The sequence below is a fragment of the Citrobacter sp. RHBSTW-00524 genome, from assembly GCF_013747755.1.
Lineage (GTDB): Bacteria > Pseudomonadota > Gammaproteobacteria > Enterobacterales > Enterobacteriaceae > Citrobacter > Citrobacter braakii.
The window spans coordinates 3,852,571-3,909,874 of record NZ_CP056421.1 but is presented as its reverse complement, the minus strand read 5'-3'; the positions used below and the strand labels follow the sequence as shown (position 1 = coordinate 3,909,874).

53 protein-coding genes, 1 other RNA gene, 1 pseudogene and 1 other annotated feature (2 of these 56 running past the window's edge) are annotated in these 57,304 nt (G+C 52.6%); of the genes and pseudogenes, 35 read left to right on the top strand and 20 right to left on the bottom strand.

Features of this window, described 5'->3' with window-relative positions; genetic code table 11:
• The 9 genes from bolA to fadM all read left to right on the top strand — a co-directional run.
• Window positions 1-49: the 3' portion of a transcriptional regulator BolA gene (gene bolA / locus HV229_RS18890; protein WP_016152051.1), read on the top strand. 269 nt of this gene lie to the left of the window's left edge; only the last 49 of its 318 coding nucleotides appear in the window; its start codon lies off the left edge, out of view; its stop codon occupies window positions 47-49.
• A 344-nt stretch (window positions 50-393) separates the two neighbouring features.
• The gene (gene tig / locus HV229_RS18885) at window positions 394-1,692 is read left to right on the top strand and encodes a trigger factor (protein WP_003021622.1); all 1,299 of its coding nucleotides are present in this window, start codon (window positions 394-396) and stop codon (window positions 1,690-1,692) included.
• A gap of 247 nt (window positions 1,693-1,939) precedes the next feature.
• Window positions 1,940-2,563: an ATP-dependent Clp endopeptidase proteolytic subunit ClpP gene (gene clpP, locus HV229_RS18880; RefSeq protein WP_003021624.1), complete on the top strand. Its 624-nt coding sequence runs from the start codon at window positions 1,940-1,942 to the stop codon at window positions 2,561-2,563.
• 126 nt (window positions 2,564-2,689) lie between these two features.
• Complete coding sequence (gene clpX, locus HV229_RS18875; RefSeq protein WP_003831013.1) at window positions 2,690-3,964, top strand: ATP-dependent protease ATP-binding subunit ClpX; 1,275 nt, start codon at window positions 2,690-2,692, stop codon at window positions 3,962-3,964.
• Between the two features lie 184 nt (window positions 3,965-4,148).
• On the top strand, window positions 4,149-6,503 hold the full coding sequence (lon, locus tag HV229_RS18870; RefSeq protein WP_016152052.1) for an endopeptidase La: 2,355 nt from the start codon (window positions 4,149-4,151) through the stop codon (window positions 6,501-6,503).
• Window positions 6,504-6,711: 208 nt separating this feature from the next.
• Complete coding sequence (gene hupB / locus HV229_RS18865; protein WP_003021629.1) at window positions 6,712-6,984, top strand: nucleoid-associated protein HU-beta; 273 nt, start codon at window positions 6,712-6,714, stop codon at window positions 6,982-6,984.
• Between the two features lie 267 nt (window positions 6,985-7,251).
• Window positions 7,252-9,126, top strand: coding sequence for a peptidylprolyl isomerase (gene ppiD, locus HV229_RS18860; RefSeq protein ID WP_016152053.1), 1,875 nt, complete (start codon window positions 7,252-7,254; stop codon window positions 9,124-9,126).
• A 146-nt stretch (window positions 9,127-9,272) separates the two neighbouring features.
• The gene (locus HV229_RS18855; RefSeq protein ID WP_016152054.1) at window positions 9,273-9,647 is read left to right on the top strand and encodes a helix-hairpin-helix domain-containing protein; all 375 of its coding nucleotides are present in this window, start codon (window positions 9,273-9,275) and stop codon (window positions 9,645-9,647) included.
• Window positions 9,648-9,752: 105 nt separating this feature from the next.
• Complete coding sequence (gene fadM, locus HV229_RS18850; RefSeq protein WP_016152055.1) at window positions 9,753-10,151, top strand: long-chain acyl-CoA thioesterase FadM; 399 nt, start codon at window positions 9,753-9,755, stop codon at window positions 10,149-10,151.
• 106 nt (window positions 10,152-10,257) lie between these two features.
• Here the strand turns inward: fadM and queC are convergent, their stop codons facing one another.
• Entirely contained in the window at window positions 10,258-10,953 is a 696-nt protein-coding gene (gene queC, locus HV229_RS18845) for a 7-cyano-7-deazaguanine synthase QueC (RefSeq protein ID WP_181546142.1), read from the bottom strand.
• A gap of 64 nt (window positions 10,954-11,017) precedes the next feature.
• Entirely contained in the window at window positions 11,018-12,718 is a 1,701-nt protein-coding gene (locus HV229_RS18840; RefSeq protein WP_181546141.1) for an SgrR family transcriptional regulator, read from the bottom strand.
• Between the two features lie 216 nt (window positions 12,719-12,934).
• Here HV229_RS18840 and cof point away from each other — a divergent pair, with 216 nt between their 5' ends.
• Complete coding sequence (gene cof / locus HV229_RS18835; protein ID WP_016152057.1) at window positions 12,935-13,753, top strand: HMP-PP phosphatase; 819 nt, start codon at window positions 12,935-12,937, stop codon at window positions 13,751-13,753.
• 50 nt (window positions 13,754-13,803) lie between these two features.
• Here the strand turns inward: cof and HV229_RS18830 are convergent, their stop codons facing one another.
• Window positions 13,804-14,859 (bottom strand): PLP-dependent cysteine synthase family protein, encoded by a 1,056-nt coding sequence (locus HV229_RS18830; protein WP_094168793.1) that lies wholly within the window; start codon window positions 14,857-14,859, stop codon window positions 13,804-13,806.
• Between the two features lie 116 nt (window positions 14,860-14,975).
• Between HV229_RS18830 and decR the strand changes: the two genes are divergently transcribed.
• The 5 genes from decR to amtB all read left to right on the top strand — a co-directional run bounded on the left by decR (window position 14,976) and on the right by amtB (window position 20,935).
• Window positions 14,976-15,434, top strand: a complete 459-nt coding sequence (decR, locus tag HV229_RS18825) for a DNA-binding transcriptional regulator DecR (protein WP_016152059.1) — start codon at window positions 14,976-14,978, stop codon at window positions 15,432-15,434.
• Between the two features lie 44 nt (window positions 15,435-15,478).
• Complete coding sequence (locus HV229_RS18820; protein ID WP_019076169.1) at window positions 15,479-17,251, top strand: SmdA family multidrug ABC transporter permease/ATP-binding protein; 1,773 nt, start codon at window positions 15,479-15,481, stop codon at window positions 17,249-17,251.
• A complete protein-coding gene (locus HV229_RS18815; protein ID WP_049042316.1) occupies window positions 17,244-19,022 on the top strand; it encodes a SmdB family multidrug efflux ABC transporter permease/ATP-binding protein in 1,779 nt (592 codons plus the stop codon). The genes HV229_RS18820 and HV229_RS18815 overlap by 8 nt, the downstream gene beginning before the upstream one ends.
• A gap of 256 nt (window positions 19,023-19,278) precedes the next feature.
• Entirely contained in the window at window positions 19,279-19,617 is a 339-nt protein-coding gene (gene glnK, locus HV229_RS18810; RefSeq protein ID WP_003021657.1) for a P-II family nitrogen regulator, read from the top strand.
• Between the two features lie 31 nt (window positions 19,618-19,648).
• A complete protein-coding gene (gene amtB, locus HV229_RS18805) occupies window positions 19,649-20,935 on the top strand; it encodes an ammonium transporter AmtB (protein ID WP_008783954.1) in 1,287 nt (428 codons plus the stop codon).
• A gap of 49 nt (window positions 20,936-20,984) precedes the next feature.
• Here amtB and tesB read toward each other — a convergent pair whose 3' ends face one another.
• The gene (tesB, locus tag HV229_RS18800; RefSeq protein ID WP_016152062.1) at window positions 20,985-21,845 is read right to left on the bottom strand and encodes an acyl-CoA thioesterase II; all 861 of its coding nucleotides are present in this window, start codon (window positions 21,843-21,845) and stop codon (window positions 20,985-20,987) included.
• 212 nt (window positions 21,846-22,057) lie between these two features.
• Here tesB and HV229_RS18795 point away from each other — a divergent pair, with 212 nt between their 5' ends.
• On the top strand, window positions 22,058-22,627 hold the full coding sequence (locus HV229_RS18795; protein ID WP_016152063.1) for a YbaY family lipoprotein: 570 nt from the start codon (window positions 22,058-22,060) through the stop codon (window positions 22,625-22,627).
• Window positions 22,628-22,658: 31 nt separating this feature from the next.
• Here HV229_RS18795 and HV229_RS18790 read toward each other — a convergent pair.
• Window positions 22,659-22,982 (bottom strand): annotated as a pseudogene (locus tag HV229_RS18790) (MGMT family protein); the annotation flags it as partial.
• Window positions 22,983-23,132: 150 nt separating this feature from the next.
• Between HV229_RS18790 and ffs the strand changes: the two are divergent.
• The 3 genes from ffs to HV229_RS18775 all read left to right on the top strand — a co-directional run bounded on the left by ffs (window position 23,133) and on the right by HV229_RS18775 (window position 23,893).
• Window positions 23,133-23,229: signal recognition particle sRNA small type (ffs, locus tag HV229_RS18785), an RNA gene on the top strand.
• Window positions 23,230-23,426: 197 nt separating this feature from the next.
• Entirely contained in the window at window positions 23,427-23,678 is a 252-nt protein-coding gene (locus tag HV229_RS18780) for a hypothetical protein (protein WP_016152065.1), read from the top strand.
• Window positions 23,675-23,893 carry a hypothetical protein gene (locus tag HV229_RS18775; protein WP_016152066.1) on the top strand — a complete coding sequence of 73 codons (219 nt, stop codon included), beginning with the start codon at window positions 23,675-23,677 and terminating at the stop codon, window positions 23,891-23,893. The genes HV229_RS18780 and HV229_RS18775 overlap by 4 nt, the downstream gene beginning before the upstream one ends.
• A 59-nt stretch (window positions 23,894-23,952) precedes the next feature.
• Here HV229_RS18775 and HV229_RS18770 read toward each other — a convergent pair whose 3' ends face one another.
• Window positions 23,953-25,380: a PLP-dependent aminotransferase family protein gene (locus HV229_RS18770; RefSeq protein ID WP_181546139.1), complete on the bottom strand. Its 1,428-nt coding sequence runs from the start codon at window positions 25,378-25,380 to the stop codon at window positions 23,953-23,955.
• 87 nt (window positions 25,381-25,467) lie between these two features.
• On the opposite strand from HV229_RS18770, the gene HV229_RS18765 reads away from it, so the two are divergent.
• A complete protein-coding gene (locus tag HV229_RS18765; protein WP_016155872.1) occupies window positions 25,468-26,097 on the top strand; it encodes a membrane protein in 630 nt (209 codons plus the stop codon).
• A 64-nt stretch (window positions 26,098-26,161) separates the two neighbouring features.
• Entirely contained in the window at window positions 26,162-26,515 is a 354-nt protein-coding gene (locus HV229_RS18760) for a DUF1428 family protein (protein ID WP_003831033.1), read from the top strand.
• A gap of 51 nt (window positions 26,516-26,566) precedes the next feature.
• Here HV229_RS18760 and HV229_RS18755 read toward each other — a convergent pair whose 3' ends face one another.
• A complete protein-coding gene (locus tag HV229_RS18755; RefSeq protein ID WP_053388979.1) occupies window positions 26,567-28,120 on the bottom strand; it encodes an EAL domain-containing protein in 1,554 nt (517 codons plus the stop codon).
• Between the two features lie 188 nt (window positions 28,121-28,308).
• Here HV229_RS18755 and HV229_RS18750 point away from each other — a divergent pair, with 188 nt between their 5' ends.
• Together HV229_RS18750 and ykgO are read left to right on the top strand one after the other, a co-directional pair.
• Entirely contained in the window at window positions 28,309-28,569 is a 261-nt protein-coding gene (locus tag HV229_RS18750; protein ID WP_016152070.1) for a type B 50S ribosomal protein L31, read from the top strand.
• Between the two features lies 1 nt (window position 28,570).
• Window positions 28,571-28,711 (top strand): type B 50S ribosomal protein L36, encoded by a 141-nt coding sequence (gene ykgO / locus HV229_RS18745; protein ID WP_005125190.1) that lies wholly within the window; start codon window positions 28,571-28,573, stop codon window positions 28,709-28,711.
• A 78-nt stretch (window positions 28,712-28,789) separates the two neighbouring features.
• Here the strand turns inward: ykgO and HV229_RS18740 are convergent, their stop codons facing one another.
• The 6 genes from HV229_RS18740 to acrA form a co-directional block, all read right to left on the bottom strand.
• The gene (locus HV229_RS18740; protein WP_016152071.1) at window positions 28,790-29,260 is read right to left on the bottom strand and encodes a YlaC family protein; all 471 of its coding nucleotides are present in this window, start codon (window positions 29,258-29,260) and stop codon (window positions 28,790-28,792) included.
• 116 nt (window positions 29,261-29,376) lie between these two features.
• Entirely contained in the window at window positions 29,377-29,928 is a 552-nt protein-coding gene (maa, locus tag HV229_RS18735; RefSeq protein ID WP_181546137.1) for a maltose O-acetyltransferase, read from the bottom strand.
• A gap of 180 nt (window positions 29,929-30,108) precedes the next feature.
• Entirely contained in the window at window positions 30,109-30,327 is a 219-nt protein-coding gene (locus HV229_RS18730; protein ID WP_002892050.1) for an HHA domain-containing protein, read from the bottom strand.
• A 27-nt stretch (window positions 30,328-30,354) separates the two neighbouring features.
• The gene (gene tomB / locus HV229_RS18725; RefSeq protein WP_003021733.1) at window positions 30,355-30,729 is read right to left on the bottom strand and encodes an Hha toxicity modulator TomB; all 375 of its coding nucleotides are present in this window, start codon (window positions 30,727-30,729) and stop codon (window positions 30,355-30,357) included.
• Window positions 30,730-31,216: 487 nt separating this feature from the next.
• A complete protein-coding gene (acrB, locus tag HV229_RS18720) occupies window positions 31,217-34,366 on the bottom strand; it encodes an efflux RND transporter permease AcrB (protein ID WP_016152073.1) in 3,150 nt (1,049 codons plus the stop codon).
• Window positions 34,367-34,388: 22 nt separating this feature from the next.
• Window positions 34,389-35,582, bottom strand: a complete 1,194-nt coding sequence (acrA, locus tag HV229_RS18715) for a multidrug efflux RND transporter periplasmic adaptor subunit AcrA (protein WP_181546135.1) — start codon at window positions 35,580-35,582, stop codon at window positions 34,389-34,391.
• A 141-nt stretch (window positions 35,583-35,723) separates the two neighbouring features.
• Between acrA and acrR the strand changes: the two genes are divergently transcribed.
• Both acrR and mscK read left to right on the top strand, forming a co-directional pair.
• Window positions 35,724-36,374: a multidrug efflux transporter transcriptional repressor AcrR gene (gene acrR / locus HV229_RS18710; RefSeq protein ID WP_016152075.1), complete on the top strand. Its 651-nt coding sequence runs from the start codon at window positions 35,724-35,726 to the stop codon at window positions 36,372-36,374.
• Window positions 36,375-36,501: 127 nt separating this feature from the next.
• Entirely contained in the window at window positions 36,502-39,867 is a 3,366-nt protein-coding gene (gene mscK, locus HV229_RS18705; protein ID WP_115190874.1) for a mechanosensitive channel MscK, read from the top strand.
• Between the two features lie 74 nt (window positions 39,868-39,941).
• On the opposite strand, the gene rsmS is transcribed toward mscK, so the two are convergent.
• Both rsmS and priC read right to left on the bottom strand, forming a co-directional pair.
• A complete protein-coding gene (rsmS, locus tag HV229_RS18700; protein WP_016155875.1) occupies window positions 39,942-40,103 on the bottom strand; it encodes a pleiotropic regulatory protein RsmS in 162 nt (53 codons plus the stop codon).
• Window positions 40,104-40,117: 14 nt separating this feature from the next.
• Window positions 40,118-40,645, bottom strand: a complete 528-nt coding sequence (gene priC, locus HV229_RS18695) for a primosomal replication protein N'' (RefSeq protein ID WP_016152078.1) — start codon at window positions 40,643-40,645, stop codon at window positions 40,118-40,120.
• Window positions 40,646-40,714: 69 nt separating this feature from the next.
• Here priC and HV229_RS18690 point away from each other — a divergent pair, with 69 nt between their 5' ends.
• The 8 genes from HV229_RS18690 to hemH all read left to right on the top strand — a co-directional run bounded on the left by HV229_RS18690 (window position 40,715) and on the right by hemH (window position 48,882).
• A complete protein-coding gene (locus HV229_RS18690; RefSeq protein ID WP_181546133.1) occupies window positions 40,715-41,092 on the top strand; it encodes a DUF454 family protein in 378 nt (125 codons plus the stop codon).
• Window positions 41,093-41,285: 193 nt separating this feature from the next.
• Window positions 41,286-41,837 (top strand): adenine phosphoribosyltransferase, encoded by a 552-nt coding sequence (gene apt, locus HV229_RS18685; protein ID WP_006685676.1) that lies wholly within the window; start codon window positions 41,286-41,288, stop codon window positions 41,835-41,837.
• Between the two features lie 118 nt (window positions 41,838-41,955).
• Window positions 41,956-43,884, top strand: a complete 1,929-nt coding sequence (gene dnaX, locus HV229_RS18680; protein WP_181546131.1) for a DNA polymerase III subunit gamma/tau — start codon at window positions 41,956-41,958, stop codon at window positions 43,882-43,884.
• Window positions 43,217-43,281, top strand: a sequence feature (DnaX frameshifting element). It overlaps the preceding gene by 65 nt.
• Before the next feature lie 58 nt (window positions 43,885-43,942).
• Window positions 43,943-44,272 (top strand): YbaB/EbfC family nucleoid-associated protein, encoded by a 330-nt coding sequence (locus HV229_RS18675; RefSeq protein WP_003021764.1) that lies wholly within the window; start codon window positions 43,943-43,945, stop codon window positions 44,270-44,272.
• Window positions 44,272-44,877: a recombination mediator RecR gene (gene recR, locus HV229_RS18670; protein WP_016152082.1), complete on the top strand. Its 606-nt coding sequence runs from the start codon at window positions 44,272-44,274 to the stop codon at window positions 44,875-44,877. Before HV229_RS18675 ends, recR begins: the two co-directional genes overlap by 1 nt.
• Before the next feature lie 110 nt (window positions 44,878-44,987).
• Window positions 44,988-46,862, top strand: coding sequence for a molecular chaperone HtpG (htpG, locus tag HV229_RS18665; RefSeq protein WP_016152083.1), 1,875 nt, complete (start codon window positions 44,988-44,990; stop codon window positions 46,860-46,862).
• A 232-nt stretch (window positions 46,863-47,094) separates the two neighbouring features.
• Window positions 47,095-47,739, top strand: coding sequence for an adenylate kinase (gene adk, locus HV229_RS18660; protein WP_003021773.1), 645 nt, complete (start codon window positions 47,095-47,097; stop codon window positions 47,737-47,739).
• Window positions 47,740-47,919: 180 nt separating this feature from the next.
• Window positions 47,920-48,882, top strand: coding sequence for a ferrochelatase (hemH, locus tag HV229_RS18655; RefSeq protein ID WP_016152084.1), 963 nt, complete (start codon window positions 47,920-47,922; stop codon window positions 48,880-48,882).
• Here the strand turns inward: hemH and aes are convergent.
• A complete protein-coding gene (aes, locus tag HV229_RS18650; RefSeq protein WP_047501896.1) occupies window positions 48,879-49,838 on the bottom strand; it encodes an acetyl esterase in 960 nt (319 codons plus the stop codon). The genes hemH and aes overlap by 4 nt on opposite strands.
• A 152-nt stretch (window positions 49,839-49,990) precedes the next feature.
• Here aes and gsk point away from each other — a divergent pair, with 152 nt between their 5' ends.
• Window positions 49,991-51,295, top strand: a complete 1,305-nt coding sequence (gene gsk / locus HV229_RS18645; protein WP_016152086.1) for an inosine/guanosine kinase — start codon at window positions 49,991-49,993, stop codon at window positions 51,293-51,295.
• Window positions 51,296-51,340: 45 nt separating this feature from the next.
• Here gsk and ybaL read toward each other — a convergent pair whose 3' ends face one another.
• Together ybaL and fsr are read right to left on the bottom strand one after the other, a co-directional pair.
• Window positions 51,341-53,020, bottom strand: a complete 1,680-nt coding sequence (ybaL, locus tag HV229_RS18640) for a YbaL family putative K(+) efflux transporter (protein WP_016152087.1) — start codon at window positions 53,018-53,020, stop codon at window positions 51,341-51,343.
• A 224-nt stretch (window positions 53,021-53,244) separates the two neighbouring features.
• The gene (gene fsr / locus HV229_RS18635; protein ID WP_016155879.1) at window positions 53,245-54,465 is read right to left on the bottom strand and encodes a fosmidomycin MFS transporter; all 1,221 of its coding nucleotides are present in this window, start codon (window positions 54,463-54,465) and stop codon (window positions 53,245-53,247) included.
• A 297-nt stretch (window positions 54,466-54,762) separates the two neighbouring features.
• Here fsr and ushA point away from each other — a divergent pair, with 297 nt between their 5' ends.
• Entirely contained in the window at window positions 54,763-56,415 is a 1,653-nt protein-coding gene (gene ushA / locus HV229_RS18630; protein ID WP_016155880.1) for a bifunctional UDP-sugar hydrolase/5'-nucleotidase UshA, read from the top strand.
• Between the two features lie 181 nt (window positions 56,416-56,596).
• On the opposite strand, the gene ybaK is transcribed toward ushA, so the two are convergent.
• Window positions 56,597-57,076 (bottom strand): Cys-tRNA(Pro)/Cys-tRNA(Cys) deacylase YbaK, encoded by a 480-nt coding sequence (gene ybaK, locus HV229_RS18625; protein ID WP_016152092.1) that lies wholly within the window; start codon window positions 57,074-57,076, stop codon window positions 56,597-56,599.
• A 200-nt stretch (window positions 57,077-57,276) separates the two neighbouring features.
• Window positions 57,277-57,304, bottom strand: the 3' end of a protein-coding gene (locus HV229_RS18620) for a TraB/GumN family protein (RefSeq protein ID WP_047358021.1). Its footprint extends 767 nt past the window's final position; 28 of the gene's 795 nt are visible here — the last part of the coding sequence; the start codon falls outside the window, past its right edge; its stop codon occupies window positions 57,277-57,279.

The window sequence follows — 57,304 nt, the reverse complement described above, 5'->3', positions numbered from 1 at the left end:
TACGATTTTTGCATCGCCTCCGTGTCGTGGGGCGGGAAGCATCGCGTAAAAACGGATTTGCAACAACCGACGCTTTTCCAGTATGTTGCTACAGATTATGTGAAAACGGCCTGCGGGCCGTTTTGTTTTGTCTGAATTCTGGGGCAGTCGTACAGTATTCAGACAAAAATTAGCCGGGAATTGTGAAAAAAGCCGCAGCAACGCGCGATAACCGTTCTCGACTCATAAAAGTGATGCCGCTATAATGCGCGTCTTATTTTTCGGAATGTCTTCGGGATGATTCTGACGACAGGGAATGTGATTGCTTATGAGAACATCCCAGTTCCGCGAAGCCAACAACCTGTGCTTGCGGAGAAGAGTTGACCGAGCACTGTGATTTTTTGAGGTAACAAGATGCAAGTTTCAGTTGAAACCACTCAAGGCCTTGGCCGCCGTGTAACGATTACTATCGCTGCTGACAGCATCGAGACCGCTGTGAAAAGCGAGCTGGTCAACGTAGCGAAGAAAGTGCGTATTGACGGTTTCCGCAAAGGAAAAGTACCGATGAATGTTGTTGCTCAGCGTTATGGCGCGTCTGTTCGCCAGGACGTTCTGGGCGACCTGATGAGCCGCAACTTCGTTGACGCGATCATCAAAGAAAAAATCAATCCGGCTGGCGCACCGAACTACGTTCCGGGCGAATACAAACTGGGTGAAGATTTTACTTACGCGGTAGAGTTCGAAGTTTACCCGGAAGTTGAGCTGACTGGCCTGGAAGCAATCGAAGTTGAAAAACCGGTTGTTGAAGTCACCGACGCTGACGTTGACGTGATGCTGGACACCCTGCGTAAGCAGCAGGCTACCTGGAAAGACAAAGACGGCGCTGCTGATGCAGAAGACCGTGTAACCATCGACTTCACCGGCTCTGTAGACGGCGAAGAGTTCGAAGGCGGCAAAGCGTCTGACTTCGTACTGGCGATGGGCCAGGGTCGTATGATCCCAGGCTTTGAAGAAGGCGTTAAAGGCCACAAAGCTGGCGAAGAGTTCACTATCGATGTGACCTTCCCGGAAGAGTACCACGCTGAAAACCTGAAAGGTAAAGCCGCTAAGTTCGTTATCAACTTGAAGAAAGTTGAAGAGCGCGAACTGCCGGAACTGACTGAAGAATTCATCAAACGTTTCGGCGTTGAAGATGGTTCCGTAGCGGGTCTGCGCGCTGAAGTACGTAAAAACATGGAACGCGAGCTGAAAGGCGCTGTGCGTAACCGCGTTAAGTCTCAGGCGATCGAAGGTCTGGTAAAAGCTAACGACATCGACGTTCCGGCTGCTCTGATCGACAGCGAAATCGACGTTCTGCGTCGTCAGGCTGCACAGCGTTTTGGCGGCAACGAAAAACAAGCTCTGGAACTGCCGCGTGAACTGTTCGAAGAACAGGCTAAGCGTCGCGTAGTTGTAGGTCTGCTGCTGGGCGAAGTGATTCGTACCAACGAGCTGAAAGCTGACGAAGATCGCGTTAAAGGCCTGATCGAAGAGATGGCTTCTGCTTACGAAGATCCGAAAGAAGTTGTTGAGTTCTACAGCAAAAATAAAGAGCTGATGGACAACATGCGTAACGTCGCTCTGGAAGAGCAGGCTGTTGAAGCTGTTCTGGCGAAAGCGAAAGTGACTGAAAAAGCCACTTCCTTCAACGAGCTGATGAACCAGCAGGCGTAATTCGTCGCTTATTTAGCACGAATTTCGTACGCAAGCCCGTCACCTTTTGGTGGCGGGTTTTTTTTTGTCACGGATTTTGCATGGGAAGAGTGCGAAAACAGCGTTTCAGTGTTAGCGTTACAACAAAAGATTGTTATGCTTGAATTATGGCGATGTCGTACCCATTACTGAGGGACTAGCTGATAATCCGTCCATAAGGTTACAATCAGCACAGCAGGTTTTTTCAAATTTTATCCAGGAGACGGAAATGTCATACAGCGGCGAACGAGATAACTTTGCACCCCATATGGCGCTGGTGCCGATGGTCATTGAACAGACCTCACGTGGTGAGCGCTCTTTTGATATCTATTCTCGTCTACTTAAGGAACGCGTCATTTTTCTGACCGGCCAGGTCGAAGACCATATGGCTAACCTGATCGTTGCGCAGATGCTGTTCCTGGAAGCAGAAAACCCAGAAAAAGATATCTATCTGTACATCAACTCCCCTGGTGGAGTGATCACTGCCGGGATGTCTATCTATGACACCATGCAGTTTATTAAGCCGGACGTCAGCACCATTTGTATGGGCCAGGCGGCCTCAATGGGCGCGTTCCTGCTGACTGCCGGGGCGAAAGGTAAACGTTTTTGCCTGCCTAACTCTCGCGTCATGATCCACCAGCCTCTGGGCGGTTACCAGGGCCAGGCAACGGATATTGAAATTCATGCCCGTGAAATCCTGAAGGTAAAAGGGCGCATGAACGAACTTATGGCGCATCATACGGGTCAATCTCTTGAGCAGATTGAACGTGATACCGAGCGCGATCGCTTCCTCTCCGCTTCTGAAGCGGTAGAGTACGGTCTGGTCGACTCGATTTTGACCCATCGTAATTAATGCCCAGCGCGCAGGTGTACCGCTATAATTACCTGGAGCGGCACAACGCTGACTAGCGTCTTGCGCCTGAGAATGGCATTTGCGTCGTCGTGTGCGGCACAAAGAACAAAGAAGAGGTTTTGACCCATGACAGATAAACGCAAAGATGGCTCGGGCAAATTGTTGTACTGCTCTTTTTGCGGCAAAAGCCAGCATGAAGTGCGTAAGCTGATTGCCGGACCATCCGTGTATATCTGCGACGAATGTGTTGATTTATGTAACGACATCATTCGCGAAGAGATTAAGGAAGTAGCACCGCACCGTGAACGCAGTGCGCTGCCGACGCCACATGAAATTCGCAACCACCTGGACGATTACGTTATCGGTCAGGAGCAGGCGAAGAAAGTGCTGGCGGTCGCGGTATACAACCATTACAAACGTCTGCGCAACGGCGACACCAGCAATGGTGTCGAGTTGGGCAAAAGTAACATCCTGCTGATTGGCCCGACGGGTTCCGGTAAAACGCTGCTGGCTGAAACGCTGGCACGCCTGCTGGACGTTCCGTTCACTATGGCCGATGCCACCACGCTGACCGAAGCCGGTTATGTGGGTGAAGATGTTGAAAATATTATTCAGAAACTGCTGCAGAAGTGCGATTACGACGTGCAGAAAGCACAGCGCGGGATCGTCTATATCGATGAAATCGACAAGATTTCTCGTAAGTCTGACAACCCGTCCATTACCCGTGACGTTTCCGGCGAAGGCGTACAGCAGGCGCTGTTGAAACTGATCGAAGGTACGGTTGCTGCCGTTCCACCGCAGGGGGGGCGTAAACATCCTCAGCAGGAATTCCTGCAGGTTGATACCTCCAAGATCCTGTTTATCTGTGGCGGTGCCTTTGCCGGTCTGGATAAAGTCATTGCTAACCGTGTTGAAACGGGCTCCGGCATTGGTTTTGGCGCAACGGTAAAAGCGCAGTCTGATAAAGCCAGTGAAGGTGAACTGCTGTCGCAGGTGGAGCCGGAAGATCTGATCAAATTTGGTCTGATCCCTGAGTTCATCGGGCGTCTGCCGGTTGTAGCGACGCTGAGCGAACTGAGCGAAGAAGCGCTGATCCAGATCCTGAAAGAGCCGAAAAACGCCCTGACCAAGCAGTACCAGGCGCTGTTCAATCTTGAAGGTGTCGATCTGGAATTCCGTGAGGAAGCGCTGGATGCGATCGCCAAGAAAGCGATGGCACGTAAAACCGGTGCTCGTGGTCTGCGTTCTATCGTCGAAGCCGCGCTGCTTGACACCATGTACGATCTGCCTTCTATGGAAGACGTCGAAAAAGTGGTGATCGATGAGTCGGTGATTGGCGGCCAGAGCAAGCCATTGCTGATTTACGGTAAGCCGGAAGCGCAGCAGGCATCTGGCGAATAATTCATCAATTCATACAGACATTTAATTAATAAGGGGGGATTTTATCTCCCCTTTTATTTTTCCGTAAACATGGCGTTGAATGTGTGGGAAACATCCCCATATACTGACATACATGTTAAAGGTGGTGTGGAGCACAGTCGTACCACCTGATTACCTGGCGGAAACTAAACTAAGAGAGAGCTCTATGAATCCTGAGCGTTCTGAACGCATTGAAATCCCCGTATTGCCGTTGCGCGATGTGGTGGTTTATCCGCACATGGTCATACCCTTATTTGTAGGGCGGGAAAAATCTATCCGTTGTCTGGAAGCGGCTATGGACCATGATAAAAAAATCATGCTGGTTGCCCAGAAAGAAGCGTCAACGGATGAGCCGGGTGTAAACGATCTTTTCACCGTCGGGACCGTGGCCTCTATTTTGCAGATGCTGAAACTGCCTGACGGCACCGTAAAAGTGCTGGTCGAGGGGTTACAGCGCGCGCGTATTTCAGCGCTGTCTGACAACGGTGAGCACTTCTCTGCGAAAGCGGAGTACCTTGACTCGCCTGCTATTGATGAGCGCGAACAGGAAGTGCTGGTGCGTACCGCTATCAGCCAGTTCGAAGGCTATATCAAGCTGAACAAGAAAATCCCGCCCGAAGTGCTGACGTCGCTGAACAGCATTGACGATCCTGCACGTCTGGCGGACACCATCGCTGCGCACATGCCGCTGAAGCTTGCTGACAAGCAGTCCGTACTGGAGATGTCCGACGTTAACGAACGTCTGGAATATCTGATGGCGATGATGGAATCTGAAATCGATCTGCTGCAGGTTGAGAAACGCATTCGCAACCGCGTGAAAAAGCAGATGGAAAAATCCCAGCGTGAGTACTATCTGAACGAGCAGATGAAAGCCATTCAGAAAGAGCTCGGCGAGATGGACGATGCGCCGGACGAAAACGAAGCGTTGAAGCGTAAAATCGACGCGGCGAAAATGCCGAAAGAGGCAAAAGAGAAAGCGGAAGCAGAACTGCAGAAGCTGAAAATGATGTCTCCGATGTCAGCGGAAGCGACCGTAGTCCGTGGCTACATCGACTGGATGGTTCAGGTGCCATGGAATGCGCGTAGCAAGGTCAAAAAAGATCTGCGTCAGGCTCAGGAAATCCTCGATACCGACCATTACGGTCTGGAACGTGTCAAAGACCGTATTCTTGAGTATCTCGCGGTTCAAAGCCGTGTGAATAAAATCAAGGGGCCGATCCTGTGCCTGGTTGGGCCGCCGGGGGTAGGTAAAACTTCTCTGGGACAGTCCATCGCTAAAGCAACCGGACGTAAATACATCCGTATGGCGCTGGGTGGCGTGCGTGATGAAGCTGAAATTCGCGGTCACCGCCGGACCTATATTGGTTCGATGCCGGGTAAACTGATCCAGAAAATGGCTAAAGTGGGCGTTAAAAACCCGCTGTTCCTGCTTGATGAGATCGACAAAATGTCTTCCGACATGCGTGGCGATCCGGCTTCCGCACTGCTTGAGGTGCTGGATCCAGAGCAGAACGTGGCGTTCAGCGATCATTACCTGGAAGTGGACTACGATCTCAGCGACGTGATGTTCGTTGCGACCTCTAACTCCATGAATATTCCCGCACCGTTGCTGGATCGTATGGAAGTGATCCGTCTGTCCGGGTATACCGAAGACGAGAAGCTGAACATTGCTAAACGTCACCTGTTGCCGAAACAGATTGAGCGTAACGCGCTGAAAAAAGGCGAGCTGACGGTCGACGATAGCGCCATTGTGGGCATTATTCGTTATTACACCCGTGAAGCTGGAGTGCGTAGTCTGGAGCGTGAAATTTCCAAACTGTGCCGTAAAGCGGTGAAACAGCTGCTGCTCGACAAGTCGCTGAAACATATTGAGATCAATGGCGACAACCTGCACGACTACCTGGGCGTACAGCGCTTTGACTATGGCCGCGCGGACAACGAAAACCGCGTTGGCCAGGTAACCGGTCTGGCATGGACGGAAGTTGGCGGCGATCTGCTGACCATCGAAACCGCTTGCGTACCGGGTAAAGGTAAGCTGACCTACACCGGTTCTCTGGGTGAAGTCATGCAGGAATCCATTCAGGCTGCGCTGACCGTGGTGCGCGCGCGTGCGGAAAAACTGGGCATTAATCCGGACTTTTACGAAAAACGCGACATCCACGTTCACGTACCTGAAGGGGCGACGCCGAAAGACGGTCCAAGTGCGGGTATTGCCATGTGTACCGCGCTGGTTTCTTGTCTGACCGGTAACCCGGTTCGCGCCGACGTGGCGATGACCGGCGAGATCACCCTGCGTGGCCAGGTTCTGCCTATTGGTGGTTTGAAAGAAAAACTGCTGGCAGCACACCGTGGTGGTATTAAAACGGTCTTAATTCCAGACGAAAACAAACGTGACCTGGAAGAGATTCCGGACAACGTAATTGCCGATCTGGACATCCATCCGGTGAAACGCATTGAGGAGGTTCTGACGCTCGCGTTGCAAAATGAGCCCTCCGGAATGCAGGTTGTGACCGCAAAATAGTGACCTCGCGCAAAGAGCACTAATAAAAACAGGGCTGGCAGGCCATTTCGGACTTGCCAGCCTTTTTTTGTATAGCTAATTTAGATGACGGATTGGGCTTGCCATCATTAACGGGTGTTGTAAGGGCATGGCAGGCCTGATATAACTGCTGCGCGTTCGCACTTTGAAGGATTCAGGTGCGATATAAATTATAAAGAGGAAGAGAAGAGTGAATAAATCTCAACTGATCGACAAAATTGCTGCAGGGGCTGATATCTCTAAAGCTGCGGCTGGACGTGCGTTAGATGCAATTATTGCTTCTGTTACCGAATCTCTGAAAGAAGGTGATGACGTAGCGCTGGTAGGTTTTGGTACTTTTGCCGTTAAAGAGCGTGCTGCCCGTACTGGTCGCAACCCGCAAACAGGTAAAGAGATCACCATCGCCGCGGCTAAAGTACCGGGCTTCCGTGCAGGTAAAGCACTGAAAGACGCGGTAAACTAAGTGATTTCCCCTTTGGGGATGTGACGAAGTACAAGGGCGCATCGACTGATGTGCCTTTTTTATTTGTAATTCCGGTACTTTCTACGCGTTGTGGGCTGACAATTGCCCCTGTTTCTTGTCACAATAGGCCTTTGTACGCAGCGTTCAGGAAACGCTATGCTGCGTGAAGCATATATACTCAAAATCCTTGCCGCCGCTGTTGTGACAACGCGCAGGCGGCTTGAGAGATAACGCGTATAGTCATCTACAGCGGAGTGTGGTTACACCATGATGGACAGCTTACGCACGGCTGCTAACAGTCTCGTGCTCAAGATTATTTTCGGTATCATTATCGTGTCGTTCATTTTGACCGGCGTGAGTGGTTACCTGATTGGCGGGGGCAATAACTTCGCCGCCAAAGTGAATGGCCAGGAGATTAGCCGCGGGCAGTTCGAGAATGCGTTCAACAGCGAACGTAACCGCATGCAGCAACAGCTGGGCGATCAATACTCCGAACTGGCTGCGAACGAAGGCTACATGAAAACGCTGCGTCAGCAGGTGCTGAATCGTCTTATTGACGAAGCGCTGCTGGATCAGTACTCCCGCGAGCTTAATCTCAACATCAGCGACGATCAGGTTAAACAGGCTATTTTCGCCACGCCTGCGTTCCAGGTGGACGGTAAATTTGATAACAATCGCTACAACGCGATTGTTAATCAGATGGGAATGACCGCAGACCAGTACGCTCAGGCATTACGTAATCAGCTTACTACCCAGCAACTGATTAACGGCGTTGCCGGTACGGACTTCATGCTGAAAGGCGAAACGGACGAGCTGGCGGCGCTGGTCGCACAGCAGCGTATCGTTCGCGAGGCGACAATTGACGTTAACGCACTGGCCGCGAAGCAGTCTGTTACCGAGCAGGAAGTTGCCAGCTACTACGAGCAGAATAAAAACAACTTTATGACGCCGGAACAGTTCCGCGTGAGCTACATCAAGCTGGATGCTGCTGCTATGCAGGAGACGGCCAGCGATGCTGATATTCAGGCTTATTATGACCAGCATCAGGATCAGTTCACTCAGCCGCAGCGTAACCGCTACAGCATCATTCAGACCAAAACGGAAGATGAAGCCAAAGCGGTACTGGACGAGCTGAACAAAGGCGGTGATTTCGCTGCGCTGGCAAAAGAAAAATCTGCTGACATCATCTCTGCCCGTAAAGGCGGCGATATGGGATGGCTGGAAGATTCCACCACCCCGGATGAGCTGAAGAATGCCGGTCTGAAAGAGAAAGGCCAGCTGTCAGGTGTGATTAAGTCTTCCGTTGGTTTCCTCGTTGCGCGTCTTGACGACGTGCAGCCTGCGCAGGTTAAACCGCTGAGCGAAGCGCGTGACGACATTGCGGCGAAAGTGAAGCAGGAAAAAGCGCTGGATGCCTACTATGCGCTGCAGCAGAAAGTGAGCGATGCCGCCAGCAACGATAACGAATCCCTGGCGGGCGCGGAGCAGGCGGCGGGTATGAAAGCGGTTGAAACGGGCTGGTTTAGCCGTGACAGCCTGCCGGAAGAGCTGAACTTCAAACCGGTCGCTGACATCATTTTCAATGGTGGTTTGGTTGGTGAGAACGGTACGCCTGGCAGTAACTCCGACATCATCACCGTGGATGGCGATCGCGCGTTTGTATTGCGAATTGCAGAGCACAAAGCTGAAGCCGTTAAACCACTGGCTGAAGTGAAAGATCAGGTAACTGCGCTTGTTAAGCACAATAAAGCAGAGCAGCAGGCGAAGCTTGATGCCGATAAACTGCTGGCGGATCTGAAAGCTGGTAAAGGCGATGAAGCCATGAAAGCGGCGGGTCTGAGCTTTGGCGAGGCGAAAACGCTGAGCCGTACGGGTCAGGATCCGCTGAGTCAGGCGGCCTTTGGCCTGAGCCTGCCGGCGAAAGACAAACCGAGCTACGGCGTGGCGAACGACATGCAGGGTAACGTTGTACTGCTGGCGCTGGACGAGGTGAAAGCCGGTTCTATGCCTGAAGAGCAGAAGAAAGCGATGGTTCAGGGGATTACCCAGAACAATGCGCAGATTGTCTTTGAAGCGCTGATGAGCAACCTGCGTAAAGCCGCAAAAATTAAAGTCGGTGACGCGCTGGAACAGCAGCAATAACCGAGGCTACTCGCAAAAAATTGCAAAAAATTGTATCAACCAAAGGCCGCTTTCGCGGCCTTTTCCATTTCTGATATTTGCCGTTTGTCTGCCGTTCTGCACCTCGCTATCGTGATTCCACTGTTAACAAACAAGGAGAAAACAGTATGAAACATGGAATCAAAGCCCTGCTTATTACCCTTTCATTGACCTGCGCCGGTATGGCTCAAAGCGCACTGGCTGCAGAGCCAGTCGCCAAAAGCCAGGCGACTCAAGTCAAAGCGGATGCTACGGGGGTAGCACAAAGCAAAGCCACGCAACCGGCTAAAGCGAGCGATGATGAAGGCACCAGGGTAAGCATCAACAGCGCTTCTGCGGAGGATTTAGCGCGAGTCATGAATGGCGTGGGTCTGAAGAAAGCGCAGGCGATTGTCAGCTATCGTGAGGAGTACGGGCCGTTTAAAACGGTGGAGGACTTAAAGCAGGTACCGGGCATGGGGAGTTCGCTGGTAGAGCGCAATCTGGCAGTTTTAACACTTTAATAACTTGCAGAGTGCTGAAAGTTTGCCAGACTGTAGAGGTCATACCAGTTATGACCTCTTACCCTGAAGTGTGTTCCTATAAAAACAACGTAAGGCTCCTGCGCTATGCAAACACAAATCAAAGTTCGTGGTTTTCATCTTGATGTCTATCAGCACGTTAACAATGCTCGCTATCTTGAGTTTCTGGAAGAAGCCCGCTGGGATGGCCTGGAAAACAGTGACAGCTTTCAGTGGATGACCGCACACAACATCGCTTTTGTGGTCGTGAATATTAACATTAACTACCGCCGCCCTGCGGTGCTGAGCGACCTGCTGACCATTACCAGTCAGGTGCAACAGCTAAATGGCAAAAGCGGTGTGTTGAACCAGACTATCACCCTGGAGCCGGAAGGACAGGTGGTGGCAGACGCGTTGATTACCTTCGTCTGTATTGATTTGAAAACGCAAAAGGCGCTACCGCTGGAAGGGGAGTTGCGCGAAAAACTGGAGCAGATGGTGAAGTGATGGAAGGAAGCCTGACGGCGCTTCGCTTATCAGGCTTACGGCGATATTGACCACGGTGAATGTCGAAAGCCGGATAAGGTGCGTGCACCGCCATCCGGCAAAACGATCACTTTAGTCCTGTTTTCTGCTTCATTGCCGCCATCACTGCCGGTTTATCTGCCAGATAATGGTTCAGACCGTTGGCGCGCAGATTACAGGCCGCGCAGTGACCGCAACCGTCACCTTTGATGCCGTTATAGCAGGTCAGCGTTTCTTCGCGTACCAGGTCCAGCTTGCCCCAGTAATCGGCCAGTGCCCAGGTTTCGGCTTTATCGATCCACATCAGCGGGGTTTCAAAGCGGATATCTTTCGCCATTCCCAGGCTTACGGCATGGTTCAGGGCTTTGACAAACTCATCGCGGCAGTCCGGATATCCAGAGAAATCCGTTTCACAAACGCCGGTAATGACTGCCTCCGCCTGCACCTGATACGCGTAAATCGCCGCCAGAGTTAAAAACAGAATATTGCGTCCTGGCACAAAGGTATTGGGAATGCCGTTCGCATCCGGTTCGTAATCGGGTACCGGAATGTTATCGCGGGTCAGGCTGCTGACGGCCAGTTCGCTGAGCAGCGTTACATCAAGTACCTTGTGCGCACGCGTGCCAAGTTTTAAGGCCAGGTCACGTGCGACATCAATCTCAGCGCGATGGCGCTGACCATAATCAAAGGTCACGCAGTGCACTTCATCATACTGATGCAGCGCTTGCGCCAGACAGGTTGTGGAGTCCTGACCCCCACTGAATACAACAACGGCACGTTTCATGGTTTTTCCTGACAAATAACGAAACCCTTATGGTAGCGCCTGGGCGTGTCGCCGACCAGCTTCTTCACGCCGACGGGGGCGGTAGCCAGGCTTCGGTAAATTCAAACCAGCCGCGAGGATTCAGGCGTACGCCGTTCACGCCCGGCGGAGCGCTAATACGATAGTGATAATTGAACAGCGGTGTCAGGGTCGCGTCATGCATCAGCGAGGCGAAAACGTGTTGTAAAGCCGCATGACGATCGTCCTCATCGGCCTGGATTTGCAGGGCATCCAGGGTGGTTTGCAGATGAGTATATGCCGGTGAGCTCAATACATGTGACCAGAGCTGATCGCAGCGCAGCCACTGTTCGAGGGTATATTCAGGCGCTTCGCCAATCAGCCTGTCTCCCATCATCAGGTCGGCCTGGGCTAAAGGATGGTCGCCATCCCAGTTTTTAGCATTATGAAAAATAAGCGTTAATTCACAGCCGAGTCGCGCCAGCGCCTGGCGAAGCTGTTCAGCCATGGCGTGCAATTCTACCGGCAGGTGATAGGCCAGCGTAAGTTTTTCCGGTAGCGGTACGTCGTCCAGTTCATCCCATTGGGGGATCGTCCATCCCGGCAGCAGCGCATTGCTTGGCGTGATCAGGTTTTCATCCACGTCAAGCGTTTGTAGCAGGGAAGAGCGGTGGATAATATTGACCAGGCGACGGGCCTGCTGCGTATTCAGCCGCGCGCTTTTTCTGAGCGTGAGATAGCAGAAACCAAGGCTGATCCCGCTGCTTACCTGGCTTAGCATGGGAAGCTCTTCGGGTTTACCAATTGCAATTTGAACCGGATGGCGACAACTGGTGCCCAAATCCTGGGAGAAAAGCTGCGGGGTTATCCAGTATTCAATGGCTTTTAGTAGCGGATGACTCAGGTGGTAGTGATCGTGACTCTCGATGCGCACCAGGTCTGGGGTAAACAGCGTCAACCGAAACGGACCGGTACCAACAAACGGGAGTTCGGGATGTGCCAGGTGACTGCTGTAGCTTGCCAGACGATGCGCCAGCCAGAAGTCGGGGCGATGCAAAATAAAGGTTAGGCACTGGGGATGCGTCACCTCAATGCGCTTTACGCTGATAAACAGCTTATTTAAAGCGGGTAGCTCTAACAGCTTCAGCAACTGTTGATGTAGCTGTGTGCTGCTGACCGCATCGCCGTTATGCCAGTACAGGGTGGAACGAATATAGAAATCCCAGCGCTGGCCGTCGGCGGAGATATTCCAGTGGTGGGCTAAATCTCCGCAGGGGCGTTGCGTAATACTGTCGAACCGGGTCAGGCCCGAGAATATTTGTCCGGCGAGGTGTTGTTCTGCGCGACCAGGGACAAATCCAGGGTGCAAAGGGTCGAGCTGGCGGTAATAGGGGATGCGCAGGGTTGGCGTGTCGTTTTGCCACTGACCGCCCATAAACGGCTGGAGCAGCGTTCTTAATTCTCCCGGCGCCAACTGAGCCAGCTCCAGTACGCTAAGTTGCTCCCCCTTTTGCAGCGCTTGCTCCATCATAATGCTGCGTAGCGAATCTGGCGTCACCAAAAAGCGCAGCTGCCCGCGTTTCCCACGCCCCGACTGGGCGTGCCACTCCAGCCAGCCAGCATCCTGCGCTTGCTTCAGCAGGGTACGCACGTGGCGCTCGCTGCAAAAACAGCGTTCTGCCAGCTCCCCGACGGTCACCGACTGCGGTTCTCCCGCCGACGGCTGCCATAGGCGTTGGTACTGATTCAGGCGATTCAACAATCTCATATACACGTCATCCTTCAAGCTGCCTCTTTGTTGGCGGCGTTAATTCATCCCAGCCACTGCATGCTCCTGGACGTTCACTCACTTGCCGCCTGATGCAACTTGAATGATTTTGTGTAATAAACCCGGAACAATTCATTTTATCTATTCACTATTACTTCCGTATATCTCAGGTGATACTGAATCACAAGTTAACCGCGTCACAGTGTGGAGAAAGAAATGGCTCGTCTGGCTGCATTTGATATGGATGGCACCCTTTTGATGCCGAATCACCATTTAGGTGACGAAACGCTTTCAACGCTGGCGCGCCTGCGTGAACGCGAGATCACCCTGACATTTGCCACCGGCCGCCATGTGCTGGAGATGCGACATATTTTGGGTTCTATCTCACTGGACGCCTTTTTGATCACGGGTAACGGCACGCGCATTCACTCTGTTGAGGGCGATGTATTGCACCGTCAGGATCTGGATCCGACTGTGGCGGATATCGTGTTACATCAGAAGTGGGATACTACAGCCAGCATGCATGTCTTTAATGACAACGGTTGGTTCACCGGACAAGAGATCCCATCGCTGCTACAGGCGCATGTGTATAGCGGATTTCGCTACCAGATCGTCGATGTGAAACGTATCCCGGCTCATCAGGTAACGAAAGTCTGTTTCTGTGGGGATCATGACTCCCTGATCCAATTACGCATTCAACTGAATGAGGCGCTGGGTGAACAGGCAAATCTCTGTTTTTCCGCGGTTGATTGCCTTGAGGTGCTGCCGGTGGGCTGTAACAAAGGATCGGCGCTGGCGGTACTAAGCGACCACTTAGGTTATTCAATGGCCGAATGTATGGCGTTTGGCGATGCCATGAACGATCGCGAAATGTTAGGTAGCGTTGGGCGCGGCCTGATTATGGGTAACGCGATGCCACAACTGATTGCTGAACTGCCGCATTTGTCGGTGATTGGGCATTGCCGCAATCAGGCGGTGTCACACTTTTTGACGCATTGGCTGGACAATCCGCATCTACCTTATTCCCCCGAATGAGAGATCCCTTCCAGCAAGCCAGACTTCGCGTCTGGCTTTTTTTTATCCCATTAATGGGTGTTCAGAAGCCGGGTGAGTTCCGCTTTCCACGGCGTTAAATCACCGATGTGCGTGTCGATCCACTGCGGGTTGTAGTAGGTTTCAAGATAGCGTTCGCCGCTGTCGCACAGCAGCGTGACCAGTGAACCGCTTTCTCCGGCATCGCGCATACGGGCGGCAAGTTGCAGCGTTCCCCACATGTTGGTGCCGGTTGAAGCGCCGACTTTGCGGCCCAACTGCGTTTCCAGCCAGTGTGCGGTGGCCACGCTTGCGGCATCCGGCACGCGCAGCATTTCATCGACTACGTCAGGAATGAAGGAGGGTTCGACACGTGGGCGGCCGATGCCTTCGATTTTGCTTCCTACCGGGCTGCGTAACGTTGCATCGCGATCCTGCCAGAAGGGCAGAAAGACTGAGTTTTCCGGATCCACCACCATCAGGCGAGTATCGTAGCCCTGACAGCGAATATAGCGGCCAATGGTTGCAGAGGTGCCGCCGGTTCCGGCGCTCATTACAATATGGCGGGGGACAGGGTTGGGCTCGCACTGCATCTGACGGAAGATGCTGTCAGCAATATTGTTATTGCCACGCCAGTCGGTAGCGCGCTCAGCATAAGTGAACTGGTCCATGTAATGACCGTTCAGCTCACGCGCCAGTTGTTCAGAGGCCGCATAGATTTCACAGGCGCTTTCCACGAAATGACAGCGACCACCGTAAAACTCAATCTGTTCAATTTTACGCTTCGCCGTACAGGAAGGCATGACGGCAATAAACGGCAGTCCTAACAGTCGGGCGAAATAAGCCTCGGAGACCGCCGTTGAACCGGACGATGATTCAATGATGGTGGTGCCTTCTTTAATCCAGCCATTGCACAATCCGTACAGAAACAGTGAACGCGCCAGACGATGCTTCAGGCTCCCGGTGGGATGCGTGCTCTCATCTTTTAAATAGATCTGAATGCCCGGGAACGCCGGTAGCGACAGACGAATGAGATGCGTATCCGCAGAACGCTGATAATCCGCGTTGATTTCATTGATGGCGTTTTTAACCCAGGAGCTATTCATCATTAATAGATATCCATTTGTCATTTTGTGCCAAGAATAGCGAAAAGCACGGAAAAAATTGTTGCCATTTAGCCTTTAAAATAGAATGTAAGGAGAAAATTCTTCTCTGTGGAGTGGATATGTTAGACAAAATTGACCGTAAGCTGCTTAGCTTACTGCAACAGGACTGCACCCTTTCTTTGCAGGCGTTAGCAGATGCCGTTAATCTGACTACCACCCCCTGCTGGAAACGCCTCAAACGGCTTGAGGATGACGGTATCCTGCTGGGTAGAGTCGCCCTGTTAGATCCAGAAAAACTGGGGCTGGGGCTGACCGCGTTTGTGCTGATTAAGACTCAGCATCACAGCAGTGAATGGTATTGCCGCTTTGTCACCGAAGTCACCGGTATGCCGGAGGTTCTGGGGTTCTGGCGTATGGCAGGGGAATATGATTACCTGATGCGAGTGCAGGTCGCCGATATGAAAAGCTACGATGAATTTTATAAGCGCCTGGTGAACAGCGTACCGGGCCTGTCTGACGTCACCTCCAGCTTTGCGATGGAACAGATTAAATACACAACTGCGCTCCCTATTGAATAACTCTCCCGGCGCTTATTGCCGGAAATCTTGTCAGGACATAACGCGTGCGATTATTTGCTCAATTAAGCTGGTACTTCCGCCGGGAGTGGCGTCGCTACCTCGGGGCGGTGGCCCTGCTTATCATCATCGCTATCCTTCAGCTTATTCCGCCGAAAGTGGTCGGGATCATTGTGGATGGCGTGACGACTCAACGCTTCACCACCGAGTGGCTGCTGATGTGGGTGGGAACAATTGCCCTGATTGCAGTGGTGGTTTATTTGCTGCGCTATGTCTGGCGCGTGCTGCTGTTTGGCGCATCCTACCAACTGGCGGTTGAGCTGCGGGAAGATTATTACCGTCAGTTGAGTCGCCAGCATCCAGAATTTTATCTGCGTCACCGCACGGGCGATCTGATGGCGCGTGCGACCAACGATGTTGATCGGGTCGTATTTGCCGCCGGAGAAGGCGTGCTGACGCTGGTAGATTCGCTGGTAATGGGATGTGCGGTGCTGATCGTGATGTCAACGCAGATAAGCTGGCAGCTGACGTTAATTGCGCTGCTGCCGATGCCGGTGATGGCGTTGATGATCAAACGTTACGGCGATCGACTCCATAACCGCTTTAAGCTGGCGCAGGCGGCGTTTTCCAGTCTCAACGACCGTACTCAGGAAAGCCTGACCAGTATTCGCATGATCAAGGCCTTCGGTCTGGAGGATCGGCAATCGGCATTATTTGCCGCCGATGCCGAAGATACCGGTAAGAAAAACCTGCGCGTGGCGCGCATTGACGCCCGCTTTGATCCCACGATTTATATCGCCATTGGCATGGCTAACCTACTGGCGATTGCTGGGGGAAGCTGGATGGTGGTGCACGGCTCGCTGACGCTCGGCCAGCTCACCAGCTTTATGATGTATCTCGGTTTGATGATTTGGCCGATGCTGGCGCTGGCATGGATGTTTAACATCGTCGAACGTGGCAGCGCGGCGTATAGCCGTATTCGCGCCATGCTGTCTGAAGCGCCGGTGGTGGATGACGGCACTGAACCGGTACCGGAAGGGCGTGGGGAGCTGGCGGTAGCGATTCGTGAATTTTGCTACCCGCAAACGGCACACCCGGCGCTGGAAAATGTGAACTTCCAGCTTAAACCTGGGCAGATGTTGGGCATTTGTGGGCCTACCGGCGCGGGGAAAAGTACGGTGCTGTCGCTGATTCAGCGTCATTTTGATATCACCCACGGCGATGTGCGCTTTCATGATATCCCCTTAACGCGATTACAACTGGATAGCTGGCGCAGCCGGCTGGCAGTTGTCAGCCAGACGCCATTCCTGTTTTCGGATACCGTTGGCAATAACATCGCGTTAGGACGCCCTCAGGCCACGCAGGAAGATATCGAGTATGTGGCACGCCTTGCCAGCGTTCATGAGGATATTTTACGTCTTCCGCAGGGCTACGACACCGAAGTGGGCGAACGTGGGGTGATGTTGTCTGGTGGGCAAAAACAGCGTATTTCTATCGCTCGAGCGCTACTCCTGAACGCTGAAATCCTGATTCTGGATGATGCGCTGTCGGCGGTAGATGGTCGTACCGAGCATCAGATCCTGCATAACCTGCGCCAGTGGGGCGAAGGCAGAACCGTCATTATTAGCGCCCACCGTTTATCGGCCCTGACGGAAGCCAGTGAGATTATCGTGATGCAGCATGGGCATATTGCCCAGCGCGGCGAGCATGATGCGTTAGTGCAGCAGCCTGGCTGGTATCGCGATATGTACCGCTATCAGCAACTGGAAGCGGCGCTGACTGATGCACCAGAGATAAACGAGGAGGCGGCTAATGCGTAGTTTTGGGCAATTATGGCCGACCCTAAAAAGATTGCTGGCGTATGGCTCTCCATGGCGAAAACAGCTGGCTATTGCGGTAGTCATGCTCTGGGTGGCGGCTGCGGCGGAAGTCAGCGGTCCGCTGCTGATTAGCTATTTTATCGATAACATGGTGGCGAAGAATAATCTGCCGCTGGCGATGGTCGCCGGGCTGGTTGCGGCATATATCGGTCTGCAACTGCTGGCGGCTGGTCTGCATTACGCGCAGTCATTGTTGTTTAACCAGGCGGCAGTTGGCGTAGTACAACAGTTGCGCACCGACGTAATGGACGCTGCGCTGCGCCAGCCGCTCAGCGCCTTTGATACTCAACCCGTCGGGCAGCTAATCTCCCGCGTGACCAACGACACTGAAGTTATTCGCGACCTGTACGTGACAGTGGTAGCAACAGTCCTGCGCAGCGCGGCATTAATTGGCGCCATGCTGGTAGCGATGTTCAGCCTTGAGTGGCGTATGGCGTTAGTGGCGATGGCCATTTTCCCGGCCGTGCTGGTGGTGATGGTGATTTATCAACGCTACAGCACCCCGATTGTGCGCCGGGTTCGCGCTTATCTGGCGGATATTAACGATGGCTTTAACGAAGTCATCAACGGCATGAGTGTTATCCAGCAGTTCCGCCAGCAGGCGCGATTTGGCGAGAGAATGGGCGAAGCAAGCCGCTCGCACTATATGGCGCGTATGCAAACCCTGCGACTGGATGGTTTTTTGTTGCGCCCGCTGCTTAGCCTTTTCTCGGCGCTGATCCTCTGCGGATTGCTGATGCTGTTCAGTTTTACCTCTGGCAGCTCGATCGAGGTTGGCGTGCTGTACGCGTTTATCAGCTACCTCGGCCGTTTGAACGAACCGCTGATCGAGTTGACCACTCAGCAATCAATGCTGCAGCAGGCGGTTGTCGCCGGTGAGCGAGTGTTCGAACTGATGGATGGGCCACGTCAGCGCTATGGTGAAGATGAGCGACCGCTAAAGAGCGGGGACATTGAGGTGGATAACGTTTCATTTGCCTATCGCGACGACAATCTGGTGCTGCAAAATATCAGTATGTCCGTGCCTTCGCGCAGCTTTGTGGCTTTGGTCGGACACACCGGCAGTGGTAAAAGCACGCTCGCCAGTCTGTTGATGGGTTACTACCCGCTGACGCAGGGGGAAATCCGCCTTGATGGACGGCCGCTGTCTTCACTGAGCCACGGTGCGTTACGTCAGGGCATCGCCATGGTGCAGCAGGATCCGGTGGTGATGGCAGATACCTTCCTGGCGAACGTCACGCTGGGCCGCGATATCTCAGAAGAGCGGGTATGGCAGGCGCTGGAGACCGTGCAACTGGCAGAACTGGCGCGAGGTCTGAGCGAGGGGATTCATACCCGGCTGGGCGAGCAGGGCAATAATCTCTCTGTTGGTCAAAAACAGCTGCTGGCGTTGGCGCGGGTGTTGGTTGAAACGCCACAGGTGTTGATCCTCGACGAAGCCACGGCCAGTATTGACTCCGGTACTGAACAGGCCATTCAGCAAGCTCTGGCGGCGGTACGTGAACACACCACGCTGGTGGTGATTGCGCATCGGTTATCGACGATTGTCGATGCGGACACCATTCTGGTGCTGCATCGCGGTCAGGCGGTGGAGCGTGGTACGCACCAGCAATTACTGGCGGCGCACGGCCGTTACTGGCAGATGTATCAGCTACAGCTGGCGGGTGAAGAGTTAGCCGCCAGTACGCAAGACGATTCTGTTATCGCCTGATGGCGCGGCGCTTATCCGGTCTGGGGCCAGCACGGTCTCGTAGGCTGGGTAAGGCGTTTACGCTGCCATCCGGCAATCAACAATCTGGTGCAAAAATGTAACGCACTATGCACCGTTATAGTGCGTTTTTTCTTTTTCTCTCCCGGAAGTACCCTGAGAACCTGAATCATCCCGCCTTTTTCATTTCTGGCACATCCCTTGCAATATCCCTCTCGTGTATCTGCAGCCACTACTGAATTCTGACTGGAGGGGATCTATGAAGCTGGTTACCGTGGTAATCAAACCGTTCAAACTGGAAGACGTCCGTGAAGCATTGTCGTCTATTGGTATTCAGGGGCTGACCGTCACCGAAGTGAAGGGGTTTGGCCGACAGAAAGGTCATGCTGAGCTGTACCGTGGGGCTGAATATAGCGTCAATTTTCTGCCGAAGGTGAAGATTGATGTGGCGATTGCCGACGACCAACTGGATGGCGTGATTGATGTCATCAGTAAGGCGGCATACACCGGAAAAATTGGCGACGGCAAAATCTTCGTCGCCGAGCTGCAACGTGTGATTCGTATTCGTACCGGCGAAGCCGACGAAGCCGCACTGTAACGTCTGGCACACAGTGATAGGAAACCAAAAAATGAAGATAGCAACGATGAAAACAGGTATTGCTTCACTGGCGCTGCTGCCGGGACTGGCGATGGCGGCACCGGCGGTTGCGGATAAAGCGGATAACGCTTTTATGATGATCTGTACCGCGCTGGTGCTGTTTATGACCATCCCTGGCATTGCGCTGTTCTACGGCGGTTTGATTCGCGGTAAGAACGTGCTGTCGATGCTGACTCAGGTTACGGTGACATTTGCTCTGGTTTGTATTTTATGGGTGGTTTATGGCTACTCACTGGCCTTTGGCGAAGGAAATAATTTCTTCGGCAACTTCAACTGGGTATTGCTGAAGAATATTGCGCTGACGGCGGTAACGGGGAGCTTCTACCAGTACATTCACGTTGCTTTTCAGGGCTCGTTCGCCTGCATCACCGTTGGGCTAATCGTCGGTGCGCTGGCTGAACGTATTCGCTTCTCCGCGGTGCTGATTTTTGTGGTGGTATGGTTAACGCTGTCGTACATCCCCATTGCGCATATGGTCTGGGGCGGCGGCTTGCTGGCTTCCCACGGCGCGCTGGATTTTGCCGGCGGAACGGTTGTGCACATCAACGCGGCGATTGCCGGTCTGGTAGGCGCGTATCTGATTGGCAAACGTGTCGGTTTTGGCAAAGAAGCTTTTAAACCGCATAACCTGCCGATGGTTTTCACCGGTACCGCTATTCTCTACATTGGTTGGTTTGGCTTTAACGCTGGTTCAGCGGGTACGGCAAATGAAATCGCCGCACTGGCCTTCGTCAATACCGTGGTCGCCACCGCTGCAGCCATCCTCGGATGGATCTTCGGTGAATGGGCGCTGCGTGGTAAACCGTCTTTGCTGGGCGCCTGCTCTGGTGCCATTGCGGGTCTGGTGGGCGTAACACCTGCATGTGGCTATATCGGTGTCGGCGGCGCGCTGATTATCGGTGTCGTTGCGGGTCTGGCAGGCCTGTGGGGCGTGACCATGCTGAAGCGTTTTCTGCGTGTGGACGATCCGTGTGACGTGTTTGGCGTTCACGGTGTGTGCGGTATTGTCGGCTGTATCCTGACCGGAGTTTTCGCTGCCAGCTCTTTGGGAGGCGTGGGCTTTGCCGAGGGCGTGACCATGGGGCATCAGCTGCTGGTGCAACTGGAAAGCGTGGCGATCACCATCGTCTGGTCTGGCGTGGTGGCTTTCATTGGCTATAAGCTGGCGGATATGACGGTTGGTTTGCGCGTACCGGAAGAGCAGGAGCGCGAAGGTCTGGATGTAAACAGTCACGGCGAGAACGCTTACAACGCCTGATTCTCAATTTGCCGGATGGCAACGCTTTTGCGCCACCATCCGGTAATTCTCAATTGCGATTACGCATTACCCCTTCCTGTACGGTAGAAGCGACCAGCACGCCATCCTGGGTATAAAACTCTCCGCGTACAAAGCCCCGGGCACCGGATGCCGAAGTACTCTCGACGTTATACAGCAGCCATTCATTGATATTAAACGGACGGTGGAACCACATGGAATGGTCAATGGTGGCGATCTGAATCCCTTTTTCCAGGAAGCCAATCCCGTACGGTTGCAGCGCAACAGGCAGGAAGTTCAGGTCTGAGGCATAACCCAGCAGATACTGATGGACGCGCAGATCGTCCTGCAGCACGCCGTTAGCGCGAATCCACACCTGGCGCGTCGGAGGTGCGACGTGACCTTTGAGGGGGTTATGAAACTCGACAGGGCGTACTTCCAACGGACGATCGTTGATAAATTTTTCTTTCAACAGCGGCGGCAGCAAATGCGCCACTGAGCGGGCAATTTCCGTTTCTGATTTCAGCTCATCGGGACCCGGCGCATCCGGCATGGTTTTCTGATGTTCAAATCCGTCTTCCGGTGCCTGAAAAGAGGCAGTCATGTAAAAAATGGGTTTACCATTCTGGATCGCGGCAACGCGGCGCGCGCTGAAGCTGTTACCATCACGCAGGACTTCCACATCATAGATGATGGGCTTTTGGCTATCGCCGGGGCGTAAAAAGTAGCTGTGAAAAGAGTGTACCAGACGCTCTTCCGGTACGGTTTCTTTTGCGGCATATAGCGCCTGACCGACAACCTGTCCCCCAAAAACCTGACGTAACCCTAAGTCTTCACTTTGGCCCCGAAAGAGTCCTTCTTCAATTTTTTCCAGATTTAACAATGTCAGCAAATTTTTCAGTGCCAGACTCATACGTGCTCTCCAGGTGATATCGATGTCGCAGCGAGGTAGGCAGAGTATAACTCAATTTTAAAAGTGGTCCGATGGGTGCAATTGTCTGAATTACTGGCCTATTACAGGCAAAAATAGCTGTCTTGTGCCACACTTAGTCACGTTATGTTTTTGTTAACCACTCTTCTGGCGAGGAAAGTTCTCGCTGGTGCATAGATGATAAGGAGAATTTAATGAAACTCGTGCACATGGTAAGTGGTTTAGCGGTTGCAGTCGCTCTGGCGGCCTGTGCCGATAAAAGCGCTGATATTCAGACACCTGCGCCAAGCCCTAATACGTCAATTTCTGACACACAGTCTAAAATTCAGCAGCCAAATGTCTCCGGTACAGTATGGATCCGTCAGAAAGTGGCCTTGCCACCCGATGCGGTACTAACCGTTACGCTGTCAGATGCTTCACTGGCCGATGCGCCGTCAAAAGTGCTGTCGCAAAAAGCGGTTCGTACTGAAGGTAAACAAGCGCCATTCAGCTTTGTATTACCGTTTAACCCGGCAGATATTCAACCTAACGCCCGTATTCTGCTGAGTGCGGCTATTACGGTAAATGATAAACTGGTCTTTATTACTGATACCGTTCAGACGGTCATCAATCAGGGTGGGACTAAAGCTGACCTGACGCTGGTCCCTGTACAGCAAACAGCAGTACCGGTTCAGGCGAGCGGTGGGGCTACTACCACGGTTCCGTCAACGTCACCAACCCAGGTGAATCCGTCATCTGCGGTTCCGGCTCCCACGCAGTACTAAGGTCGTTGTAACCCTCTCCGCCTGGAGAGGGTTAGTACACCCAGCGATAGCGCTGTAAATCGATCTGTCCGCTTCCTGAAACCACTATTCCTTCTGCCAGCAACGCCTGACGTTGTCGTTGCAGGTCGGGACCTGTCAGCGAAATGGCCCCATGGCGATTGACCACCCGATGCCAGGGCAGGGCGCTGCCTTCGGGGAGACGCTTAAGCACGCCGCCTACCTGACGCGCAGCGCGCGGCGATCCCGCAAGCCGGGCAACATCGCCATACGTGGTGACGAAACCTTCGGGGATTGAAGCGACGATTTGCCAGACGCGTTGGGGGAAAGTGTCTTGTATATCCATCATTTATTCCTGCGCTAATCCTCCAGCATAATGCCGAATGGCGAAGGAGTGAAGCCGCATTGCACAAGAAAACAGCATCCGATGCTGGATGGGTTGCAATTACAGGGTGCAGCAGTGATAATGCGCCTGCGCGTTGGTTAACAACGCTCTCAATGGGGGCTCTGTTGGTTCTCCCGCAACACTACTCTGTTTACCAGGTCAGGTCCGGAAGGAAGCAGCCAAGGCAGATGACGTGTGTGCCGGGATGTAGCTGGCAGGGCCCCCACCCAATTCTGCCGTCCGGCAATTTCTCTTCTGTTTATCTTCTTTTCTTTGTCATCGTATCGTCATTTTATTGTCATCAAATACTGTCACTGTATTTTGGGGATGTTATTTGAGCTTTTGCCGCCGCCATTGCGCTGTAATGACATGGTCTTACATCCGGTGTGTTGTGGCTGACCACAAGGATTTTCTACGATGTCGACCGCTGTATTGAATGTCAAAGTTGATGAGGCGCTAAAAGAAAAGCTTCGCCATTATGCTGAAGTGCATAATGAAAATTTGAGTATCGCCACGGAAAAACTGCTACTAATCGCGTTTTCCGCCATTGAAGAGGTGGGAGTCTCCGCTGAGGATATCGATAGCCAGCATACGGAAGAATCCGTAGTTGACGCACTGACTCCTAAAGAAATCAAAGCATTGCGAAGATTACTGAAGAAGAAAAAATGAAACAACAATCGCTCTCAACCGCCTGTAATTATGGCGAAGCCTGTGAAATGCTGCGCTCCGGTTATGTGAAACATGTTCGTCTGAGCTGGAATGTCGGCAGCGATGAGTTCTTCCGTATTGCCTCCGACTGGTGTGATGCCGGGGCAAAAATTAAGAAAGACGGTGAGAATTTCGTGATTTCCCTGAAGGGTTTTCCGGTTCCTCCTCAGCGGTAGTATTGCCAGGACCTCCTCGTCCATCACGGCATTCAAGAGCGAGTCCTTTAACTCGTCGTTTAGATTATTTTACGCATTTTCCCACTGCTGGCCTGCAAGCGCAGGCTATCCCAAATGGGTTGCAACACTCTGAAGGCGGCACACGCTGTGTCATCCGGCAACGTGAAGGGCATACGCAAAAATCGGTCGAATGCGCCATCAAGGCCGAACCGTGTACCGGTTCCCAACTGAATGCCTGCACTTTCGGCGCGCGTGGCAAAGAGCGTCGCCAGCGTATCAGGCAGTTCAACCCAGAAAGAGAGTCCTCCTTGTGGCTGGGTAAACTGCCATTCCGGAAAATGTGAGTTCATCAGGCGCGAGCACAGGTCTCGCTGTGATGTGAGTCGGCGTCTTCTGTCAGGAAGAAAGTCCTCGGCGTTATCCAGCAGCCAACTGGTGGCGAGTTGTTCAAGCACCGGGGAGCCCAAATCGAAGGTGTCGCGGGTTTGGACCAGCGCGGCAATGGTACGCGCCGACGCCCGAATCCAGCCCAGACGTAATCCGCCCCAAAAGCTTTTCCCTGCTGAACCGAGCAGGATGATTGGGGCATCGCGATTGAATGCGGCAAGCGGCGGTGGCGGTGGGGCGTCATACCACAGGTTCACCATGGTCTCATCGACCACCAACGTCGTGCGGGTTCTTTCAGCAATATCCGCCACGACCTGGCGAGTAGCGGTGTCCATACAGCGCCCGGTCGGGTTGTGAAAATCCGGCATCAGATAGGCTATTCTCGGTGCAGTTTGCGCGATGGTGGCGACCAGACCCGCCGTATCCCAACCGTGCTCGGGCAGCGACACGCCGACGGGGCGACATGACGCCCCTTGTATTGCTGCAATGGCCAGCGGATAAGTGGGGTGATCTACCACTACGCGATCGCCGGGGCCGGTGAGTAAACGCAGGATCAGTGCCAGACCGCTAACCGCGCCGTTCACGACCATTATTTCGTCGGGCTGCGTCGGGAGTCCGCGTTCGCAATAATGCCGGGCGATGGATTCACGCAAAACCGACAGTCCCTGCGGTAGATACCCGGAGCTCAGCAGATGCTGCGGCATTGCGAACAGTGCCTGCTGGTAAGCCTGATGAATTTCAGGACCGGCACTCAGCGCTGCCGTGGACAAATCAAGCGCTGTTCCAGTGCTGGTCCGCGTTGGCACATGGCGAATGTGCTCCGGCAGGATCACCCGTGAACCGCTACCATGTCGGCTTTCCAGATATCCCTCCTCACGCAGTTGTGCCATGGCGCTGGCGACGGTGGTTCGGCTGACTTGCAGAACGGCAGCGAGCTCGCGCTCACCGGGCAAGCGGCTATCCAGCGCCAGTCGTCCATCGAGGATCAGCAAACGTAACGCTTCTGCCAACTGTCGCCAGATGGGCGTTCGCGAGGGACTTTCCTGCCAGTGTCCGAGCAGGCGTTGCAAAGACTGGCTTCCGTAACGGCGAGATGACATAGCAGTCCACTTTTTGAAAACTGGACATTAATCATAGTGCCAATTGCGGTGAAGATGAAAGTTATCTGAGAGTAAGAGGGGAAGAACATGCTGCGTCGTTTACTTCAGCTGTTTATTGGGCTGACGCTGTACGGTGTGTCGACGGCGATGTTTGTCCGTGCCGATTTAGGGGCCGATCCGTGGAACGTGTTTCACCTGGGGGTGGCAAATTTACTGTCGATGAATATCGGCGTGGTGATTATTGCCGTGGGTGTGTTGGTGCTTCTGGCGTGGATACCGCTACGCCAGCGCCCAGGGTTTGGCACGTTGAGCAACGTGATTATGATTGGGCTGGCGGCAGATGTCGCGCTGCTGGTGATTCCGGGATTTGAATCCCTCCTGGCGCGCAGCGGGCTGCTGGTGTCAGCGGTGATACTGAATGCGTTAGCAACCGCTCTGTACATTGGTGCCGGTTTTGGCGCGGGCCCACGTGACGGTCTGATGACTGGAATTCACGCGCGTACCGGCTGGCCAGTACGACGAATTCGAACCGCAATCGAAGTGTCCGTGTTGCTTATTGGTTGGCTGTTGGGGGGAACCGTTGGGTTTGGAACGGTGCTGTATGCACTGGCTATTGGGCCGCTGATTCAAATTTGCCTGCCATGGTTTTGCCATCAGCCGCAGGCGCGTATTCGTATCAGGAATGCGCCTGGGGCACGATCGCCTGCTGGCGACTAAACTTAACCTCGACTGACGCGGCCGGAATCGGCTTGTCGCGCAGTACACTTCGGAGGTTTTTCTCATGAAGTATGTTGATGGCTTTGTGGTTGCCGTACCCGCTGAAAACAAGGAGGCGTACATTGCGATGGCGGCAAAAGCAGCTCCGCTTTTCAAGGAGTTCGGTGCATTGCGCGTGGTGGAGTGCTGGGCAGATGATGTCCCCGACGGCAAACTGACCGATTTTCGCATGGCTGTGAAAGCGCAGGATCATGAAGAAGTGGTATTCAGCTGGATTGAATACCCTTCCAAAGAGGTCCGCGATGCGGCGAATCAGAAGATGATGTCCGATCCCCGTATGAAGGAATTCGGTGAATCTATGCCATTTGATGGCAAGCGAATGATCTACGGTGGATTTGCGCCCATTATGGAAGAGTGATGTGACTGGCTGTGCGGCGTGCCGCCAGCCATCTCAACATCAACAGCCATGCTAAAGCCGTTTTTCTGCCCACAGAATAAATTCCGCTTTCGGCAGCGCTTTACTGTAGAGCCAGCCCTGACCGTACTGCACGCCGTGCTGGCGTAGCCAGGCTTCCTGATTCTCGGTTTCAATACCTTCTGCCACCATCTCCAGCTTCAGCGTTTTCGCGATCTCGATGATATGCGGCGTGACGTTGTTGTACTCCAGCGCATCGACGAACGATTTGTCGATCTTCAGGATATCCACATCCAGATCCTGCAAATAGCTAAGACTTGAATAGCCGGTACCAAAATCATCAATATAGATCGAATGGCCCGCCTGTCGGTATTTAGCAATAAACGGCGCGCTGTTTTTTGGGTCGGCAAATTCGCGTTCGGTCAGTTCCAGCGCGATTTGCGCAGGCTTAAGTTGCCAGTGGTTCACCTTCTGGCTTAACAGAGCAGGAAGCGTTTCGGAGGTCAGATCGGCTGATTCAAGGTTAATGGATATATGCTGGTGGGGATATTGACGCAACCATTTTCCTAAATCGTCAAATACGCTTTCAATAATCAAACGGGTGAGCGGCTCTGAAAGCCCGGTCTCTTGCGCCAGTGCGACGAAAATCTCAGGCGACAGATAGCTCCCGTCGGCCTGTGGCCAGCGAGCCAGCGCCTCTGCCCCGACCACTTTCCCCGTTTTGAGCGAGATAATCGGCTGGTAGTAGACCTTGATATCCCGATGCTGGATAGCGTTCTGCAACTGGTGATGAGGGGACTGTAAACGGCGCAAAATACGCAGAATAAAGGCTGCGGTGAGTAAGCCGAGGAGGATCCCTGCCGGTAACCAGATTAGCGCTTGTCGGTGCCAGCTCTTTTGCAAAGGTACAGTGGATGCCCAGGTTACAACCGTAATGCCCAGTTCGGGGAAGGGGCGGGCGTTATAAATACTGCCGTCTTTCTGCAGATGGGTAATCGAATGCTCTAGTTGCATATGTTGTAAAACATCCGGTGGCAGATCGGTGCTACTGGCTACCACCGTGTTACGCGCGGTACCAAGGATAGCGACTTCAATCGGCCATGAGCCAAACGGGATGACATCAATAAAAGAACCGGGATCGATCATCACGACGTAATGCTTGCTACCTAATGCTGCCATAAAACGCTTGATGCCCAAATCGTTTTGCATGGTCAACCATGCGTGGTAGCCATCGGGCGTGATTTTCATTGCTGGAGGAAACGCGGCTGCCCGGCTTCTTTTTTCCAGGGATGAGCATTGTGGAACGTTATCTTTGAGGTACAGCACTTCCTGAATATAGCGATAGCTATATGACAAACGACGCATTTCAAGCAGATGCTCTTCACTACAAGGTTCACCCTGAAAAGCTTCAATATGGCGCAACGCTTTTTTGGCCTGTTCACCTACGCGTTCCGTACGTAATGCGACTCGGGTTGAGAACATATCGAGTTCATCGATAAATTTCGTTTCGACCTGACGATGCGCCAGCCACAGGCTTAAACCTACGGGCGCGAGGATGGAAAGAAACAGCACCCCAGTCACCAGGCTTATCAGATGTCGTGTTATCACAGTGATATCCTTATTAACACAGCGTAGGGAAAGTATATCCGAAAGCCGAAAAAGCTATTCGATTGGCATCATATATTTACGGCCACTTATCATCCCGTTTAACTCTTAATCGCGTAAACCAGGTTGTGATTTATACAAGAGTGGTGTATTTTGATGGTTATGTTATAACGTAACAAATCGAGGTTGCCATGAAGCCGGATATTCATCCTTTTTACCGTACTGTGGTGTTTCACGATACCAGCGCCAATGAATTTTTTAAGGTCGGCTCGACCATTAAAACGGAACGTGAGATTGAGTTTGAGGGGAAAATGTACCCGTACGTGACCCTGGATATCTCTTCCAAATCGCATCCGTACTATACCGGGAAACAAAAAACCTTTGATAACGAAGGCAGTGCAGCACGTTTCCAGAAACGTTTTGGTCATTTTATTGGCACTAAGCGAGGTTAAGATGCAGGTACTCAATTCACTTCGTAGTGCAAAACAGCGTCATCCTGACTGCCAGATAGTGAAACGCAAAGGACGTTTGTACGTAATCTGCAAAACGAATCCGCGCTTTAAAGCTGTTCAGGGTCGTAAAAAAAGACGTTAGTTTCTTTACCAACATTTCAGGGATTAAAGTGCGTTTCCTTCATCGGGACGCACTTTTTTTATCTGTGTTGAGATGTCGTTACTGGCTGGTCTGGGGACGGGTTAGCGTAAAGACATCGTAAAACGAGAGTTCACCCTTACGCGATATCATCTTTTGCAACTGCGCTTTATGTTCGCTATCGACGGAAGGTGAGTGCAGGATGGTATCGATGAGTGAAGGGGGGACAAAGCGCGTGTTATACCATTCCCCGTTATAGCAAACTCTGAAATCCAGTACGTCGATATCTTCAAAGCGGTATCGCGGCGCAACGTCGAAAAAGAAAAACGCGTTGAGTATGACGAACAGAACCACCAGCAGCCATACTGAATCGACTAACGTTTCTGACTGCAGCATCACCGCCAGCGTGGCAAACCACGCAACATACATGCCGATGAACAGGCCGGGATGTTTGCGAATAAAGCTGATGCTAAAGCGCGGTTTGTTGTCGCGCTTTTCGCGAATATTTAAGTCGTCGATGGTTTCGGTAAGCAGGCGCTGTATTTCTGTCATCTCTTGCCTTTGTAGTGTCTGCGATATTCAGATGCGATCGCCCTATTTTAAAAGGGGATACCTTTTGAAGAAAGTAACAGATTAACCACAATTTAGCATAACAGTTACATTTAAGATCACAGCGTTTTGATAATCCTGGCGGGATTGCCCCCAACCACGCAGTTTGCCGGAACGCTTTTCGTGACCACCGCGCCTGAGGCCACAACCACGTTATCACCCAACGTTACGCCAGGGGTTATCACTGCGCGTCCACCTATCCAGACGTTGTTGCCAATAGTCACGGGTTTGCCGAGCTCCATGCCACTGTTTCGCTCGGTGGCATCCAGCGGGTGGGTGGCGGTATAAATATGGACTCCTGGGGCTAACATGCAGTTGTCGCCAATATGGATCGGGCAGACGTCGAGCATAACGCAGTCGAAGTTGGCGTAAAATTCTTTACCGAGATAAATGTTATAGCCGTAATCACAACGAAAAGAGGGTTCAATGTAAGCCCCTTCGCTCTGGCCCAACAGCTCATGCAGGATAGCTTGTCGCGCATTTTTTTCATCGGGAGCGGTGAGATTGTAGCGATGGGTCAACTGACGAGCGCGTAGTCGGTCGTGGCGCAATGTTTCATCCGCCGGGCGATAAAGTTCACCGGCGATCATTTTTTGCTTTTCATTACTCATTACGAATTTCCTGTGTACTGGAGGTCATTTCAACACAGTAAAACGCAATGCAAACAAGGGGAACGTTCCCACTTCTTCGCTGTGATCGTAGTCACGTGATTTGATTTAAATAACCATTGTAAATACGAAAATGGTCAGCCAGACAAATGTACCGCTATACCTGACTTAACCCGTGAGCAATTAGCGAATGAATTTCCAAACAGAAGTTGGAATCTTGTCGTAGAGCTTATTCATGGTCAATTCAGCAAGGCGGTGATCTGCTGCTGAGTAAAATACAGCCAGTTCGTTGTCGGACAATTCATATTTATTTTTTTCAATAACGCGCTCAAGTGTGTCAATTGTCTGACAACGTCGCAGGCGCATCAAATAATCAGTTTTAGTTAATGGTTTATCGGACATAAATCTTACCTATGATTGTAATAATTTTTAACAAGACAAACTAACAGGATTAGCCCTGGTGGCATTGACAAAACAGCGAAACAGTCGATTACCTGACTTCCGCCATTTCTGCAGATCCTGCGTATTAATACCATAACTGCTGAACAACATAAAAGTGTCATCCAGGTATTCATCTATCTGCGCGATCAGCTTATTGTCCTCATTGTACTTAATTTTATAATTAAGTGCGAAGGTTGCAATATGCTCTATCAGTTCATTGAGCTGCAAGCTGGTGGCAGAGGTAGGGTCATTAACCCAGCCATGGTTACTTTGTTCAAGGTTTGCAAGACAGTCATGATACAGGGTTTCGCAGAGAAATTTAAGCTGCGCGATATCATGTCTTTTGGGTGAGTATTCATCCATAACGCATCCCCTTCTTCGTGGCTTAAACTAACCGAACACCTTCGGGATGGATACAACAGACTACCTGGAACTTGCCCGCGACTCCTGATGATTTAACTATAATCTAGTCTAAAAAAGATTTCATCGTCATATCACGAAAAATTACAATTATGCAAACTTATGATGTCAGGTCATTTTTACATTTTAACAGATAAATGCGGTTATTCGGAATCGGACAATTTCTTTATTCTTCGGGCAATCATCGAGTTATCTTGATTAGGTTTAGCAACGAAAGGTAACAATCGACAATGTGAACCGCTTACCAGGAATAATCTTAATATTTATTAAAGTAAATAAGAACTCTCAATGATTTTTAAGAATAGCCTTTAAGGCTACAGGGATTATATCGCTTATTTACCCTGGAGAAAATAAACGAAATAGCAATAAGTGATTTTTATGATTTTTCCAGAAAAAAGGCCGCTTGCGCGGCCTTATCTTTAGAGATCTATCAATGATGGTCTACTGAGTGGCTATGCTCAAGATCTTCACTTTTGCGGCTAAAGCGGCGGCGTACCACCACAAAGAACACCGGAACAAAGAAGATAGCCAACACGGTTGCCGTCACCATCCCGCCCATTACGCCAGTACCAACGGCGTTCTGCGCGCCGGAGCCTGCGCCGGAGCTGATAACCAGCGGCATTACGCCCAGAATAAAGGCCAGCGATGTCATCAGGATCGGACGTAAACGCATGCGGACCGCATCCAGCGTCGCCTCTATCAGACCTTTACCCTCTTTATCCATCAAGTCTTTGGCGAATTCGACGATAAGTATCGCGTTCTTCGCCGACAACCCAATGGTTGTGAGCAGGCCTACCTGGAAGTAAACGTCGTTGGTCAGACCGCGGAACGTTGCCGCCAGCAATGCACCGATAACACCTAACGGTACCACCAGCATGACGGAGAACGGAATTGACCAGCTCTCGTACAATGCCGCCAGACACAGGAATACGACAATCAGTGAAATGGCATACAGAGCAGGGGCCTGGTTGCCGGACAGTCGTTCCTGGTAGGACATACCGGTCCAGTCATAGCCGATACCGGATGGCAGTTTGCTGGCCAGTTCCTCCATCATTGCCATGGCTTCACCGGTACTTTTACCCGGTGCGGCCTGGCCTAAGATTTCCATGGAAGGCAGACCGTTATAGCGTTCCAGACGCGGTGAACCATATTCCCAACGTGAGGTAGAGAAGGCGGAGAACGGTACCATCTGTCCATCGCTGCCGCGGACATACCAGTTTCCAATATCTTCCGGCAACATACGGTATTTCGCTTCAGACATGATGTAAACTTTCTTCACACGACCACGGTCGATGAAGTCATTTACGTAGCTTCCGCCCCATGCTGCACCCAGCGTTGTATTAATATCACTAATGGATACACCCAGAGCCTGCGCTTTTTCCTGATCGATATCGATCTTGAACTGCGGCGTATCTTCCAGACCGTTAGGACGTACGCCGACTAACAGATCAGGATGTTTCGCAACTTCACCAAACAGCTGGTTACGCGCCTGGGTTAGCTTCTCATGACCTAAACCTGCCTGGTCAATCAGCTGGAAGTCGAAACCGGTCGCGGTCCCTAACTCCACAATCGCTGGCAGGTTAAAAGCAAAGACCATCGCGTCTTTAATCTGCGAGAATGCGCCCATCGCACGTTGAGTAATTGCCTCAACCTTGTTCTCCTCGCCTGGACGTTCACTCCAGTCTTTCAGAGAGACGAACGCGATACCGGTGTTCTGACCACGTCCTGCAAAACCGAAGCCGTTAACGGCAAACACCGATTCAACGTTCGCTTTTTCTTTGGTCAGATAGTAATCCGTCATTTCATCCAGCACCTTCTGGGTACGCTCTTGCGTTGCACCCGCTGGCAGCTGAGCCATTGACAGGAATACCCCCTGGTCTTCATCCGGCAGAAACGAGCTTGGCAGACGAACAAACAGATAGGCCATACCCACGACGATGATCAGATACAGCGCCAGATAACGACCGGTGCTGCGCAGAATTCCGCCCACGCTGTCTGTGTAATGGTGCGTGCTCTTATCGAACATGCGGTTAAACCAGCCGAAGAAACCTTTTTTGCCTTCTCCGTGATCGCCTTTAGCAACCGGTTTGAGCATGGTCGCACACAGGGCAGGGGTCAGAATCAATGCCACCAGGACTGATAACGCCATCGCCGAAACAATGGTGATGGAGAACTGACGGTAAATTGCACCGGTAGATCCCCCGAAGAAGGCCATCGGAATAAATACCGCTGAAAGCACCATAGCGATACCAACCAGTGCGCCCTGAATCTGGCCCATCGATTTACGTGTTGCTTCCTTCGGCGGTAGCCCTTCCTCAGCCATTACACGTTCAACGTTCTCGACCACAACGATGGCGTCATCCACCAACAGGCCGATGGCGAGCACCATCCCGAACATCGTCAGCGTGTTTATCGAGAAGCCGAAAATCGCAAGGACGGCAAACGTACCCAATAGCACCACCGGCACGGCGATAGTCGGAATCAGCGTCGCGCGGAAGTTCTGCAGGAACAGATACATTACCAGGAACACGAGGATGATGGCTTCCGCCAGCGTTTTCACTACTTCGTGAATAGAGATTTTCACGAACGGCGTAGTGTCATACGGGTAAACGATCTTCAGACCTGACGGGAAGAACGGTTCCATCTTCTTCAGTTCATCGCGGATAGCGTTTGCGGTGTCCAGGGCGTTAGCGCCTGTCGCCAGCTTGATACCCAGACCGGATGCCGGTTTACCGTTGAACTTCGCAATGATGTCGTAGTTCTCGCCACCCAGTTCGACTTTCGCTACGTCACGCAGACGCACCTGGGAACCGTCCTGATTCACTTTCAGCAGAATTTTGCTGAACTCATCGGCGGAGGTCAGACGGGTTTGCGCGATGATCGAAGCGTTAAGCTGCTGGCCTTTCACCGGCGGCGTACCGCCTAACTGACCGGCTGCAACCTGGGCGTTCTGCGCTTTGATGGCGCTGATCACATCAACCGGCGTCAGCTGGAAGTTATTCAGTTTGTTCGGATCCATCCAGATGCGCATCGCGTACTGGGAACCGAACAGCTGAACATCACCCACACCTGAAGTACGGCTGATGGCGTCCTTCATGTTGGCGCCCACGTAGTCGGAAATATCCTCCTGCGTCATGGTGCCGTTGGTGTTGATTACGCCGACAACCATCAGGAAGCTACTGGATGATTTCTCAACGCTCACACCCTGTTGTTGTACTTCCTGTGGCAGAAGCGGCATTGCCAGCTGCAGTTTGTTCTGCACCTGTACCTGCGCGATATCCGCATCAGTACCAGACTGAAAGGTAAGCGTGATCTGCACGGTACCCGTGGAGTCACTGTTTGAGGACATGTACATCAGGTTATCGATACCGTTCATATTCTGTTCGATAACCTGCGTAACAGTATCCTGTACTGTTTTGGCATCAGCGCCAGGGTAGGTCGCGGAGATCGTCACTGCTGGCGGTGCAATAGTCGGATATTGCGCTACCGGCAATTTGAGGATCGCGAGCCCCCCTGCCAACATGATGATAATGGCGATCACCCACGCAAATATTGGGCGATCGATAAAGAAATTAGGCATGTCTTAACGGCTCCTGTTTAAGTTAAGACTTGGACTGTTCAGGCTGGCTACTGCTTGCAGCTTGCTGGTTGTTATCAGCGGTGATTTCCTGCGCTTTTACCTGCGCGCCAGGACGTACTTTTTGCAGCCCAGTGACAATCACGCGGTCGCCCGGTTTAAGTCCATCAGTGACTAACCATTTGTCGCCAATCGCTTGTGCGGCGACAATTTGACGGGTTTCAACTTTGTTGTCTGCACCGATAACCAATGCACTGGCATCGCCACGCGGTGTGCGGGTAACGCCTTGCTGTGGAACCAGTAATGCAGTTGGGTTAGTCCCTTCTTCCAGACGAGCACGGACGAACATACCCGGCAGTAAGGTGTGATCCGGGTTAGGGAAGATTGCGCGTAACGTAATCGACCCGGTGGTTTGATCTACCGTGACATCAGAAAATTCCAGCGTACCGGACTGCGGGAATTTAATGCCGTCATTGGTCACCAGTTCGACTTTCGCTTTACCGTTTTCTTGCTTCAGCGTGCCGTTGGCCAACTCTTGTTTCAGGCGCAGGAAATCGTTGCTTGACTGCGTCACGTCCACATAGATGGGATCCAACTGCTGAACGGTTGCCAGTGCGGTTGCCTGACCGTTTTGCACCAGAGCGCCTTCAGTAACGGATGATTTACCAATGCGGCCGCTGATCGGCGACGTCACTTTGGTATAAGCCAGATTGATGCGTGCAGTTTCTACCGCGGCTTTCGCGGCGACAACGGAGGCGTTCGCCTGTTGTGCGTCTGCCAGTGCACTATCGTAATCCTGTTGACTGATGTACTTAGTACCCAACAGTTTCTGATAACGTTTGACCGTCAGTTGAGCGATATTTGCTGCGGCTTGTGCTTTTGCCAGATCGCCTTTTGCGCTTTCATAAGCGGCCTGGTAAGTAGCAGGATCAATCTGATAGAGAGATACACCCGCTTCGATGTCACCACCTTCCGTGAAATTACGCTTCAGGATAATACCGCTAACCTGAGGACGAACTTCTGCAATGCGATACGCACTGGTGCGACCCGGGAGTTCGGTTGTTATCTGTAGAGGTTCAGTTTTGAGCGTAACAACTCCAACCTCTGGCATCTGCTGGCCCCCTTGTTGGGCCTGTTTGTCGTCACATCCTGTTAGCGCTAAGCTGCCTGAGAGCATCAGAACGACTGCCAGAGGCGTTAACCCTCTGTTTTTGTTCATATGTAAACCTCGAGTGTCCGATTTCAAATTGATCAATGGCTGAAAGCCCATAAACCCATTGCTGCGTTTATATTATCGTCGTGCTATGGTACATACATTCACAAATGTATGTAAATCTAACGCCTGTAAATTCACTGACCTATGGCACGAAAAACCAAACAACAAGCACAGGAAACTCGACAGCACATTCTCGATGTCGCTCTGCGTTTGTTTTCGCAACAAGGGGTATCATCCACCTCGCTTGCGGAGATCGCAGCAGCCGCTGGTGTCACGCGCGGCGCGATCTATTGGCATTTCAAAAACAAATCGGATTTATTCAGTGAAATCTGGGAGCTAGCAAAACCTAACATTGATGAGTTAGAGACTGAGTATCAGGCAAAATTCCCCGACGATCCACTATCAGTATTAAGAGAAATTTTAATTTACGTTCTTGAAGCTACCGTGACAGAAGAACGCCGACGTTTATTGTTGGAGATTATATTCCACAAATGCGAATTTGTCGGGGAAATGGCCTCAGTTCAGCTAGCTCAACGCAGTCTGTGTATTGAAAATTACGACCGTATCGAACAAACATTGCGGCACTGCATGAACGCCAACATGCTGCCGGAAAATCTGAACACGCGTCGCGTGGCGGTGCTGCTGCGTAGTTATGTTACCGGAATTATCGAGAACTGGTTATTTGCCCCTGAATCTTTTGATCTGAAAAAAGAGGCTCGGGAATACGTCGCCGTGCTGCTTGAGATGTGTCTTCTCTGCCCAACCTTGCGGGTTAACGTAGCGGAAACCTGTTAACTCTCTGGGTCTGTGCCAGGAATTCTCCTGGTCATTTTGCCTCCTGCTATTCTGCCGGTCACAGCCGTGATATTCTTGCCGCTTGACTATTTTCGGTCACTTTTCCGGTTCAGAAACCTTCATTCTCATGACTATGTTGCAGCTCTATAAACGTTCACAGCATCTTATTGCTATTACCATTCTTTTCTTCATTCTTTTGCTATCCTGCCAGTCATCTGCATTTGCGCGGGCGCAACAGAGTGGTGAACTGCCGACGAAAGCGGATATTCAGAGCCAGTTAGACACGCTGAATAAACAAAAAGATCTCTCCGCACAGGATAAGCTGGTTCAACAGGATCTCATCGATACCATTGCCACGCTGGATAAAATCGATCGTGTGAAGGATGAAACCGTACAGCTTCGGCAAAAAGTTGCCCAGGCGCCGGAGAAAATGCGTCAGGCGACGGATGCGCTAAATTCGCTTAGCGATGTCGATAATGACGATGAAACGCGAAAAACGCTGAGTACGCTCTCCTTACGACAGCTTGAGTTGCGCGTGTCGCAGGTCCTGGATGACCTGCAAAGCTCGCAAAACGATCTGGCCGCTTACAACAGCCAACTGGTATCGCTGCAGACACAGCCAGAGCGCGTACAAAATGCGATGTACACCGCGTCGCAACAGATGCAGCAAATCCGCAATCGACTCGATGGCACCACTGTGGGAGAGGCGGCTTTACGCCCCAGCCAGCAGGTGCTGCTGCAGGCGCAGCAAGCGTTGCTGAACGCGCAGATCGACCAGCAGCGTAAGAGCCTCGAAGGGAATACCGTTTTGCAGGATACCCTGCAAAAACAACGCGATTATGTGACGGCGCACAGTAACCGCCTTGAACACCAGCTCCAGCTCCTGCAAGAGGCGGTGAACAGCAAACGACTGACGTTAACCGAAAAGACGGCACAGGAAGCGGTAACGCCGGACGAAGCCGAGCGTATTCAGTCCAATCCGTTAGTGAAGCAGGAACTTGATGTTAACCATCAGCTCAGCCAGCGCCTGATTGCCGCGACTGAAAACGGCAACAGCCTGATGCAGCAAAATATCAAGGTCAAAAACTGGCTTGACCGCGCGCTGCAATCCGAACGCAACATTAAAGAGCAGATCGCCGTCCTGAAAGGCAGTCTGCTGCTGTCGCGCATTTTATATCAGCAACAACAAACGCTGCCGTCGGCGGATGAGCTTGCCGATATGACCAACCGGATCGCCGATTTGCGTCTGGAGCAGTTCGAAGTCAACCAGCAGCGCGATACGTTGTTCCAGAATGATGCGTTTGTCGCCAAACTGGAAGAAGGACACAGCAACGACGTTAACCCTGAAGTCCATGATGCCCTGCTGCAGGTCGTGGATATGCGTCGTGAACTGTTGGATCAGCTAAATAAGCAGCTGGGCAACCAGTTGATGATGGCGATTAATCTGCAAATCAACCAGCAGCAGTTAATGAGCGTGTCGAAAAACCTGAAAGAGATCCTCACGCAACAAATCTTCTGGGTTAACAGTAACCGTCCGATGGACTGGGACTGGATCAAAGCCTTCCCGCAAACCCTAAAAGACCAGTTTAAGTCGATGAAAATCACGGTGAACTGGGAAAAAGCCTGGCCCGCCGTGTTTATTGCGTTCCTGGCAGGGCTGCCGCTGCTGCTTATCGCCGGGTTAATCCGTTGGCGTTTGAAGTGGCTGAAGGATTATCAGGCAAAATTAGCCGCCGCGGTGGGGAACCTGCGCAATGACAGTCAGCTTAATACGCCAAAAGCGATTCTGATCGATCTCATCAGAGCCTTGCCGGCGTGTCTGATTATCCTCGCGGTGGGTCTGATTCTGCTGACTATGCAACTGAATATTAGCGACCTGCTGTGGGCGTTCAGTAAGAAGATGACCATCTTCTGGCTGGTGTTTGGTCTGTGCTGGAAGGTGCTGGAAAAAGATGGCGTGGCGATACGTCATTTTGGCATGCCAGCGAAGCAGACCAGCCACTGGCGTCGCCAGATTGTGCGTATTAGCCTTGCGCTGTTGCCGCTTAACTTCTGGTCGGTCATTGCTGAGCTGTCGCCGCTTAATTTGATGGACGATGTGCTTGGCCAGGTGGTCATTTTCCTCAACCTGCTGCTGATCGCCTTCCTGGTATGGCCAATGTGCCGCGAAAGCTGGCGTGACAAAGAGTCGCATGGTCTGCGTCTGGTCACTATTACCGTGCTGTCTATTATTCCGATTGCATTAATGGTGCTGACGGCGACAGGGTATTTCTACACCACGCTGCGCCTGGCGGGCCGCTGGATTGAAACGGTCTATCTGGTTATCCTCTGGAATCTGCTGTACCAGACGGTGCTGCGAGGGTTGAGCGTAGCGGCACGCCGTATCGCCTGGCGTCGTGCGTTAGCGCGTCGTCAGAACCTGGTGAAAGAAGGGGCCGAAGGCGCAGAGCCGCAGGAAGAACCGACTATTGCGCTGGAGCAGGTTAACCAGCAAACGCTGCGTATAACCATGCTGGTGATGGTTGCCCTGTTTGGTGTTCTGTTCTGGGCCATTTGGTCTGATTTGATCACCGTGTTCAGCTATCTCGACAGCATAACGCTCTGGCATTACAACGGCACCGAAGCGGGTGCGGCAGTGGTGAAAGACGTCACCATGGGCAGCCTGTTGTTTGCGATTATTGCGTCAATGGTCGCGTGGGCGCTGATCCGCAACTTACCCGGCCTGCTGGAAGTGCTGGTGCTCTCGCGACTGAAGATGCGCCAGGGGGCTTCTTATGCGATCACCACGATCCTGAATTACGCCATCATCGCCATCGGTGCGATGACGGTCTTCGGATCGCTCGGCGTTTCGTGGGATAAGCTACAGTGGCTGGCCGCTGCTCTCTCGGTTGGTCTTGGTTTCGGCTTGCAGGAAATTTTCGGTAACTTTGTTTCCGGTCTGATTATTCTGTTTGAACGCCCGGTACGCATCGGCGATACCGTGACCATCGGTACGTTCTCCGGAACGGTCAGCAAGATCCGTATCCGTGCCACTACTATTACTGACTTCGATCGTAAAGAGGTGATCATCCCGAACAAAGCATTCGTGACGGAGCGTTTGATCAACTGGTCGCTCTCCGATACCACCACGCGTCTGGTGATCCGCATTGGCGTGGCCTATGGTTCGGATCTGGACAAAGTGAAGAAGGTGCTGTTGCAGGCGGCGACAGAACACCCGAAAGTGATGCACGATCCGGAGCCTGCAGTGTTCTTTACCGCCTTCGGTGCCAGCACGCTGGATCATGAGCTGCGTTTATACGTGCGTGAATTGCGCGATCGTAGCCACACGGTTGATGAACTTAACCGGGCGGTCGATCGTTTGTGCCGTGAAAATGACATTGATATCGCCTTTAACCAGCTCGAAGTTCACCTGCATAACGCGAAAGGTGACACCGTGACCGAGGTAAAACGTGACATCATTAAAGGTGACGATCCGACGCCTTCGGTAGGTTAACAGAAATAATCATCAGGCCTGCGAGCTTCGATTCATTCGTAGGCCTGATAAGTGCAACGCCATCAGGTTTTCAGTTACAGCTCTTTTTTAGATAAAGAGAGCAGTTTCTTCTCGTAATCCTGCTTCACAATCTCCAGTGCTTTCAGAACTGTTTCAGGCTCCATCTGATTCTCTTCAAGCAGGACAATCAAATCGACGGCCAGTTTGACTTCATCTGGGGCGTTCTCTAATGACATAAATTCTCCGGGGATTAGCGGGTTAAACGCGCCAGCACGTTATCTATTCTTGCCAGTGCATGACGACAGCGTGCCAGTCGTGCTTCGAATGCCTCTACTTCGCGATGCAGTTTTTGCTGTTCTTCAAAGCCCGTAACCTGTGCCAGGCGTTCTTTACGTTCACGCGTCATTTCAACCAGGCGGCGCTCAAACTCCTGGTGTTGAACTCGCTTACGCTGCCAGCGCGCCAGGCCAGGAGAGGCGCTGTCCCACTCCCGGAGCGACCAACTGGCGGTTTCACGTGAAATCGCCTCTAACTGTGAGGCAAGGTGTTCCGTAAGCCAGGTAATTTGTGGTAGTTGTTGCTGTTCAACTGCGCGACGTAGAGCAGTGAGATTATCATCAGCTTCATCCAGACAGGCCTGTAGCAACGTGCTGCGGGTGTGAAACAGATGCCTGTCAAAGCGGGCGCTAAGCGTGGCATGGTGTGCCAGTGGGGCACAACGCTGCCGCAAGCGGTTAAGCTGGTTTTCGAGCGTCTGAAGCAGCATGACGGTTTTCACGACAACACTCCGATGAAAATGAGAACTGTTATGATAAAGTAGCGATTCTCTGTGTTAAGTATTCATATTATGCAACGCATTATTCTAATCGTCATAGGCTGGATAGCGGTAGTGTTAGGAACGCTGGGCGTTGTATTGCCTCTGTTGCCGACAACGCCGTTTATCTTGCTGGCCGCCTGGTGTTTTGCTCGCTCGTCGCCGCGTTTTCACGACTGGTTGCTGTACCGTTCGTGGTTCGGCGGGTATCTGCGCCACTGGCAAAAACACCGCGCGATGCCGCCGGGAGCAAAGCCGCGCGCTATTTTGTTGATCCTGGTGACGTTTAGTATTTCACTGTGGCTGGTCAATATGATGTGGGTACGCGGCCTGCTGCTGGTTATTCTTGCCTGTTTACTGATTTTTATGTGGCGGATCCCGGTGATTGATGAAAAACAACAAAAGCAGTAAAGCGCAATAAACGCTGTTGCAATTGTCTCTCACAGCCAGTAAATTCGACCGTTTTCGAGCACAGGCGCAGGTGGTCAAAGGTTAAGCACGTGTAACCTTGGCTCTTATACAGACACAAAATCATTCAAGATACGTCGAGGATGAAGTGTATAGTGCGCCGTGAAGTAATACTGTATTAATCAGGCACAAACTTATGACCGCGACTGCACAGCAGCTTGAGTTTCTCAAAAATAGCATCAAAAGCATCCACGATTACCCAAAACCGGGCATTCTTTTTCGTGATGTCACCAGTTTACTGGAAGACCCGAAAGCCTACGCCCTCAGTATTGAATTGCTGGTTGAACGCTACAAAAATGCGGGTATCACTAAAGTGGTTGGTACCGAAGCGCGTGGCTTCCTGTTTGGCGCGCCGGTAGCGTTGGGTCTGGGCGTTGGTTTTGTTCCGGTACGTAAACCCCGTAAGCTTCCACGTGAAGTTATTGCTGAGAGCTATGAGCTGGAATACGGCACCGATCAACTGGAAATTCACGTTGATGCTATCAAACCTGGCGATAAAGTCCTGGTTGTGGACGACCTGCTGGCAACCGGCGGCACGATTGAAGCGACCGTGAAACTGATCCGCCGTCTGGGTGGCGAAGTGACCGATGCTGCATTTATCATTAACCTGTTTGATCTGGGCGGCGAGCAGCGTCTGGAAAAGCAGGGGCTGACCTGTTATAGCCTGGTTCCATTCCCGGGCCACTAATTTCGGGCTATCTTATCTCGGCAGACTAATACCGAGACACACAACCTCGCCGTCGCTGCGAGGTTGTGTTAGCATTATCCCCCTGTGAATCCACCCTCCAGCCTTTCAGAGCCTGCCAATGAGTTATCAGGTCTTAGCCCGAAAATGGCGCCCACAAACCTTTGCTGACGTCGTCGGCCAGGAACATGTGCTGACGGCACTGGCGAACGGCTTGTCGTTAGGGCGTATTCATCATGCTTATTTATTTTCCGGCACCCGTGGCGTCGGGAAAACGTCAATCGCCCGTTTGCTGGCGAAGGGATTAAACTGTGAAACCGGCATCACCGCTACGCCGTGCGGCGTGTGTGATAACTGCCGTGAAATCGAGCAGGGGCGCTTTGTCGATCTGATTGAAATCGACGCCGCCTCACGCACCAAAGTCGAAGACACCCGTGACCTGCTGGATAACGTCCAGTACGCGCCAGCGCGCGGTCGCTTTAAGGTCTATTTGATCGACGAAGTGCACATGCTGTCGCGCCACAGTTTTAACGCCTTGCTGAAAACGCTCGAAGAGCCGCCCGCGCACGTTAAGTTCCTGCTGGCGACTACCGATCCGCAGAAGCTGCCGGTGACTATCCTGTCGCGCTGTCTGCAATTCCATCTTAAAGCGTTGGATGTCGAACAGATTCGCCATCAGCTTGAGCATATCCTCAAAGAAGAGCATATCGCCCATGAGCCACGTGCGTTGCAACTGCTGGCTCGCGCCGCGGACGGCAGCCTGCGCGATGCGCTGAGCCTGACCGATCAGGCGATCGCCAGCGGCGATGGTCAGGTCTCGACCGACGCAGTCAGCACCATGCTCGGCACGCTGGACGACGACCAGGCGCTTTCGCTGGTTGAAGCGGTTGTGGCTGCGGACGGCGAACGCGTTATGACGCTGGTGAACGATGCCGCCGCGCGCGGTATTGAATGGGAAGCGCTACTGGTTGAGATGTCGGCTCTGCTGCATCGTATTGCCATGGTTCAGCTTTCACCTGCCGCACTCGGCAGCGATATGGCCGCTATTGAACAGCGTATGCGCGAACTGGCGCGAATCGTCCCGCCAACCGATGTGCAGCTTTACTACCAGACTCTGTTAATCGGGCGCAAAGAACTGCCGTATGCGCCGGACAGGCGAATGGGCGTTGAAATGACGCTGCTACGTGCGCTGGCTTTTCATCCGCGCATGCCGCTCCCGGAACCTGAAGCCCCACGACACTCGTTTGCCCCGGTCGCACCCACTGCGGTGATGAACCCGACGCAGGTGCCGCAGCAGCCTGCGGCAGCGCAACAGCAACAGAATGTGCCGCTCTCCGATGCTACCAGCCAGGTGCTGGCGGCACGCAGCCAACTGCAACGCGCTCAGGGAGCAACCAAACCAAAAAAGAGTGAACCGGCAGCCGCTTCCCGCGCGCGGCCGGTGAATAATGCTGCGCTGGAAAGACTGGCTTCGGTGTCGGAACGTGTTCAGGCGCGTCCAGCGGTCTCTGCGCTGGAAAAAGCGCCAGCGAAGAAAGAAGCGTATCGCTGGAAAGCGACCAATCCTGTTGCAGAAGTCAAAGAGGTCGTCGCTACGCCGAAAGCGCTGAAAAAAGCGCTTGAGCATGAAAAAACGCCAGAACTGGCGGCAAAGCTGGCGGCTGAGGCCATCGAACGCGACCCGTGGGCTGCACAGGTAAGCCAGCTCTCGCTGCCTAAACTGGTGGAGCAGGTGGCGCTTAATGCCTGGAAAGAAGAGAATGGCAACGTGGTTTGCCTGCACCTGCGTTCCACGCAGCGACACCTTAACTCCAGCGGCGCGCAGCAAAAACTGGCCGAAGCATTGAGTTCCTTAACGGGGTCAACGGTTGAATTGACCATCGTTGAAGATGATAATCCAGCGGTGCGCACGCCGCTGGAGTGGCGTCAGGCCATTTATGAAGAGAAACTCGCGCAGGCGCGTGAGTCGATTATTGCGGATAATAACATTCAGACGCTGCGTCGTTTTTTCGATGCGGACCTGGACGAAGAGAGTATTCGCCCCATTTGATCGTCAGCCATTACGGTTTGACGGTCGTCATCCCTTAACGTGATTGAGAGAGAAGCCTATGTTTGGTAAAGGCGGTCTGGGTAACCTGATGAAACAGGCCCAGCAGATGCAAGAAAAAATGCAGCAGATGCAGGAAGAAGTCGCCAAGCTGGAAGTGACCGGCGAATCTGGCGCGGGTCTGGTAAAAGTAACCATCAACGGCGCGCATAACTGCCGTCGTGTGGAGATCGATCCAAGCCTGCTGGAAGACGACAAAGAGATGCTGGAAGACTTGGTTGCTGCGGCATTCAACGACGCCGCGCGCCGTATTGAAGAGACGCAGAAAGAGAAGATGGCCTCTGTTTCCTCCGGAATGCAGCTGCCTCCTGGCTTTAAGATGCCGTTCTGATGCAAACCAGCCCGCTGTTAACTCAGCTTATGGAAGCTCTGCGCTGTCTTCCGGGCGTTGGCCCGAAGTCTGCGCAGCGCATGGCGTTCACGCTGCTTCAGCGCGATCGCAGCGGCGGGATGCGTCTGGCGCAGGCGTTAACGAAGGCGATGTCGGAAATCGGCCACTGTGCCGATTGCCGCACATTCACAGAACAAGACGTCTGCAACATCTGCTCGAACCCGCGTCGCCAGGAAAATGGTCAGATTTGCGTGGTGGAGAGTCCGGCGGACATCTACGCCATTGAGCAAACCGGGCAATTTTCCGGACGTTACTTCGTGCTGATGGGACACCTGTCGCCGCTGGACGGTATTGGTCCTGATGATATCGGGCTGGATCGTCTTGAGCAGCGGCTGGCATCTGAGCAAATCAGCGAACTGATCCTGGCGACCAATCCCACGGTCGAAGGAGAGGCGACCGCCAACTATATTGCTGAGCTTTGCATGCAATATGACGTTGAAGCCAGCCGTATCGCCCATGGCGTTCCGGTTGGTGGCGAGCTGGAAATGGTCGATGGCACCACGCTGTCGCACTCTCTGGCAGGACGACACAAGATTAAATTCTGAACAAACGGAGGCCGCGACGGCGGCTTCCGCTTGAAATCCTTCCCGCTTGTCCCCATTTCACCCTCAACCTGTTTTTACCATTGAAAATGGCATTGTTGAGGTAGACCTACATGAAAGGACAAGAAACTCGTGGTTTTCAGTCAGAAGTAAAACAGCTTCTGCACCTGATGATCCATTCTCTGTATTCCAATAAAGAAATCTTCCTGCGTGAGCTTATCTCTAACGCCTCGGATGCGGCAGACAAGCTGCGTTTTCGCGCACTGTCTAACCCGGACCTGTATGAAGGTGACGGTGAGCTGCGTGTGCGTGTTTCCTTCGATAAAGATAAGCGTACGTTGACCATTGCCGATAACGGCGTGGGGATGAACCGTGATGACGTTATCGATCATCTGGGGACCATTGCGAAATCCGGTACTAAATCTTTCCTTGAATCCATGGGATCCGATCAGGCGAAAGACAGCCAGTTGATCGGCCAGTTCGGGGTTGGCTTCTACTCTGCGTTCATCGTGGCGGATAAAGTCACCGTGCGTACCCGCGCAGCGGGCGATAAACCGGAAAATGGTGTGTTCTGGGAATCTGCGGGTGAAGGTGAGTACACCGTTGCCGACATCACCAAAGACGATCGCGGCACCGAAATCACGCTGCATCTGCGCGAAGGCGAAGACGAGTTCCTTGATGACTGGCGCGTACGTTCCATCATCAGCAAATATTCCGACCATATCGCGTTGCCGGTAGAGATCGAAAAATCCGAAGAGAAAGACGGCGAGACCGTGGTTTCCTGGGAAAAGATCAACAAGGCGCAGGCGCTGTGGACCCGTAACAAGTCGGAAATCAAAGACGACGAGTACAACGAATTCTACAAACATATCGCGCACGACTTCACTGATCCGCTGACCTGGAGCCATAACCGTGTGGAAGGTAAGCAGGAGTACACCAGCCTGCTGTACATCCCTTCTCAGGCTCCGTGGGATATGTGGAACCGCGATCACAAGCATGGTCTGAAACTGTACGTTCAGCGCGTTTTCATTATGGACGACGCCGAGCAGTTTATGCCGAATTACCTGCGCTTTGTGCGTGGCCTGATAGATTCTAACGATCTGCCGCTGAACGTTTCTCGTGAGATCCTGCAGGACAGCACCGTCACCCGTAACCTGCGTAGCGCGCTGACCAAACGCGTACTGCAGATGCTGGAAAAACTGGCGAAAGACGACGCGGAAAAATACCAGACCTTCTGGAAACAGTTCGGCCTGGTACTGAAAGAAGGCCCGGCGGAAGACAACGCTAACCAGGAAACGATCGCTAAGCTGATGCGCTTCGCGTCCACGCACACTGATTCCTCCGCACAAACCGTGTCGCTGGAAGACTACGTGTCGCGTATGAAAGAAGGGCAAGAGAAAATCTACTACATCACCGCAGACAGCTATGCGGCGGCGAAGAGCAGCCCGCACCTGGAACTTCTGCGTAAGAAAGGCATCGAAGTGCTGCTGCTTTCTGACCGTATCGATGAGTGGATGATGAACTACCTGACCGAGTTCGACGGTAAGGCATTCCAGTCCGTAGCCAAAGCTGACGAGTCCATCGACAAGCTGGCGGATGACGTTGACGAATCGGCAAAAGAAGCGGAAAAAGCGCTGACGCCGTTCGTTGAGCGCGTGAAAACCCTGCTGGGCGATCGCGTAAAAGAAGTGCGTCTGACTCACCGTCTGACCGACACGCCGGCCATCGTTACCACCGATGCGGACGAAATGAGCACCCAGATGGCGAAACTGTTCGCTGCTGCCGGCCAGGCCGTACCGGAAGTGAAATATATCTTTGAACTCAACCCGGACCACGTGCTGGTCAAACGCACGGCGGATACCCAGGACGAAGCGCAGTTCAAAGAATGGGTTGAACTGCTGCTTGATCAGGCGCTGTTTGCCGAACGCGGCACGCTGGAAGATCCGAACCAGTTCATTCGTCGTATGAACCAGTTGCTGGTGTCCTGATAGCCGTAAGGTAATGCCGGATGACGCTAACGCGTGTCCGGCTTACACCATCTCGTCGATCCCTGGCTGGATACGGTGTTTACACCGCGATCCGGCATTTTCTCTCCTCATTTTTAATTTTCCCACCGTTAACCGTTTCAGCGTCGGGCGTCTTCCTTGAGCCAATTGCGTGATGGTGGTATCGTTTAGCGCTTTTTAAAAAATATCGACAACCTTTAAGGGGATTTTCGTAATGCGTATCATTCTGCTTGGCGCTCCGGGCGCGGGTAAAGGAACTCAGGCTCAGTTCATCATGGAGAAGTATGGTATTCCGCAAATCTCCACCGGTGATATGCTGCGTGCTGCCGTGAAATCTGGCTCCGAGCTGGGCAAACAAGCGAAAGACATCATGGACGCCGGTAAGCTGGTGACTGATGAGCTGGTGATCGCGCTGGTAAAAGAGCGTATTGCTCAGGAAGACTGCCGTAATGGTTTCCTGCTTGATGGCTTCCCGCGTACTATTCCGCAGGCTGATGCCATGAAAGAAGCAGGCATCAACGTGGACTACGTTCTTGAATTCGACGTTCCGGACGAGCTGATCGTTGACCGTATCGTGGGTCGTCGCGTACACGCTGCTTCTGGCCGCGTTTACCACATCAAATTCAACCCGCCTAAGGTTGAAGGCAAAGACGACGTGACCGGCGAAGAGCTGACCACCCGTAAAGACGATCAGGAAGAGACCGTACGTAAGCGCCTGGTGGAATACCATCAGATGACCGCTCCGCTGATCGGCTACTACTCTAAAGAAGCGCAGGCGGGTAACACCAAATACGCGAAAGTTGACGGCACCCAGGCTGTGGCTGACGTTCGCGCAGCGCTGGAAAAAATCCTCGGTTAAGTTTTAGCGCAGTCAATGCCGGATGGCGGTGTAAACACCTTATCCGGCCTACGATTTTATGTAGGCCTGATAAGCGCAGCGCCATCAGACAAATTCTCGTCTTACCTTTCACAGCAATTAGTTCTTCTTTATCGCTTTTCCGCTACAATTATCAACAATTTGAATCGATAAGAGGCGGTAATGCGTCAGACGAAAACCGGTATCCTGCTGGCAAACCTCGGCACTCCCGATGCCCCAACCCCCGAAGCCGTTAAGCGCTACCTGCGCCAGTTTTTAAGCGATCAACGCGTAGTCGATACGTCACCTGCGCTGTGGTGGCCGCTGCTGCGTGGTGTGATTTTGCCGCTGCGTGCACCACGCGTGGCAAAGCTGTACCAGTCAATCTGGATGGAAGACGGTTCCCCGCTGATGGTCTACAGCAAGGCGCAACAGCAGGCGCTGGCACAACGTCTGCCAAATACGCCTGTCGCGCTGGGGATGAGCTACGGTTCACCGTCGCTTGAAAGCGCGGTCGATGAACTGCTGGCAAGCGGAGTTGAACACATGGTGGTGTTACCGCTGTACCCGCAATATTCCTGTTCTACCGTGGCGGCAGTCTGGGACGAACTGGCGCGAATCTTAGCGCGTAAACGCAGTATTCCTGGCATCTCATTTATTCGTGATTACGCCGATGACAGCAGCTACATTGATGCGCTGGCCAAGAGCGCCCGTGATTCATTTGCTCAACATGGTGAACCCGATTTGCTGCTGCTTTCCTACCACGGCATTCCGCAGCGCTACGCCGATGAAGGCGATGACTACCCGCAGCGCTGCCGCGATACGACTCGTGAGCTGGTTTCAGCGCTTGGCTTGCCGCCGGAAAAAGTGATGATGACCTTCCAGTCTCGCTTTGGCCGTGAACCGTGGTTGACGCCATATACCGATGAAACGTTAAAAATGCTGGCGGAGAAAGGGACCCGACATATCCAGGTCATGTGTCCGGGCTTCGCGGCTGATTGTCTCGAAACGCTGGAAGAGATAGCGGTGCAAAACCGGGAGATTTTCCTTGAGGCAGGCGGGAAGCAATATGAGTATATTCCGGCGCTGAATGCCACACCGGAACATATCGAAATGATGGTTAAACTGACCGCAGCCTACCGTTAAAGCTGCGCTCTGAAGTAACGCGCGCCCTCCCGCAACGCATCGTCGGCGGTTTTCATCATCCGCGAATAGTGCAGGAAGGCGTGCAACGTGCCGGGGTACATTTTGTACTGGCAGGGCTGCTGATGCGCCTGTAGCGTCTGGAACAATAAGCGGCTGTCGTCAATCAGCGGATCAAACTCCGCACCGGCGATAAAACACGGCGGCACGTCGCGCGTCAGGTCGTTATTAAACAGGCAATAGTACGGTGATTCACGATCGTCGGCGCTACGCAGGTACGCGTTTTCGTACATCTGCAGATCCTCGCGAGTTAAACCATCCCAGGCTCCGCCCATTAGCCGTCGGCTCAGTGAATCCTGCAGGCCGTAAAGCCCATACCACAACAGCACGCCAGCCACCTTGCCGCAGGCAATTTGTTTATCCCGCAACCACAACGCGCTGGCAAGCGCCAGCATGGCCCCGGCGGAATCGCCCGCAAAACCAATATGATTCACATTAAGGGAATAATCGCCAGCGTGCTGATAAAAGTACTGACAGACGGCGACAATCTCTTCGATGGCTTGCGGGTAGCGGGCCTCTGGCGCAAGCGAATAGTCGATGCCAATGATCGTGCACTGCGTATAGCGCGCCAGTAAACGCATAATGCGATCGTGGGTATCCAGATTACCGAGAATAAAACCGCCGCCGTGCAGGTAATATAGCGTCGCCTGGCTATGGGGCTGCGGAGCGTAAATTCGTGTGGCAACGGGGCCGCATGCGGTGGAAATAACACATTCTCGGGTATTCATCTGTGGGGCATCGGCATTCCACAACTGCCGTTCATGAATGTAGTGTTTACGCTGGGCCACAAAGTCATCGGCAGCGGGCCACGGCGGCAAATCTTCGCGATGAAAATTCACCACACTTTTCATTTCATCCGAAATGTTGTCGAGTACGGGGATCTTGTTTTCCGGCTTCATAAAGCGCTCCTTGTGAAGGTGAGTTATTGTAGAAATTCATCCCGGATAAACTGCGATCTCACCGTCCGATATTGAAACTCAGCGCCGCATCGCATGCGCAGCGGGGAATGTGCTACCATGCATCGCTCAGCTAACCACCCGTAAAATCGACCATGAAATTTCCCGGTAAACGTAAATCCAAACACTATTTCCCCGTCAGCGCGCGCGATCCGTTGCTGCAACAAATTCAGCCAGAAAATGAAACCAGCGCAGCCTGGGTGGTGGGTATTGACCAGACGCTGGTGGATATTGAAGCCAAAGTTGATGATAACTTTGTAAAACGTTATGGATTAAGCGCCGGGCACTCTCTGGTGATTGCAGATGATGTCGCTGAAGCGCTCTACCAGGAACTGGTGCGTGAAAATTTGATCACCCATCAATTTGCGGGCGGTACTATCGGTAATACGATGCACAACTACTCCGTGCTGGCGGATGACCGCTCGGTGCTGCTGGGGGTGATGTGCAGCAACATCGAGATTGGCAGCTATGCGTACCGCTATTTATGCAATACCTCCAGTCGTACCGATCTGAACTACCTGCAGGGCGTAGATGGACCGATTGGTCGCTGCTTTACGCTGATTGGCGAGTCCGGTGAGCGTACCTTTGCAATCAGCCCAGGGCATATGAACAAGCTGCGGGCGGATAGCATCCCTGAATCGGTGATTGCCGGAGCGTCCGCGCTGGTGCTGACGTCCTATCTGGTGCGCTGCGAGCCGGGCGAGCCAATGCCGGAAGCGACCATGAAGGCGATCGAATTTGCTAAAAAACACAATGTACCGGTGGTACTGACGCTGGGCACCAAATTTGTCATTGCCGATAATCCGCAGTGGTGGCAGGCATTCCTGAAAGAGCATGTCTCAATTCTGGCGATGAATGAAGAAGAGGCCGAAGCGCTGACCGGCGAAAACGATCCGCTGCTGGCGTCCGACAAGGCGCTGGATTGGGTGGATCTGGTGCTGTGCACAGCGGGTCCGGCGGGTCTGTATATGGCGGGCTTTACGGAAGAAGAAGTCAAACGTAAAACCCAGCATCCGCTGCTGCCTGGGGCCATTGCCGAATTCAACCAGTACGAGTTTAGCCGCGCCATGCGCCATAAAGATTGTACCAATCCGCTGCGTGTGTATTCGCACATCGCACCGTATATGGGCGGGCCAGAGAAGATCATGAATACCAACGGCGCTGGTGACGGCGCGCTGGCGGCATTGCTGCATGATATTACCGCTAACAGCTATCACCGCAGCAACGTGCCTAACTCCAGCAAGCACAAGTTCACCTGGCTGACCTATTCGTCGTTAGCCCAGGTGTGTAAATATGCGAATCGCGTGAGTTATCAGGTGCTGAACCAGCATTCCCCGCGCCTGACGCGCGGTTTGCCGGAACGCGAAGATAGCCTCGAAGAGTCGTACTGGGATCGTTAAATCATGCACATGCCGGATAAGCGATAGCGTCATCCGGCAACGACATCAGCCTGTAACGACCACCTCACCTGCAGGCGGCGTTTCAATCAGCTCCAGCATGGTACGGGCGATTTCACGCTCACCCATGACGACCTGATTGGCGCCGCGTTCGGTAATGTATTCCACCTCGTCGTCATAATGCGCGCGGGCGATAATTTCAATTGACGGGCACTTCTCGCGTGCTGAAGCGACAATTTCACCCGCTTCATAGCCATTGGGAATGGTCAGCAGCAGCCAGCGTGCGCAATCCAGATGCGCCAGATTCATAATTTCTTCGTTGGCGGCATTTCCCAGCACCGCGCGGATCCCGCGCTCGCGCAGTTCATCCACTCGGGTGCGTGAGGTTTCGATAACTACCAGCGGGATCCCCGCAGCCATCAATTTCTCGCCCAGCAGGCTACCGACGCGCCCAAAGCCAACCAGCAGGGCGTGATTGCAGATATCCACCGGAATTTGCTTCTCTTCTTCAATAGCCTCTTCCAGCGTCTGTTCTTCCAGCGTTTCTGTTTTGGCGAGATATTTTTCTAACACCGCGAACAGCACCGGGTTAAGCATGATAGACAGGATCGCCCCCGCCAGCACCAGATTCTGTCCGGCCTGCGGCAGCAGGTTTAACGCCATGCCCAGACCCGCCAGGATAAAGGCAAATTCACCAATCTGCGCCAGGCTGGTGGCAATGGTGAGCGCTGTGCGTTGGGAGTGACCAAACAGGCGCACCAGGAAATAGGCGGCAAGGGATTTACCAAAGATGATAATCGCCAGCGTGCCCAGCACCGCCAGCGGCTGCTGAATCAGAATCATGGGATCAAAGAGCATCCCGACGGAAACAAAGAACAGTACGGCGAACGCATCGCGCAGCGGCAGGGTGTCATGCGCCGCACGGTGACTCAGTTCAGATTCGTTCAGCACCATGCCGGCGAAGAATGCCCCCAGTGCAAAGGAGACATCGAACAGCTCCACTGCGCCAAATGCAATACCTAATGCGAGGGCGAGGACTGACAGGGTAAACAGTTCGCGTGAGCCGGTTGCGGCGCTACGGGCCATAATCCACGGCACCAGGCGACGACCAACCAGCATCATAATTGCGATAAACGCCACCACCTTACCGATGGTAATGCCCATATCTACGGCCAGCGATGCAAAGCCGACATCTTCTTTTTCCAGCATTCCAGCGACGGCTGGCAGGAGAACCAGCGTCAGTACCATCATCAGGTCTTCGACAATCAGCCAGCCAATGGCGATTTGCCCGCGCTGACTGTCAATGAGCTGCCTTTCTTCAAGCGCACGCAATAGCACCACGGTACTGGCGGTTGAAAGACACAGACCAAACACGATCCCTACCATCAGCGACCAGCCCATCACCGCTGAAAGCGCCATGCCCAGCAGTGTTGCCACCGCTATCTGGGCAATCGCGCCGGGAATGGCGATAGACTTTACCGCCATCAAATCCTTCAGCGAAAAGTGCAGCCCCACGCCGAACATCAGCAGGATTACGCCAAGCTCGGCCAGTTCAGGCGCTAACTTGGTATCAGCAACAAAACCAGGTGTAAATGGACCGGCCAGAACGCCCGCTAACAGATATCCCACCAGAGGAGAAATACGTAGTTTATTGGCAATCATGCCTAATATAAAAGCGAGCACAAGGCCGCCGACAATGGTGGTGATAAGCGGGGTGGCGTGATGCATTCCGTCTCCTTTGGTTGCTGTGATAATCCTGAAAACTCAAACGACGAGTAATAGTTTATGACAATTTTGATGTTTTTGTTTGTGAATAATTATTGAATTTTGATGAAAATAGGATTTTAGACGTAAAAAAGCACGGATCGGAAAAGTACAGCGGTATGTGAGAGGCAAAGGCTGATGGCTACTGTAAGTCTGACGGCCAAAATTTACTTTTGGCCGTCAGGAAATCACGCTTTATGTCGGTTATCAGGTAAGAATATGGTCAGTATCCCCAGTAGTGGCAGGAAAGCACATATTTTGTAGACCAAATCGATGCTGGTATGGTCGGCAATCAGCCCTAACACCGCGGCTCCCAAGCCGCCCATGCCGAAGGCAAAACCGAAAAATAGCCCAGAAACCATGCCGATACGGCCAGGAAGCAGCTCCTGCGCGTAGACCAGAATGGCAGAAAACGCCGATGCGAGGATAAAACCAATGATCACGGTTAAAATCCCGGTCCATTCCAGCGTTGCGTAGGGTAAAAAGAGGGTAAAGGGTGCTACGCCGAGGATAGAGCCCCAAATAACATATTTTCTGCCAATTTTATCGCCCAATGGTCCACCAATCACCGTCCCGGCTGCGACGGCAAACAGGAAGGCAAACAAGTGAAACTGGGCATTTTGTACCGATAATCCGAATTTTTGCATCAGATAAAAGGTGTAATAGCTGCTGATGCTCGCCATATAGAAGTATTTGGAGAAAATCAGCACCAGCAGGATGCTTACCGCCAGTACCACTTTATTCCGTGGTAACGGATTCACGATGGCGACTTTCGGTTTTCCTTTACTCATCCGGTGCTGCGCAGCATACCAACGGCTGATTTGCGCCAGAACGACAATCGCTAATAACGCAGCCAGCACAAACCAGGCCACATTACCCTTACCATATGGCGCGATGATGACAGCCGCCAGTAACGGTCCCAGAGAGCTACCGAAGTTGCCGCCAACCTGGAAAATTGACTGGGCAAGACCGTGACGACCGCCGGAGGCCATTCGCGCCACGCGGGATGATTCCGGGTGAAATACCGAAGAGCCGGTACCAACCAGCGCCGCGGCGAGCAGGACCATATGGAAACTGCCGGCCATGGCCAGCAAAACAAGCCCACTCAGCGTGAAGCACATCCCAATGGGCAGCGACCACGGCATTGGGTATTTATCCGTCCAGTAACCCACAACCGGTTGCAGCAGTGAGGAAGCAAGCTGGAAGGTCAGGGTAATCATCCCTATCTGCATAAACGTCAGCGAGAACTCTGACTGCAATAGCGGATAAATCGCCAGGATCAGCGACTGGATCATATCGTTTAGCAGATGGGAGAGGCTGATTGCCCCTAAAATGCCAAATGAGGTGCGTGCTTTAGCAACCGACGCTGACGCGCCAGCCACTGGCTGGGTTGGTTCACTTATTGCCATAGAAAGTCACTTCTGTTTGGGTTGCGATTATGAGGGTAATCTAATTTGTTATTATTACCTGACTAACATACCTGCGGAAGGTGTTTGAAGGAAGTCTCATTTCTGAAAACATTTTCGGCTATTATTTTCAGTAGCTGTAATTTTATGCCCGAACTAATTCGACTTACAGGCAGGCGGCAAACGCGAGAGTCCCAGGAGCTTATTGCATAAGCAACAGGGGGAAGTGAGCGCAGCCAACGCACATGTAATTTGAAGGATAACGGGTATGGCGGTTGATATTGAGTCAGGGAGTGAAATATGAAGTTTTTAAAACGGGGCGTGGCGCTGGCGTTATTAGCCGCATTTGCGCTGGCAGGTCAACCTGCACAGGCGTACGAAAAAGATAAAACCTACAAAATTACCATTCTGCATACCAACGATCATCACGGTCACTTCTGGCGCAGCGAATACGGTGAATACGGGCTGGCGGCACAAAAAACGCTGGTGGACGGTATTCGTAAAGAGGTGGCTGAGGAAGGAGGCAGTGTACTGCTGCTTTCCGGTGGCGACATTAATACCGGCGTACCGGAGTCCGATCTGCAGGATGCTGAACCTGATTTTCGCGGAATGAACCTGATTGGCTATGATGCGATGGCGGTCGGAAACCACGAGTTTGATAATCCGCTTAGCGTATTGCGCCAGCAGGAAAAATGGTCCAAATTCCCGTTTCTCTCGGCCAATATCTATCAGAAAAGCACCGGCGAGCGTTTGTTTAAGCCGTGGGCCATCTTTAAGCGCCAGGATTTAAAAATTGCCGTACTCGGTTTAACCACTGACGATACGGCGAAAATTGGCAACCCAGAGTTCTTTACCGATATTGAGTTCCGTAAACCTGCTGATGAAGCCAAACTGGTTATCCAGGAACTGAATATGGGGGAAAAGCCGGACATCATTATTGCGACCACCCATATGGGACATTATGACAATGGCAATCACGGCTCGAACGCGCCTGGCGACGTAGAAATGGCGCGCAGCCTGCCGGCGGGATCGCTGGCAATGATTGTGGGTGGTCACTCGCAGGATCCGGTATGTATGGCCGCGGAAAACAAGAAGCAGGTTGATTACGTACCGGGTACGCCGTGTGCGCCAGACAAGCAAAACGGGATCTGGATTGTGCAGGCGCATGAGTGGGGGAAATATGTGGGGCGGGCGGACTTTGAGTTCCGCAATGGCGAAATGAAAATGGTTAACTACCAGCTCATCCCCGTCAACCTGAAGAAAAAAGTGACCTGGGACAACGGTAAAAGTGAGCGCGTACTCTACACCCCGGAAATTGCAGAAAATCAGCAAATGCTTTCTCTGCTGACGCCGTTCCAGAATAAAGGTAAAGCGCAGCTCGACGTGAAAATTGGTAGCGTCAATGCGCGCCTCGAAGGCGACCGTAGTAAAGTCCGTTTCGTGCAGACCAACATGGGGCATTTACTGCTGGCTGCGCAAATGGCGCGAACCAGCGCTGATTTTGGCGTGATGAGCGGCGGCGGTATCCGTGACTCCATCGAAGGCGGTGATATCACCTATAAGAGCGTGCTGAAGGTGCAGCCGTTCGGTAACATCGTGGTGTACGCCGACATGAGTGGGAAAGAGGTGATTGACTATCTGACCGCCGTGGCACAAATGAAGCCGGATTCCGGGGCCTATCCGCAGTTTGCCAACGTCAGCTTCGTGGCGAAAGACGGCAAACTTAACGATTTGAAAATTAAAGGCGAACCCGTTGATCCAGCCAAAACCTATCGCATGGCAACGCTGAGCTTCAATGCCACCGGCGGCGATGGCTATCCGCGAATTGATAACAAGCCTGGCTATGTAAATACCGGGTTTATTGATGCGGAAGTGCTGAAAGAGTACGTGCAGAAGAACTCACCGCTCGATGCTGGTGCGTATGAGCCGAAGGGTGAGGTAAGCTGGCAGTAACAGGGCAATTTGGGGCATCATTTTATCCGCTCCTCCGGGCCGCCCTTCATGGCGGCCCAATAATCCTACTTATTACCTCTATGCTCCGGTTCCTGCGCGCTGGCCGAGTCCAAACTGTCTTCACCAATCACGCCCTGTAATCGCAGTAGGCTCAATCGCCGTATCACCGGGCAAAAGACAATTAATCACGGCGTGCGATATCGGCGAATTTCGCATCCAGAATTTTCGCCAAATCGCCCGCTGCCAGTTCAATATCCAGCCCGCGTTTGCCGCCGGACACATAAATGGTGTCAAACGTCTGGGCGGGAGCGTCGATGAGCGTCGGCAATCTTTTTTTCTGCCCCAGCGGGCTGATGCCGCCTACCAGATACCCGGTGGTTCGCTGCGCGATCATCGGATCGGCCATATCGACCTTTTTGGCTCCCAACGCCCTGGCGACTTTTTTGAGATCCAGTTGACCGGCTACCGGCGTAACGGCAACCGCCAGGTGCTTCATATCGCCATTCACGGCAACCAGTAGCGTTTTGTAGACCTGGTCCGCATTCAGACCTAACTTGCGTACCACTTCGTCACCAAAGTTCGTCTCGGACGGATCGTGATCGTAGGTGTGGATCTGGAAAGAAATTTTGTTTTTTTCGAGTAATTTAACGGCGGGTGTCATAGCAATTTTCCTGGCCCAGACAAAATACGACACAAGCATACGCCTGATGTCTGTCTAAAAAATAGTACCATCTTGCGCAATAGTGTTGGCAGGATGATGACTTTGAGCGACAATCGAACTACACCGATGCTTTAAGCGTCGGGATCATAATAATGATGAAATTCCTCTTTGACGGGCCAATAGTAATATTGGCCATTTTTTTACCGTAACATCTCCGGCAAATTTCCT

Excerpts from the sequence above, each read along its gene's own strand:
- cof (WP_016152057.1), top strand. The coding sequence starts at position 12,935 with ATGGCTCGTCTGGCTGCATTTGATATGGATGGCACCCTTTTGATGCCG.
- HV229_RS18855 (WP_016152054.1), top strand. The coding sequence starts at position 9,273 with ATGAAACATGGAATCAAAGCCCTGCTTATTACCCTTTCATTGACCTGC.
- glnK (WP_003021657.1), top strand. The coding sequence starts at position 19,279 with ATGAAGCTGGTTACCGTGGTAATCAAACCGTTCAAACTGGAAGACGTC.
- ushA (WP_016155880.1), top strand. The coding sequence starts at position 54,763 with ATGAAGTTTTTAAAACGGGGCGTGGCGCTGGCGTTATTAGCCGCATTT.
- ybaK (WP_016152092.1), bottom strand. The coding sequence starts at position 57,076 with ATGACACCCGCCGTTAAATTACTCGAAAAAAACAAAATTTCTTTCCAG.
- HV229_RS18840 (WP_181546141.1), bottom strand. The coding sequence starts at position 12,718 with ATGAGATTGTTGAATCGCCTGAATCAGTACCAACGCCTATGGCAGCCG.
- rsmS (WP_016155875.1), bottom strand. The coding sequence starts at position 40,103 with ATGTCATTAGAGAACGCCCCAGATGAAGTCAAACTGGCCGTCGATTTG.
- adk (WP_003021773.1), top strand. The coding sequence starts at position 47,095 with ATGCGTATCATTCTGCTTGGCGCTCCGGGCGCGGGTAAAGGAACTCAG.
- lon (WP_016152052.1), top strand. The coding sequence starts at position 4,149 with ATGAATCCTGAGCGTTCTGAACGCATTGAAATCCCCGTATTGCCGTTG.
- HV229_RS18780 (WP_016152065.1), top strand. The coding sequence starts at position 23,427 with ATGTCGACCGCTGTATTGAATGTCAAAGTTGATGAGGCGCTAAAAGAA.
- fadM (WP_016152055.1), top strand. The coding sequence starts at position 9,753 with ATGCAAACACAAATCAAAGTTCGTGGTTTTCATCTTGATGTCTATCAG.
- tomB (WP_003021733.1), bottom strand. The coding sequence starts at position 30,729 with ATGGATGAATACTCACCCAAAAGACATGATATCGCGCAGCTTAAATTT.
- HV229_RS18815 (WP_049042316.1), top strand. The coding sequence starts at position 17,244 with ATGCGTAGTTTTGGGCAATTATGGCCGACCCTAAAAAGATTGCTGGCG.
- acrA (WP_181546135.1), bottom strand. The coding sequence starts at position 35,582 with ATGAACAAAAACAGAGGGTTAACGCCTCTGGCAGTCGTTCTGATGCTC.
- recR (WP_016152082.1), top strand. The coding sequence starts at position 44,272 with ATGCAAACCAGCCCGCTGTTAACTCAGCTTATGGAAGCTCTGCGCTGT.
- ybaL (WP_016152087.1), bottom strand. The coding sequence starts at position 53,020 with ATGCATCACGCCACCCCGCTTATCACCACCATTGTCGGCGGCCTTGTG.
- decR (WP_016152059.1), top strand. The coding sequence starts at position 14,976 with ATGTTAGACAAAATTGACCGTAAGCTGCTTAGCTTACTGCAACAGGAC.
- acrR (WP_016152075.1), top strand. The coding sequence starts at position 35,724 with ATGGCACGAAAAACCAAACAACAAGCACAGGAAACTCGACAGCACATT.
- apt (WP_006685676.1), top strand. The coding sequence starts at position 41,286 with ATGACCGCGACTGCACAGCAGCTTGAGTTTCTCAAAAATAGCATCAAA.
- tesB (WP_016152062.1), bottom strand. The coding sequence starts at position 21,845 with ATGAGTCTGGCACTGAAAAATTTGCTGACATTGTTAAATCTGGAAAAA.
- clpX (WP_003831013.1), top strand. The coding sequence starts at position 2,690 with ATGACAGATAAACGCAAAGATGGCTCGGGCAAATTGTTGTACTGCTCT.
- gsk (WP_016152086.1), top strand. The coding sequence starts at position 49,991 with ATGAAATTTCCCGGTAAACGTAAATCCAAACACTATTTCCCCGTCAGC.
- HV229_RS18690 (WP_181546133.1), top strand. The coding sequence starts at position 40,715 with ATGCAACGCATTATTCTAATCGTCATAGGCTGGATAGCGGTAGTGTTA.
- mscK (WP_115190874.1), top strand. The coding sequence starts at position 36,502 with ATGACTATGTTGCAGCTCTATAAACGTTCACAGCATCTTATTGCTATT.
- ppiD (WP_016152053.1), top strand. The coding sequence starts at position 7,252 with ATGATGGACAGCTTACGCACGGCTGCTAACAGTCTCGTGCTCAAGATT.
- amtB (WP_008783954.1), top strand. The coding sequence starts at position 19,649 with ATGAAGATAGCAACGATGAAAACAGGTATTGCTTCACTGGCGCTGCTG.
- maa (WP_181546137.1), bottom strand. The coding sequence starts at position 29,928 with ATGAGTAATGAAAAGCAAAAAATGATCGCCGGTGAACTTTATCGCCCG.
- htpG (WP_016152083.1), top strand. The coding sequence starts at position 44,988 with ATGAAAGGACAAGAAACTCGTGGTTTTCAGTCAGAAGTAAAACAGCTT.
- clpP (WP_003021624.1), top strand. The coding sequence starts at position 1,940 with ATGTCATACAGCGGCGAACGAGATAACTTTGCACCCCATATGGCGCTG.
- acrB (WP_016152073.1), bottom strand. The coding sequence starts at position 34,366 with ATGCCTAATTTCTTTATCGATCGCCCAATATTTGCGTGGGTGATCGCC.
- aes (WP_047501896.1), bottom strand. The coding sequence starts at position 49,838 with ATGAAGCCGGAAAACAAGATCCCCGTACTCGACAACATTTCGGATGAA.
- tig (WP_003021622.1), top strand. The coding sequence starts at position 394 with ATGCAAGTTTCAGTTGAAACCACTCAAGGCCTTGGCCGCCGTGTAACG.
- queC (WP_181546142.1), bottom strand. The coding sequence starts at position 10,953 with ATGAAACGTGCCGTTGTTGTATTCAGTGGGGGTCAGGACTCCACAACC.
- HV229_RS18730 (WP_002892050.1), bottom strand. The coding sequence starts at position 30,327 with ATGTCCGATAAACCATTAACTAAAACTGATTATTTGATGCGCCTGCGA.
- ykgO (WP_005125190.1), top strand. The coding sequence starts at position 28,571 with ATGCAGGTACTCAATTCACTTCGTAGTGCAAAACAGCGTCATCCTGAC.
- hemH (WP_016152084.1), top strand. The coding sequence starts at position 47,920 with ATGCGTCAGACGAAAACCGGTATCCTGCTGGCAAACCTCGGCACTCCC.
- HV229_RS18775 (WP_016152066.1), top strand. The coding sequence starts at position 23,675 with ATGAAACAACAATCGCTCTCAACCGCCTGTAATTATGGCGAAGCCTGT.
- fsr (WP_016155879.1), bottom strand. The coding sequence starts at position 54,465 with ATGGCAATAAGTGAACCAACCCAGCCAGTGGCTGGCGCGTCAGCGTCG.
- HV229_RS18675 (WP_003021764.1), top strand. The coding sequence starts at position 43,943 with ATGTTTGGTAAAGGCGGTCTGGGTAACCTGATGAAACAGGCCCAGCAG.
- HV229_RS18770 (WP_181546139.1), bottom strand. The coding sequence starts at position 25,380 with ATGTCATCTCGCCGTTACGGAAGCCAGTCTTTGCAACGCCTGCTCGGA.
- HV229_RS18795 (WP_016152063.1), top strand. The coding sequence starts at position 22,058 with ATGAAACTCGTGCACATGGTAAGTGGTTTAGCGGTTGCAGTCGCTCTG.
- HV229_RS18760 (WP_003831033.1), top strand. The coding sequence starts at position 26,162 with ATGAAGTATGTTGATGGCTTTGTGGTTGCCGTACCCGCTGAAAACAAG.
- HV229_RS18740 (WP_016152071.1), bottom strand. The coding sequence starts at position 29,260 with ATGACAGAAATACAGCGCCTGCTTACCGAAACCATCGACGACTTAAAT.
- HV229_RS18750 (WP_016152070.1), top strand. The coding sequence starts at position 28,309 with ATGAAGCCGGATATTCATCCTTTTTACCGTACTGTGGTGTTTCACGAT.
- HV229_RS18765 (WP_016155872.1), top strand. The coding sequence starts at position 25,468 with ATGCTGCGTCGTTTACTTCAGCTGTTTATTGGGCTGACGCTGTACGGT.
- HV229_RS18830 (WP_094168793.1), bottom strand. The coding sequence starts at position 14,859 with ATGATGAATAGCTCCTGGGTTAAAAACGCCATCAATGAAATCAACGCG.
- dnaX (WP_181546131.1), top strand. The coding sequence starts at position 41,956 with ATGAGTTATCAGGTCTTAGCCCGAAAATGGCGCCCACAAACCTTTGCT.